The sequence below is a fragment of the Paenibacillus sp. UASWS1643 genome (assembly GCF_008693195.1).
In the GTDB taxonomy this organism is placed as follows: domain Bacteria; phylum Bacillota; class Bacilli; order Paenibacillales; family Paenibacillaceae; genus Paenibacillus; species Paenibacillus amylolyticus_B.
This window is the reverse complement of record NZ_VXKZ01000114.1, coordinates 227,551-280,743: the sequence shown is the minus strand read 5'-3', so window position 1 is coordinate 280,743 and position 53,193 is coordinate 227,551. Positions and strand designations below refer to the sequence as shown.

The 53,193-nt window shown below is 47.3% G+C and carries 80 protein-coding genes, 3 tRNA genes, 1 pseudogene and 1 riboswitch (2 of these 85 cut by a window edge); of the genes and pseudogenes, 69 read left to right on the top strand and 15 right to left on the bottom strand.

The features are described from left to right. The 3 genes from FE296_RS23625 to FE296_RS23615 all read left to right on the top strand — a co-directional run. Positions 1 to 2: transfer RNA gene (locus tag FE296_RS23625), tRNA-Lys, on the top strand (it extends 74 nt beyond the left edge of the window). 17 nt (positions 3 to 19) lie between these two features. Beyond that, positions 20 to 102, top strand: a tRNA-Leu gene (locus FE296_RS23620). Positions 103 to 271: 169 nt separating this feature from the next. Further along, on the top strand, positions 272 to 697 hold the full coding sequence (locus FE296_RS23615) for a helix-turn-helix domain-containing protein (RefSeq protein ID WP_036610863.1): 426 nt from the start codon (positions 272 to 274) through the stop codon (positions 695 to 697). A gap of 112 nt (positions 698 to 809) precedes the next feature. Here FE296_RS23615 and FE296_RS23610 read toward each other — a convergent pair whose 3' ends face one another. The 6 genes from FE296_RS23610 to FE296_RS23585 are packed head-to-tail and all read right to left on the bottom strand — an operon-like array spanning position 810 to position 5,593. Then, positions 810 to 1,706 (bottom strand): urease accessory protein UreD, encoded by an 897-nt coding sequence (locus FE296_RS23610; RefSeq protein WP_190945491.1) that lies wholly within the window; start codon positions 1,704 to 1,706, stop codon positions 810 to 812. Beyond that, entirely contained in the window at positions 1,687 to 2,406 is a 720-nt protein-coding gene (gene ureG / locus FE296_RS23605; protein ID WP_150366545.1) for an urease accessory protein UreG, read from the bottom strand. The genes FE296_RS23610 and ureG overlap by 20 nt, the downstream gene beginning before the upstream one ends. Positions 2,407 to 2,439: 33 nt before the next feature. Beyond that, positions 2,440 to 3,132: an urease accessory protein UreF gene (locus FE296_RS23600; RefSeq protein WP_076319109.1), complete on the bottom strand. Its 693-nt coding sequence runs from the start codon at positions 3,130 to 3,132 to the stop codon at positions 2,440 to 2,442. A gap of 36 nt (positions 3,133 to 3,168) precedes the next feature. Continuing rightward, positions 3,169 to 4,887: an urease subunit alpha gene (gene ureC, locus FE296_RS23595; protein ID WP_150366544.1), complete on the bottom strand. Its 1,719-nt coding sequence runs from the start codon at positions 4,885 to 4,887 to the stop codon at positions 3,169 to 3,171. Then, a complete protein-coding gene (locus FE296_RS23590; protein WP_124116971.1) occupies positions 4,884 to 5,273 on the bottom strand; it encodes an urease subunit beta in 390 nt (129 codons plus the stop codon). Before FE296_RS23590 ends, ureC begins: the two co-directional genes overlap by 4 nt. A gap of 17 nt (positions 5,274 to 5,290) precedes the next feature. Then, positions 5,291 to 5,593 (bottom strand): urease subunit gamma, encoded by a 303-nt coding sequence (locus FE296_RS23585; RefSeq protein WP_124116970.1) that lies wholly within the window; start codon positions 5,591 to 5,593, stop codon positions 5,291 to 5,293. A 261-nt stretch (positions 5,594 to 5,854) separates the two neighbouring features. On the opposite strand from FE296_RS23585, the gene urtA reads away from it, so the two are divergent. The 5 genes from urtA (at position 5,855) to urtE (ending at position 10,752) form a co-directional block, all read left to right on the top strand. Continuing rightward, entirely contained in the window at positions 5,855 to 7,105 is a 1,251-nt protein-coding gene (gene urtA / locus FE296_RS23580; protein ID WP_124116969.1) for an urea ABC transporter substrate-binding protein, read from the top strand. A 183-nt stretch (positions 7,106 to 7,288) separates the two neighbouring features. Then, complete coding sequence (gene urtB, locus FE296_RS23575) at positions 7,289 to 8,194, top strand: urea ABC transporter permease subunit UrtB (RefSeq protein ID WP_036610830.1); 906 nt, start codon at positions 7,289 to 7,291, stop codon at positions 8,192 to 8,194. A gap of 21 nt (positions 8,195 to 8,215) precedes the next feature. Beyond that, on the top strand, positions 8,216 to 9,307 hold the full coding sequence (gene urtC / locus FE296_RS23570; protein ID WP_091015303.1) for an urea ABC transporter permease subunit UrtC: 1,092 nt from the start codon (positions 8,216 to 8,218) through the stop codon (positions 9,305 to 9,307). Beyond that, positions 9,270 to 10,079 carry an urea ABC transporter ATP-binding protein UrtD gene (gene urtD / locus FE296_RS23565; RefSeq protein ID WP_150366543.1) on the top strand — a complete coding sequence of 270 codons (810 nt, stop codon included), beginning with the start codon at positions 9,270 to 9,272 and terminating at the stop codon, positions 10,077 to 10,079. The genes urtC and urtD overlap by 38 nt, the downstream gene beginning before the upstream one ends. Beyond that, the gene (gene urtE, locus FE296_RS23560; RefSeq protein WP_150366542.1) at positions 10,057 to 10,752 is read left to right on the top strand and encodes an urea ABC transporter ATP-binding subunit UrtE; all 696 of its coding nucleotides are present in this window, start codon (positions 10,057 to 10,059) and stop codon (positions 10,750 to 10,752) included. The genes urtD and urtE overlap by 23 nt, the downstream gene beginning before the upstream one ends. Before the next feature lie 30 nt (positions 10,753 to 10,782). On the opposite strand, the gene FE296_RS23555 is transcribed toward urtE, so the two are convergent. From FE296_RS23555 to FE296_RS23545, 3 genes are all read right to left on the bottom strand, one after another. After that, entirely contained in the window at positions 10,783 to 11,418 is a 636-nt protein-coding gene (locus tag FE296_RS23555; RefSeq protein WP_101314093.1) for a nitrogen regulation protein NR(II), read from the bottom strand. A gap of 27 nt (positions 11,419 to 11,445) precedes the next feature. Continuing rightward, on the bottom strand, positions 11,446 to 11,649 hold the full coding sequence (locus FE296_RS23550; protein WP_017690011.1) for a hypothetical protein: 204 nt from the start codon (positions 11,647 to 11,649) through the stop codon (positions 11,446 to 11,448). A gap of 268 nt (positions 11,650 to 11,917) precedes the next feature. Then, entirely contained in the window at positions 11,918 to 12,619 is a 702-nt protein-coding gene (locus FE296_RS23545; protein ID WP_190945489.1) for an urease accessory protein UreF, read from the bottom strand. A gap of 444 nt (positions 12,620 to 13,063) precedes the next feature. On the opposite strand from FE296_RS23545, the gene FE296_RS23540 reads away from it, so the two are divergent. Then, positions 13,064 to 13,146, top strand: a tRNA-Leu gene (locus FE296_RS23540). A gap of 147 nt (positions 13,147 to 13,293) precedes the next feature. On the opposite strand, the gene FE296_RS23535 is transcribed toward FE296_RS23540, so the two are convergent. Then, positions 13,294 to 13,773 (bottom strand): glutathione peroxidase, encoded by a 480-nt coding sequence (locus tag FE296_RS23535; protein WP_124116964.1) that lies wholly within the window; start codon positions 13,771 to 13,773, stop codon positions 13,294 to 13,296. Between the two features lie 371 nt (positions 13,774 to 14,144). Next, positions 14,145 to 14,320, top strand: a riboswitch (cyclic di-AMP (ydaO/yuaA leader). A gap of 118 nt (positions 14,321 to 14,438) precedes the next feature. On the opposite strand from FE296_RS23535, the gene FE296_RS23530 reads away from it, so the two are divergent. Both FE296_RS23530 and FE296_RS23525 read left to right on the top strand, forming a co-directional pair. Further along, positions 14,439 to 14,834, top strand: coding sequence for an HAD family hydrolase (locus FE296_RS23530; protein ID WP_017690008.1), 396 nt, complete (start codon positions 14,439 to 14,441; stop codon positions 14,832 to 14,834). A 178-nt stretch (positions 14,835 to 15,012) separates the two neighbouring features. Beyond that, a complete protein-coding gene (locus FE296_RS23525) occupies positions 15,013 to 15,696 on the top strand; it encodes an HAD family hydrolase (protein WP_190945487.1) in 684 nt (227 codons plus the stop codon). A gap of 142 nt (positions 15,697 to 15,838) precedes the next feature. Here the strand turns inward: FE296_RS23525 and FE296_RS23520 are convergent, their stop codons facing one another. Further along, positions 15,839 to 17,134 carry an Nramp family divalent metal transporter gene (locus FE296_RS23520; protein ID WP_124117371.1) on the bottom strand — a complete coding sequence of 432 codons (1,296 nt, stop codon included), beginning with the start codon at positions 17,132 to 17,134 and terminating at the stop codon, positions 15,839 to 15,841. Positions 17,135 to 17,533: 399 nt separating this feature from the next. Here FE296_RS23520 and FE296_RS23515 point away from each other — a divergent pair, with 399 nt between their 5' ends. The 8 genes and pseudogenes from FE296_RS23515 to FE296_RS23480 form a co-directional block, all read left to right on the top strand. After that, entirely contained in the window at positions 17,534 to 17,953 is a 420-nt protein-coding gene (locus tag FE296_RS23515; protein WP_036610819.1) for an organic hydroperoxide resistance protein, read from the top strand. Positions 17,954 to 18,163: 210 nt separating this feature from the next. Continuing rightward, the gene (locus tag FE296_RS23510; protein ID WP_036610816.1) at positions 18,164 to 18,409 is read left to right on the top strand and encodes a zinc ribbon domain-containing protein; all 246 of its coding nucleotides are present in this window, start codon (positions 18,164 to 18,166) and stop codon (positions 18,407 to 18,409) included. Positions 18,410 to 18,508: 99 nt separating this feature from the next. Further along, entirely contained in the window at positions 18,509 to 18,787 is a 279-nt protein-coding gene (locus FE296_RS23505) for a hypothetical protein (RefSeq protein WP_017690003.1), read from the top strand. Between the two features lie 324 nt (positions 18,788 to 19,111). After that, positions 19,112 to 19,534, top strand: a complete 423-nt coding sequence (locus FE296_RS23500; protein ID WP_124116962.1) for a thiol-disulfide oxidoreductase DCC family protein — start codon at positions 19,112 to 19,114, stop codon at positions 19,532 to 19,534. Between the two features lie 67 nt (positions 19,535 to 19,601). Beyond that, positions 19,602 to 20,465 (top strand): DUF6612 family protein, encoded by an 864-nt coding sequence (locus FE296_RS23495; RefSeq protein WP_150366539.1) that lies wholly within the window; start codon positions 19,602 to 19,604, stop codon positions 20,463 to 20,465. 208 nt (positions 20,466 to 20,673) lie between these two features. Next, on the top strand, positions 20,674 to 21,057 hold the full coding sequence (locus FE296_RS23490; protein ID WP_150366538.1) for a VOC family protein: 384 nt from the start codon (positions 20,674 to 20,676) through the stop codon (positions 21,055 to 21,057). 160 nt (positions 21,058 to 21,217) lie between these two features. Further along, a complete protein-coding gene (locus FE296_RS23485) occupies positions 21,218 to 22,435 on the top strand; it encodes a nucleotide-binding protein (RefSeq protein WP_150366537.1) in 1,218 nt (405 codons plus the stop codon). Further along, positions 22,435 to 23,340 (top strand): annotated as a pseudogene (locus tag FE296_RS23480) (TadA family conjugal transfer-associated ATPase); the annotation flags it as partial. The gene FE296_RS23485 and the pseudogene FE296_RS23480, both read left to right, overlap by 1 nt. A gap of 21 nt (positions 23,341 to 23,361) precedes the next feature. On the opposite strand, the gene FE296_RS23475 reads toward FE296_RS23480, so the two are convergent. Together FE296_RS23475 and FE296_RS23470 are read right to left on the bottom strand one after the other, a co-directional pair. Continuing rightward, positions 23,362 to 24,843: a recombinase family protein gene (locus tag FE296_RS23475; RefSeq protein WP_150366535.1), complete on the bottom strand. Its 1,482-nt coding sequence runs from the start codon at positions 24,841 to 24,843 to the stop codon at positions 23,362 to 23,364. 81 nt (positions 24,844 to 24,924) lie between these two features. Continuing rightward, positions 24,925 to 25,944, bottom strand: a complete 1,020-nt coding sequence (locus FE296_RS23470; protein WP_150366534.1) for a DUF3298 and DUF4163 domain-containing protein — start codon at positions 25,942 to 25,944, stop codon at positions 24,925 to 24,927. 165 nt (positions 25,945 to 26,109) lie between these two features. Here FE296_RS23470 and FE296_RS23465 point away from each other — a divergent pair, with 165 nt between their 5' ends. Then, the gene (locus FE296_RS23465) at positions 26,110 to 26,448 is read left to right on the top strand and encodes a LytTR family transcriptional regulator DNA-binding domain-containing protein (RefSeq protein WP_150366533.1); all 339 of its coding nucleotides are present in this window, start codon (positions 26,110 to 26,112) and stop codon (positions 26,446 to 26,448) included. A 186-nt stretch (positions 26,449 to 26,634) separates the two neighbouring features. Here the strand turns inward: FE296_RS23465 and FE296_RS23460 are convergent, their stop codons facing one another. Beyond that, positions 26,635 to 26,850 carry a helix-turn-helix domain-containing protein gene (locus tag FE296_RS23460; RefSeq protein ID WP_150366532.1) on the bottom strand — a complete coding sequence of 72 codons (216 nt, stop codon included), beginning with the start codon at positions 26,848 to 26,850 and terminating at the stop codon, positions 26,635 to 26,637. 199 nt (positions 26,851 to 27,049) lie between these two features. After that, positions 27,050 to 27,430, bottom strand: coding sequence for a helix-turn-helix domain-containing protein (locus tag FE296_RS23455; RefSeq protein WP_150366531.1), 381 nt, complete (start codon positions 27,428 to 27,430; stop codon positions 27,050 to 27,052). 154 nt (positions 27,431 to 27,584) lie between these two features. On the opposite strand from FE296_RS23455, the gene FE296_RS23450 reads away from it, so the two are divergent. The 49 genes from FE296_RS23450 to FE296_RS23240 all read left to right on the top strand — a co-directional run. Next, positions 27,585 to 27,788: a helix-turn-helix transcriptional regulator gene (locus FE296_RS23450; protein WP_150366530.1), complete on the top strand. Its 204-nt coding sequence runs from the start codon at positions 27,585 to 27,587 to the stop codon at positions 27,786 to 27,788. Between the two features lie 34 nt (positions 27,789 to 27,822). Then, positions 27,823 to 28,599, top strand: coding sequence for a Rha family transcriptional regulator (locus FE296_RS23445; RefSeq protein ID WP_150366529.1), 777 nt, complete (start codon positions 27,823 to 27,825; stop codon positions 28,597 to 28,599). 77 nt (positions 28,600 to 28,676) lie between these two features. After that, positions 28,677 to 28,808: a hypothetical protein gene (locus FE296_RS33845; RefSeq protein WP_263364264.1), complete on the top strand. Its 132-nt coding sequence runs from the start codon at positions 28,677 to 28,679 to the stop codon at positions 28,806 to 28,808. Further along, a complete protein-coding gene (locus FE296_RS23440) occupies positions 28,801 to 29,025 on the top strand; it encodes a hypothetical protein (protein ID WP_150366528.1) in 225 nt (74 codons plus the stop codon). Before FE296_RS33845 ends, FE296_RS23440 begins: the two co-directional genes overlap by 8 nt. After that, the gene (locus tag FE296_RS23435) at positions 29,015 to 29,245 is read left to right on the top strand and encodes a hypothetical protein (protein WP_150366527.1); all 231 of its coding nucleotides are present in this window, start codon (positions 29,015 to 29,017) and stop codon (positions 29,243 to 29,245) included. Before FE296_RS23440 ends, FE296_RS23435 begins: the two co-directional genes overlap by 11 nt. 84 nt (positions 29,246 to 29,329) lie before the next feature. Beyond that, positions 29,330 to 29,512 carry a hypothetical protein gene (locus FE296_RS23430; protein ID WP_150366526.1) on the top strand — a complete coding sequence of 61 codons (183 nt, stop codon included), beginning with the start codon at positions 29,330 to 29,332 and terminating at the stop codon, positions 29,510 to 29,512. Positions 29,513 to 29,544: 32 nt separating this feature from the next. Next, on the top strand, positions 29,545 to 29,778 hold the full coding sequence (locus tag FE296_RS23425; RefSeq protein ID WP_150366525.1) for a hypothetical protein: 234 nt from the start codon (positions 29,545 to 29,547) through the stop codon (positions 29,776 to 29,778). Next, the gene (locus tag FE296_RS23420; RefSeq protein WP_223869011.1) at positions 29,765 to 30,667 is read left to right on the top strand and encodes an AAA family ATPase; all 903 of its coding nucleotides are present in this window, start codon (positions 29,765 to 29,767) and stop codon (positions 30,665 to 30,667) included. Before FE296_RS23425 ends, FE296_RS23420 begins: the two co-directional genes overlap by 14 nt. Position 30,668: 1 nt before the next feature. Further along, a complete protein-coding gene (gene ssb, locus FE296_RS23415) occupies positions 30,669 to 31,058 on the top strand; it encodes a single-stranded DNA-binding protein (RefSeq protein ID WP_150366524.1) in 390 nt (129 codons plus the stop codon). Between the two features lie 84 nt (positions 31,059 to 31,142). Further along, on the top strand, positions 31,143 to 31,541 hold the full coding sequence (locus FE296_RS23410) for an HNH endonuclease (RefSeq protein WP_150366523.1): 399 nt from the start codon (positions 31,143 to 31,145) through the stop codon (positions 31,539 to 31,541). A 25-nt stretch (positions 31,542 to 31,566) separates the two neighbouring features. Beyond that, a complete protein-coding gene (locus tag FE296_RS23405; protein WP_150366522.1) occupies positions 31,567 to 31,833 on the top strand; it encodes a hypothetical protein in 267 nt (88 codons plus the stop codon). A gap of 55 nt (positions 31,834 to 31,888) precedes the next feature. Further along, positions 31,889 to 32,473 carry a DNA cytosine methyltransferase gene (locus tag FE296_RS23400; protein ID WP_150366521.1) on the top strand — a complete coding sequence of 195 codons (585 nt, stop codon included), beginning with the start codon at positions 31,889 to 31,891 and terminating at the stop codon, positions 32,471 to 32,473. A gap of 55 nt (positions 32,474 to 32,528) precedes the next feature. Continuing rightward, positions 32,529 to 32,825, top strand: coding sequence for a helix-turn-helix domain-containing protein (locus tag FE296_RS23395; protein ID WP_150366520.1), 297 nt, complete (start codon positions 32,529 to 32,531; stop codon positions 32,823 to 32,825). A gap of 42 nt (positions 32,826 to 32,867) precedes the next feature. Beyond that, entirely contained in the window at positions 32,868 to 33,161 is a 294-nt protein-coding gene (locus FE296_RS23390; RefSeq protein ID WP_150366519.1) for a hypothetical protein, read from the top strand. A gap of 212 nt (positions 33,162 to 33,373) precedes the next feature. Then, positions 33,374 to 33,580, top strand: a complete 207-nt coding sequence (locus FE296_RS23385; protein WP_150366518.1) for a hypothetical protein — start codon at positions 33,374 to 33,376, stop codon at positions 33,578 to 33,580. After that, complete coding sequence (locus FE296_RS23380) at positions 33,577 to 34,095, top strand: hypothetical protein (protein ID WP_150366517.1); 519 nt, start codon at positions 33,577 to 33,579, stop codon at positions 34,093 to 34,095. Before FE296_RS23385 ends, FE296_RS23380 begins: the two co-directional genes overlap by 4 nt. A gap of 7 nt (positions 34,096 to 34,102) precedes the next feature. Beyond that, the gene (locus tag FE296_RS23375; protein WP_190945485.1) at positions 34,103 to 34,270 is read left to right on the top strand and encodes a hypothetical protein; all 168 of its coding nucleotides are present in this window, start codon (positions 34,103 to 34,105) and stop codon (positions 34,268 to 34,270) included. A gap of 43 nt (positions 34,271 to 34,313) precedes the next feature. Beyond that, positions 34,314 to 34,487, top strand: a complete 174-nt coding sequence (locus tag FE296_RS32970; RefSeq protein ID WP_190945483.1) for a hypothetical protein — start codon at positions 34,314 to 34,316, stop codon at positions 34,485 to 34,487. Positions 34,488 to 34,634: 147 nt separating this feature from the next. Further along, positions 34,635 to 35,048: a hypothetical protein gene (locus FE296_RS23370; RefSeq protein WP_223869010.1), complete on the top strand. Its 414-nt coding sequence runs from the start codon at positions 34,635 to 34,637 to the stop codon at positions 35,046 to 35,048. Positions 35,049 to 35,139: 91 nt separating this feature from the next. Further along, positions 35,140 to 35,556, top strand: a complete 417-nt coding sequence (locus FE296_RS23365) for a YopX family protein (protein WP_150366515.1) — start codon at positions 35,140 to 35,142, stop codon at positions 35,554 to 35,556. Then, entirely contained in the window at positions 35,553 to 35,792 is a 240-nt protein-coding gene (locus FE296_RS23360) for a hypothetical protein (protein WP_150366514.1), read from the top strand. Before FE296_RS23365 ends, FE296_RS23360 begins: the two co-directional genes overlap by 4 nt. Before the next feature lie 354 nt (positions 35,793 to 36,146). Beyond that, a complete protein-coding gene (locus FE296_RS23355) occupies positions 36,147 to 36,491 on the top strand; it encodes a YopX family protein (RefSeq protein ID WP_150366513.1) in 345 nt (114 codons plus the stop codon). After that, positions 36,488 to 36,712, top strand: coding sequence for a hypothetical protein (locus FE296_RS23350; protein WP_150366512.1), 225 nt, complete (start codon positions 36,488 to 36,490; stop codon positions 36,710 to 36,712). Before FE296_RS23355 ends, FE296_RS23350 begins: the two co-directional genes overlap by 4 nt. Further along, the gene (locus tag FE296_RS23345) at positions 36,702 to 36,899 is read left to right on the top strand and encodes a hypothetical protein (RefSeq protein ID WP_150366511.1); all 198 of its coding nucleotides are present in this window, start codon (positions 36,702 to 36,704) and stop codon (positions 36,897 to 36,899) included. Before FE296_RS23350 ends, FE296_RS23345 begins: the two co-directional genes overlap by 11 nt. A gap of 11 nt (positions 36,900 to 36,910) precedes the next feature. Then, a complete protein-coding gene (locus FE296_RS23340) occupies positions 36,911 to 37,717 on the top strand; it encodes a DnaD domain protein (protein ID WP_150366510.1) in 807 nt (268 codons plus the stop codon). Beyond that, entirely contained in the window at positions 37,614 to 38,447 is an 834-nt protein-coding gene (locus FE296_RS23335) for an ATP-binding protein (protein ID WP_150366509.1), read from the top strand. Before FE296_RS23340 ends, FE296_RS23335 begins: the two co-directional genes overlap by 104 nt. A 116-nt stretch (positions 38,448 to 38,563) precedes the next feature. Further along, positions 38,564 to 38,857, top strand: a complete 294-nt coding sequence (locus FE296_RS23330; RefSeq protein WP_150366508.1) for a hypothetical protein — start codon at positions 38,564 to 38,566, stop codon at positions 38,855 to 38,857. After that, the gene (locus FE296_RS23325; RefSeq protein ID WP_150366507.1) at positions 38,854 to 39,261 is read left to right on the top strand and encodes a RusA family crossover junction endodeoxyribonuclease; all 408 of its coding nucleotides are present in this window, start codon (positions 38,854 to 38,856) and stop codon (positions 39,259 to 39,261) included. The genes FE296_RS23330 and FE296_RS23325 overlap by 4 nt, the downstream gene beginning before the upstream one ends. A 328-nt stretch (positions 39,262 to 39,589) precedes the next feature. Beyond that, positions 39,590 to 40,630, top strand: a complete 1,041-nt coding sequence (locus tag FE296_RS23320) for a hypothetical protein (RefSeq protein ID WP_150366506.1) — start codon at positions 39,590 to 39,592, stop codon at positions 40,628 to 40,630. After that, entirely contained in the window at positions 40,627 to 40,935 is a 309-nt protein-coding gene (locus FE296_RS32965; protein ID WP_190945481.1) for a hypothetical protein, read from the top strand. The genes FE296_RS23320 and FE296_RS32965 overlap by 4 nt, the downstream gene beginning before the upstream one ends. Beyond that, complete coding sequence (locus FE296_RS23315) at positions 40,895 to 41,353, top strand: sigma factor-like helix-turn-helix DNA-binding protein (protein WP_190945479.1); 459 nt, start codon at positions 40,895 to 40,897, stop codon at positions 41,351 to 41,353. The genes FE296_RS32965 and FE296_RS23315 overlap by 41 nt, the downstream gene beginning before the upstream one ends. A 314-nt stretch (positions 41,354 to 41,667) precedes the next feature. Continuing rightward, positions 41,668 to 41,802, top strand: a complete 135-nt coding sequence (locus FE296_RS33840; protein WP_263364263.1) for a hypothetical protein — start codon at positions 41,668 to 41,670, stop codon at positions 41,800 to 41,802. Between the two features lie 20 nt (positions 41,803 to 41,822). Beyond that, a complete protein-coding gene (locus FE296_RS32960) occupies positions 41,823 to 41,987 on the top strand; it encodes a hypothetical protein (protein ID WP_190945477.1) in 165 nt (54 codons plus the stop codon). Between the two features lie 6 nt (positions 41,988 to 41,993). Next, positions 41,994 to 42,284, top strand: coding sequence for a hypothetical protein (locus tag FE296_RS23310; RefSeq protein WP_150366504.1), 291 nt, complete (start codon positions 41,994 to 41,996; stop codon positions 42,282 to 42,284). Between the two features lie 17 nt (positions 42,285 to 42,301). Next, positions 42,302 to 42,667: a terminase small subunit gene (locus tag FE296_RS23305; RefSeq protein WP_150366503.1), complete on the top strand. Its 366-nt coding sequence runs from the start codon at positions 42,302 to 42,304 to the stop codon at positions 42,665 to 42,667. After that, entirely contained in the window at positions 42,664 to 44,529 is a 1,866-nt protein-coding gene (locus FE296_RS23300) for a terminase large subunit (protein ID WP_150366502.1), read from the top strand. Before FE296_RS23305 ends, FE296_RS23300 begins: the two co-directional genes overlap by 4 nt. 87 nt (positions 44,530 to 44,616) lie before the next feature. Continuing rightward, positions 44,617 to 44,880 (top strand): hypothetical protein, encoded by a 264-nt coding sequence (locus FE296_RS23295; RefSeq protein ID WP_150366501.1) that lies wholly within the window; start codon positions 44,617 to 44,619, stop codon positions 44,878 to 44,880. A gap of 5 nt (positions 44,881 to 44,885) precedes the next feature. After that, on the top strand, positions 44,886 to 46,877 hold the full coding sequence (locus tag FE296_RS23290; RefSeq protein ID WP_150366500.1) for a portal protein: 1,992 nt from the start codon (positions 44,886 to 44,888) through the stop codon (positions 46,875 to 46,877). Beyond that, the gene (locus FE296_RS23285; RefSeq protein WP_150366499.1) at positions 46,870 to 47,130 is read left to right on the top strand and encodes a hypothetical protein; all 261 of its coding nucleotides are present in this window, start codon (positions 46,870 to 46,872) and stop codon (positions 47,128 to 47,130) included. The genes FE296_RS23290 and FE296_RS23285 overlap by 8 nt, the downstream gene beginning before the upstream one ends. After that, positions 47,130 to 47,285, top strand: a complete 156-nt coding sequence (locus FE296_RS32955) for a hypothetical protein (protein WP_190945475.1) — start codon at positions 47,130 to 47,132, stop codon at positions 47,283 to 47,285. The genes FE296_RS23285 and FE296_RS32955 overlap by 1 nt, the downstream gene beginning before the upstream one ends. Then, positions 47,285 to 47,488, top strand: a complete 204-nt coding sequence (locus tag FE296_RS23280) for a hypothetical protein (protein WP_079351128.1) — start codon at positions 47,285 to 47,287, stop codon at positions 47,486 to 47,488. Before FE296_RS32955 ends, FE296_RS23280 begins: the two co-directional genes overlap by 1 nt. A gap of 123 nt (positions 47,489 to 47,611) precedes the next feature. Beyond that, positions 47,612 to 48,532: a hypothetical protein gene (locus FE296_RS23275; RefSeq protein WP_150366498.1), complete on the top strand. Its 921-nt coding sequence runs from the start codon at positions 47,612 to 47,614 to the stop codon at positions 48,530 to 48,532. A gap of 12 nt (positions 48,533 to 48,544) precedes the next feature. Further along, entirely contained in the window at positions 48,545 to 48,997 is a 453-nt protein-coding gene (locus FE296_RS23270; protein ID WP_150366497.1) for a hypothetical protein, read from the top strand. Positions 48,998 to 49,010: 13 nt separating this feature from the next. After that, positions 49,011 to 49,901: a phage major capsid protein gene (locus tag FE296_RS23265; protein ID WP_150366496.1), complete on the top strand. Its 891-nt coding sequence runs from the start codon at positions 49,011 to 49,013 to the stop codon at positions 49,899 to 49,901. 11 nt (positions 49,902 to 49,912) lie between these two features. After that, positions 49,913 to 50,269, top strand: a complete 357-nt coding sequence (locus FE296_RS23260; RefSeq protein WP_150366495.1) for a hypothetical protein — start codon at positions 49,913 to 49,915, stop codon at positions 50,267 to 50,269. 3 nt (positions 50,270 to 50,272) lie between these two features. Next, a complete protein-coding gene (locus FE296_RS23255) occupies positions 50,273 to 50,455 on the top strand; it encodes a hypothetical protein (RefSeq protein WP_150366494.1) in 183 nt (60 codons plus the stop codon). Positions 50,456 to 50,483: 28 nt separating this feature from the next. Continuing rightward, on the top strand, positions 50,484 to 50,696 hold the full coding sequence (locus FE296_RS23250) for a hypothetical protein (protein WP_150366493.1): 213 nt from the start codon (positions 50,484 to 50,486) through the stop codon (positions 50,694 to 50,696). After that, positions 50,677 to 50,934, top strand: coding sequence for a spike base protein, RCAP_Rcc01079 family (locus tag FE296_RS23245; protein ID WP_150366492.1), 258 nt, complete (start codon positions 50,677 to 50,679; stop codon positions 50,932 to 50,934). Before FE296_RS23250 ends, FE296_RS23245 begins: the two co-directional genes overlap by 20 nt. Before the next feature lie 11 nt (positions 50,935 to 50,945). After that, on the top strand, positions 50,946 to 53,193 hold the 5' portion of the coding sequence (locus tag FE296_RS23240) for a hypothetical protein (RefSeq protein WP_150366491.1). 107 nt of this gene lie beyond the right edge of the window; only the first 2,248 of its 2,355 coding nucleotides appear in the window; the start codon lies at positions 50,946 to 50,948; its stop codon lies beyond the right edge, outside the window.

Here is a 53,193-nt window from a genome sequence, read left to right as displayed (position 1 = left end):
CATTTTTACAATTGAATATGCGGTCGTGGTGGAATGGCAGACACGCTATCTTGAGGGGGTAGTGGGTGTATACCCGTGGAGGTTCGAGTCCTCTCGACCGCATCACAGCAACAATATAAGATAGACTTCTATGATCATTCATGGGAGTCTATCTTTGTGTTATACGATATACCTCATCCTGTTCCAGGCATATAAAGGCTGAGCATTCAGGAATAATGTGGTATAATTCAAGCAGATGAGTTGATTATTACGGTTGGAAGGCGGTTCTTGTATGCAGTCGATCTATGAGCGAATTGAACACCTGATTGCCGAACGAGGAATGACCAAGAAGGCTTTCTGCCAACAGCTGAAGATTAGCACAGGCAATCTGGGTGATTGGAAACGTGGCAAGTCTATTCCGAGTACGAATAAATTAATTGAGATTGCTTCGTTTTTTGATGTGAGCCTCGACTGGCTCATGATTGGACGTCCATCGAAGGAAGCGATGGTTCGGGAAAAACGGGAGGATTATTTTTTTGACGTTTTGCGGCAATTGAATTGCCAAGAAAGTGAATTATCGACTGTGGAACAGTCTTTTATCAGCGAATATATTGAGTTCACCCGTTACCGAAAATCCAAGGAAAGTAAGGATGCAGGCGACTATCGCTACAAACCTGAGAACAAATCAGAGAACGATTCTGAGGAAAACGAAGCGTAAGTGATATGAGCAGCATCCATAGACTGAATGTACAAAAACCTCTGGACTAATCCGAACACACTCGGAGACAGTTCAGAGGTTTTTTTGTATTAACCATGCATGCTTCATGCCCTTATTTACGAAAGACAAGAGTTTCTTTGCCCAACAGTTGGGGGCGGAGTGTGTTCCAGATATGAAGACACTGCTCCTGAAGCTCCCAAGCTGCCATGCCAAGGAGTCGAACGCCGATGCCTCCGGTTGCCAACAAACTTGCACCTGCGAGCATCCGTCCATCGGGTGGCAGCGCGGATCTGACTTGCTCCAACTCCACAGTACCAAGCCCTGGGGCGATTATCCACAATGCAGCAGTATGAGTGTAGTGAAGGAGAGACGCTGAATGTTTGGGATCATCGGTATCCGGTTCAAGTCCGAATCGATCCCAGACAGCCAGTTGCTCTCCTTGCCATATCTCCGTCAAGCTGCGGTAACGCTCGAATTGGAAAGCTTCTCCCCGATGAATCCGTCCGGCAGACCAGATATCTGCATAGGCCAGGATTGCCCTTTCTTCCAGCTCAAAGGTTACAGCGAGCGAAGAAGAACTTCCCTTGAAGGGAATGACGCATTCAGGAAAGTATTCCAGTGTGGCCCCTTTTCCCAACCGAAAGTGATGATTAACGGATGAGGGAATGGAAGGTGTAGGATGAAGTCTGGTCGCTGATGTGCTGCTCAGCATGACATGCGTGCCTTCACCTAATTCCCACTCGGAATGATAATGATCCCCGTTAAGGACTCCGGGAGAGACGTCTGACGTGTACACACATAATTCGCTTCCGCCTCCGGCAGGTCGAAAGGATCGGCTAAACCGGAGCGGTGCGCTGTAATAACGATCAGTCATGACCGTCCGGTCGCCTTGAAAGGCAAAAGTGGCCCGAAGCTCGCTGCGGCGTGTGACGGGTGCACCTGCACTTTCATTCCCATTTATCTCTGTTCCCGTGGGGACAGAAGATGAATTAATGCGAGTGAGTGCCATGTTCATGGCTGTGTGAATGCAGATGTGCAGCGGAAGCATCGTCATCCATGTATTGATGTTCGAGCCAGTGGACTACCTCGGACACACCTTCACCGCTCATTAGATTAGACATGACATAAGGGCGGCCTTCGCGTACCCGCTCGGTATCATTTTTCATAACTTCCAGGCTTGCTCCAACATAAGGGGCGAGGTCGGTTTTGTTGATTAACAGCAGATCTGAACGCGTGATGCCGGGACCGCCTTTGCGGGGAAGTTTCTCCCCTTGGGCGACGTCGATAATGTAGATGAACACATCAGCCAGTTCTGGACTGAATGCGGCAGAGAGGTTGTCGCCGCCGCTCTCGATGAAGATTAGTTGCAGATCGGGGAAACGTTCAATCAACTCGTCAACTGCTTCGAAATTCATGGAGGCATCCTCACGAATAGCCGTGTGCGGGCATCCACCTGTCTCTACGCCAATAATACGCTCTGGTGCCAGGGCGTTCTGACGGAGCAAAATCTCGGCATCTTCCTTGGTATAAATGTCATTGGTGATGACAGCAAGGCTGTAACGTGTACGCAGTGCCTTGGACAGCTTCTCCACAAGGGCTGTTTTACCTGAACCTACCGGTCCACCAATTCCAATTCGCATCGGACGACTCCGATCAAATGCCTTGCGTTCCCACTCCGGATGATGCGTATGATTAGCTCCTCCACACATAACAATTCCTCCTTGGTTATATAAAAGTTGATGTTAAGACATAAACAGCCGCGCGGGTAAGGTCTCATGCCGCATGGCGTAGATTTCCTGGGCGATTCCGAAGCTGTGCATATCTTCCGGGTCATTGTCCCGCATGAGAGCCCATTCCGCTTCGATATCATCAAGCAGTTTCTGAATCAACATCTGCGCTTCGGTTTGTCCGATGGGCAGCAGGCGAAGTGCGCTGTTCACATAAGCGTTCACCGAGGTATACAGATGCCCGGTAACGGCTTCATCCAATTCAATCTCCAATTGATAGTTGATATAACCGTGAATGGTCGTGATGCCGCAATACGCGCCGTATTCCCGGATGGCCTCATCAATCAGGGAAAAGTCCATCCATGGATAGAGTGAGCGGGCCAGCTTGAGCAGTCGCTTTCCCATTTTGTGGCCGCTTTCCCTGAGTTCCCGAGGGGAGCGCTGGGCGTGGACACGTTTATCATACAGGGCAAGTAGAGCGGCATCTTGCTGTTTTATCGCCTGATAGACGCCTTTGATGGCAAGACCATCTAGTCGTACAAGACTGGAATGAAGCTGGCTGCGAATAAACTGTTCAAGCTGCGCGGTATTTTGCACGGTGCCATCATGCGTGTAAGCTTCCAGACCGAAGGAATGGGAGAAACCACCGATGGGCAGGGCTGAATCCAGCAGCTGAACATAACGGAGTAGCTTTGTGCCACTGTTCATCATGAGTGCCCCCTTATCAGCTAATCCGTATTCCTATCAAAACATAAAGTACCGCTGTGCCATAGGCAACTCGTCTGCGGGTTCACAGGTGAGAAGCTCGCCGTCGGCGCGTACCTCATAGGTCTCGGGATCGACTTCAATGACAGGGGTGACGTCGTTGTGAATCATGTCTTTTTTGCTAACCGAGCGGCAGCCTTTAACGGGTTCAACCCGCTTTTTCAGGCCCAATGACTCTTTGATCCCCGCATCTGCTGCGGCTTGGGAGACAAAGGTGATCGATCCGGTGGCAATGGCGCTACCATAAGCTCCGAACATGGGTCTGCCAAATACCGGCTGAGGTGTCGGGATGGACGCATTGGGATCACCCATCTGGGCAAATGTAATCATGCCACCCTTGATGACAATCTCGGGTTTAACTCCGAAATAAGCTGGTTTCCAGATGATTAGATCTGCCAGCTTTCCAACTTCCACCGAACCGACGAGATGACCGATTCCGTGTGCGATAGCTGGATTGATGGTGTACTTGGCGACATATCGCTTGATCCGATCGTTATCGGAGGGAGAATCCGGGTTGAGTGCAAGTTTGCCGCGCTGTTTTTTCATTTTGTCGGCTGTCTGCCAGGTACGGATAATGATTTCGCCCACTCGGCCCATGGCCTGTGAATCGGAACTGATGATGCTGAACACGCCAAGATCATGCAAAATGTCTTCGGCTGCGATGGTTTCGGGACGAATCCGCGAATCGGCAAAAGCGACATCTTCCGGGATGGAAGGGTCCAGGTGATGACACACCATCAACATATCGAGATGTTCTTCTACAGTGTTGCGTGTGTACGGTCGTGTTGGGTTGGTTGATGAGGGGATAACGTAGGACTCCCCAGCGGCCCGGATTATATCCGGTGCGTGTCCGCCACCAGCGCCTTCCGTATGGTACGTGTGGATCGTCCGGCCGTTGATCGCAGCCAGGGTGTTTTCGAGAAATCCGGTTTCGTTCAGGGTATCGGTATGGATAGCCACTTGAACATCATGTTCCCCGGCGGCAGTCAGGCAGGCATCGATAGCACTAGGGGTAGTGCCCCAATCCTCATGCAGCTTCAGACCGATGACACCCGCTTCAATCTGTTCGATTAAAGGTGCGGTGCTGGAACTGTTGCCTTTGCCGAGGTAACCGATGTTCATGGGAAAAGCCTCTGCCGATTCTAACATCCGGTGGATGTGCCAGGCTCCTGGTGTGCAGGTGGTGGCTTTGGTTCCTGTTGCTGGTCCTGTTCCGCCACCAATCATGGTCGTGACCCCGGAGGATAATGCAGTCTGAATCTGCTGTGGGCAGATGAAATGAATATGGGTATCAATGCCGCCAGCGGTTACAATCATGCCTTCACCAGCGATGATTTCGGTGGAAGCACCGATGACCAGTGCGGGATGAACACCGTCCATTGTATCCGGGTTACCGGATTTGCCAATGGCGCAGATGTGACCATCCCGAATGCCGATATCCGCTTTTACAATGCCCCAATGATCGATAATGATAGCGTTGGTGATAACGGTATCAGGAGTGCCGTCACTTCGCAGAGCAGTAGTAGACTGGCCCATCCCGTCGCGGATAACCTTGCCGCCCCCGAACTTGCTCTCATCTCCGTATACGGCATAATCATGCTCAATCTCTGCCCATAGTTCGGTATCTGCAAGTCTTACGGCATCGCCGGTTGTCGGTCCAAACATGGACGCGTACTGTTCACGGCTCATTCGTTTCATGAAGATTCACCCCCATCTTGTATGGGAGGGGAGAACGTCTTCAGGAATGCCTCCAGTTTCAGTGGATCAGGAGTTTGATCCGCAGAGCCTTCGGTTAATCCGTTGAACCCGTGAATCTGGCGTTTGCCACCAAAGGTCGTGAGTTCAACAGGTTTCTCTTCACCAGGTTCGAAGCGGACTGCGGTGCCTGCCGGAATATGCAGGCGATGTCCAAAAGCTGCCGTGCGATCAAAGTCCAGTGCTGCATTAACTTCATAGAAGTGAACGTGAGAGCCGACCTGAACGGGGCGGTCGCCGCGGTTAAGGACAATCAGGCGTAGGGTTGAACGATCCGGATGACAGATGATGTCGTCATCTGGCTTCAAACGGTATTCACCAGGAATCATGGTTTCTCCTGCCTTTCTCAGCGTATAGGTTCATGTACGGTAACCAGTTTTGTACCGTCAGGAAATGTGGCTTCTACCTGTACTTCAGGAATCATATCGGGAACACCAGCCATACAGTCTTCGCGTGTCAGGATGGTGCCTCCGTATCTCATTAATTCGGCAACACTCATTCCATCCCGTGCTCGTTCCATCAGTTCGGAGGTCAACAAGGCGATGGCTTCGGGAACATTCAACTTGAGTCCGCGTGCTCTTCGTTCACGGGCGAGGTTAGCAGCCACGGTAATCAGGAGTTTTTCCTTTTCCTGCTCAGTCCAGTGCAAGGCAATCCGACCTTTCGCTTATAATGTCTGATATGTTCATGGATCATGGTATATGTTAAATATACTCACACAGGGTGAATCCTTTGTCAATAAGCTTCAAAGCATATTAGCAGTATGCATGAAACGAGTAGGCATGAAATAAAATTATGTAAGCTATATTGACATGAAGAGTGTAACCCTCCATAATTTGGATCAACGAACATTTCGGACGCAAATGACCTTAATGTTCGTCAATAGACTAAAAAAAGGGAGTGTAGGCTATTGAAGAAGAGGTCGGTCAAGTTATGGAGTATTTTGCTCGGTGCGGTCATTGTGATGACAGGATGTGTGGAGGGCGCTGCGCCGCCTGAAGCCTCGGGTTCAGGTGGCACAGGAGAGTCGGCTGCATCCGGTGATACGATTAAAGTTGGCATTCTTCACTCTCTCAGCGGAACGATGGCGATCAGTGAAGTATCTGTTAAAGATGCGGAGATGCTTGCCATTGAAGAGATTAACGCCGCGGGCGGAGTTTTGGGTAAACAGATCGAGCCTGTAGTTGAGGATGGCGCTTCGGATTGGCCTACTTTTGCGGAGAAGGCTGGAAAGTTACTGCAACAGGATAAGGTCGCTGCTGTATTTGGTGGATGGACCTCTGCAAGTCGGAAGGCTATGCTCCCGGTGTTTGAACAGAATAAAGGTCTATTGTTTTACCCGGTGCAATATGAGGGATTGGAATCGTCGCCAAATATTTTTTATACAGGAGCAACAACCAATCAGCAGATCGTTCCATCCGTAACCTGGTTACTGGAGAACAGGGGCAAGACGTTTTATCTGCTCGGTTCAGATTATGTATTTCCAAAAACGGCCAATCAGGTCATTAAGGCACAACTCGCAGCAGAAGGCGGCGAAGTAGTGGGTGAAGAATACACACCGCTGGGCCATACCGATTACAGTACCATCATTAGCAAAATCAAAGCTGCGAAACCGGATATTGTATACAATACGCTGAACGGAGACAGTAATGTGGCCTTCTTCAAACAATTGAAGGATGCCGGAATCTCCTCGGATCAGATGACGACCCTCTCGGTAAGTGTGGCGGAGGAAGAAATCCGTGGTATTGGCGCAGACGTATTGAAGGGACATCTGGCTTCGTGGAATTATTATCAGACAACCGATACACCTGAGAATGCAACATTTGTTGCCAAGTATAAAGAAAAATACGGTGCTGATCGAGTGACAGCTGATCCGATTGAAGCGGGATATGTGGCAGTTTATCTCTGGAAGGCGGCGGTGGAAAAAGCAGGATCAACTGACGTGGAGAAGGTGAAGGCAGCTGCCAAGGGTCTGGAGTTTGATGCCCCGGAAGGTAAGGTAACCGTGGATGGAGAGAATCAGCATATCTATAAAACCGTACGGATCGGTGAGGTGCAGGAAGATGGGCAGTTCAAGGAATTGTGGAATTCTGGTGAGCCTGTCAAGCCGGACCCTTATCTGAAAACGTATGAATGGGGAGCTTCCCTCAGCGCTAAATAACATAGAAACCTCGCAATAAAACAGGCAACTCGCTTCAAAGCAGCCGAAACATAAACGAGGGTGTGACAACACATCCTCTCACCGCGTTGAGGTAAAGCGTTAATGTGATGTAAAAAAATGTTGCTGCCGCTAATTGAAGTCATGTGAAATATCGAGAGTCACGGTATGGAGGAGGGGATAGCGATGGATATGTTTATCCTGCAGATGTTCAACGGTCTGAGTATCAGTTCAATTCTGTTGTTAATTGCATTGGGGCTTGCAGTAACGTTTGGGCTGATGAATGTCATCAATATGGCTCACGGTGAACTGATCATGATCGGTGCATATGCAACGTATGTAACACAAAATTTGTTCATGTCCTATGCTCCAGCAGCGTGGTTTGGTGCCTATTTTGTTGTGGCTCTGCCAATTGCGTTCATTGTAGCGGCTCTGATTGGCTGGTTGCTTGAAGTAGTGTTGATCCGGCATCTGTATGGCAGGCCGCTTGATAGTCTGCTTGCGACATGGGGTGTAGGCATGATGCTGCAACAACTGGCCCGTACAATATTCGGAGCACCCAATGTGGGAGTATCCAGTCCGGCTTGGCTCAATGGGGGATTGGCGATCTCGGATGGTATTGTATTTCCGTATAAACGAATTTTCATTATCGCACTGGTTGCGGTTGTGCTGCTGTGTATGTATCTCTATATCTATCGAACATCTTCCGGAAGACGAATGAGGGCTGTAATGCAAAATCGGAGCATGGCGGGGTGTCTTGGGATTTCGACCCGGCGGGTGGATGGCATGACCTTTGCGATTGGTTCGGGCATTGCCGGAATTGCTGGCTGTGCATTAACGCTCATTGGTCCGATTGGTCCTTCACTTGGTACGTATTATATTGTGGATGCTTTCATGGTCGTTGTCCTGGGTGGTGTGGGGAAATTGGTCGGAACCGTGTGTGGTGCACTGGGAATTGGTATGTTCAACACGCTGTTCGAAACTTATACCTCGGCCTCCATTGGCAAGGTGCTTGTGTTTGTATGTATCGTTGCTTTCCTGCAATGGAAACCACGTGGCTTGGTCGCGATGCGCACACGAAGTCTCGATTAACGTGAAAAAGGGGGTTAGTTCATGTCCGCTTTACTCAAGACTGGTAGTCTGAAAATGAGGATCATTTGGGCGGTTGTACTGATCATGATGTGTCTTGCTCCACTGATGTCCACGGAGTTTCGTCTGAGTCTGTTAGCCAAGTTTTTGGCGTTGGCAATCCTGGCCATCGGTCTCGATCTGATCTGGGGTTATGGGGGCGTGCTGAGTCTTGGGCATGGGGTGTTCTTTGGTCTGGGTGGGTACGCGATGGCGATGTATCTGAAGCTTCAGGCCAGTGGAGCAACGCTTCCTGACTTCATGGGATGGAGTGGTCTCAGTGGTCTGCCATGGTTCTGGGAACCGTTTCGCTCTTTCCCGGTGGCGCTGTTATTGGGGATAGCCCTTCCGGCATTACTTGCCTTTGCGCTGGGATGGTTTACGTTCCGTAACCGGATCACCGGTGTTTATTTTACCATCCTGACTCAAGCCTTGGTTCTTATTACGGTAACACTCTTTGTTGGTAAACAGGAATGGACGGGTGGAACAAATGGCATTACCGGATATAATTCGATCTTTGGTTTTACACTTCATTCCGCTGGAACAACAATTGTTCTCTACTATATAACGCTTGCTGTTCTGGTGATCGCGTATGTGCTCTGTCGTCGAATGGTGAATAGTCGGTTCGGCCAAGTGCTCGAAGCTGCGCGGGATGGAGAGAATCGGGTGCGATTCCTCGGATACGATCCGGCAGGATATAAAACGCTGGCTTTTGCTTTTTCCGGTGCGCTTGCAGGCATCGCGGGCATGTTGTTTGTTCTTCAGGTGGGTATTATCTCACCATCCATGATGGGGATTGTGCCCTCCATTGAGATGGTCCTGTGGGTTGCGCTGGGGGGTCGCGGTACGCTTATTGGAGCGGTCATCGGAGCGGTGGTGCTGAATGCAGCCAAAACAGGCATAAGTGAGGCTTATCCCGAAGGGTGGCTGTTTGTCATTGGTGGGCTCTTTGTAACAGTAGTTTTGTTCATGCCAAACGGTATTGTAGGTGTATATCGTCATGTCGTTCGCTTGCTGAAGCGGAGAGGAGAGAGTGCGCATGTCCAAGTCACTCGGGAAAAACCTAAAGTCTACTGAGGAATCAGCGGTGTTGGTAGCCGAGGATATTACGGTGGCCTTTGGTGGGTTCGTTGCTGTCAAAAGCATGAATCTGAAGCTGCATGAACATGACCTGCATTTTCTGATCGGACCCAATGGTGCTGGGAAAACAACGATGCTGGATGTGATATGCGGCAAAACAAAACCCATGTCCGGCTCGGTGAAGATGGCGGATGGCACGGAATTAACACGACTGAAGGAGCACCAGATTGTTCGCAAAGGTGTGGGACGCAAATTCCAGGCGCCATCGATCTTTGCGGGTCTGACGGTACAGGAGAATCTGACGCTGGCGGCGGAGACTCGCCGTTCCCCTTTACAAGCCATCGGTATTCGTCGATATGGGAAAATGAGTGCTGCCATGGAGCGTGTTACCCTCCAGATTGGTCTGCAAGACCGCATTGGTGCTCGTGCAGGGGCGTTATCACATGGGGAGAAGCAGTGGCTGGAAATCGGCATGCTGCTTCTGCAGGAGCCGCGTGTGTTGTTGCTGGACGAACCAGCCGCAGGCATGACGGATGAAGAAACACACAAGACTGGGCGACTTCTGCAAGAGATTGCGCGTGAACGCTCGGTTGTGGTGGTGGAACATGATATGGAGTTTGTGCGAGAGTTCGCAGCCAAGGTAACGGTGATGCATGAAGGGAAACTGCTGAAGGAAGGTACGATGGCGGAGGTACAGGCAGACCCGAAAGTGGCCGAAGTGTATCTGGGCAAAAGGAGGGATGACCATGCTGTCGCTGCAACGAATTGAATCCGGCTACGGGGAAAGCAATGTGCTTCGTGGTGTTAACCTGGATGTACAGCCTGGACAGGTGGTGTGTCTGATGGGCCGTAACGGTGTAGGGAAAACAACCTTGATGAAAACATTAATGGGGTTGCTCAAAACAAGCAAGGGCAGTATTCAGTGGCAAAATCAGGAGTTATCCACTTTGGACACAGCCAAGCGGGCAAGGGCAGGGATCGGTTATGTACCGCAGGGGCGGGAAATTTTCCCGCAGCTTACGGTGAAAGAAAACTTATTGCTCGGTCTGGAGACAAGTGCGCCGGGAGTAAAAACGTTCCCGGAGGATGTACTGGCGATGTTTCCAGTGCTTGCTACGATGTATGGACGGCAGGGCGGGGATCTGAGTGGTGGACAACAGCAACAGTTGGCATTCGCCCGGGCATTGGCTTCGCGTCCGGGGTTGTTGCTACTTGATGAGCCGACAGAAGGCATCCAGCCTTCTATCGTGGAGGACATTCGGCAGGTTATTTTGCAGCTCAAGGCAAAGGGGAACCTCTCGGTTCTGCTGGTAGAGCAGAGTATCGATTTTGTACGAAGTGCCGCAGATTACATCTATATCATGGACAAAGGAACCATAACCCTGCATGGGACACCGCAAGAACTGGATATGTCGCAGTTTGAACATCATCTCTCCGTATAGTTGTAGTTAGTCGGCGAGTGGAGAAAGGTTTCAGGAACGCTTGTCCAGGATATTCGAGTATTTGGGATATAACCGCCGGATGCATTCCGGACAGATGTCATGGGTGAATTCGGCGTGGGTATGCTTCTCCAGATAACTCTCAACGGAGTTCCAGTGTTCCTCTTCGTCCTTGATTTGTTTGCAGACGGCGCAAATAGGCAGCAGTCCGCGCAATGTGCGCACTTCAGACAATGCCTTCTTCAATTGATGTTCTGTCTTTCTCTGTTCGGTAATATCCATGTGTGCAATCAAAGCGAGATCGGTATCCAGAATTGAATTTGCATAAGATAGAGGGGTGAGTTCTACACGAAACCACCTCTTTTCGTTGTATACAGTATACACGCAGATGTCATATGTATGGTTTCGATTAAAGGGTATTCCGCGTTCTTTCAAATTCTGTGCGACAAGTGCCATGTTAGCGTTCTTGCCTCGTTTTGCCCAGGCTTCCGTCAGATGCAGGTAATGTCTATGACTACTGTGTATATCCGGGTTTGGTGAGCATTGACCAAGTCCCTGTTGCCAGGCACGGTTACAACTTTGGATAATCCAATTGTGATCAACGATGATGAGTTGGTGACGTATGGACTGGAACGACAGCCTCTCCAGATCGGATGTAACATGTCTCATGGATGGGACCCTCCTTTGGCAGAAATCTTATCTCAATTCATCTGGAATATCCAAAATATCAGCGACCAGGTGTCTGAATCGGGTTGCTTTGCGTGTGCCGTGAATGAGATTGGATAAACGATAGGGTGGGATGCCATGCTGTTCACAAAAGGTCTTCTGGTCCACTTGAAGTTCGGTTAGCCGTCGTTTGATGGCCCATCCGAACGGAGTAACTGGTTTTTTCTTGTTCAAAAGGGTTCACCCCTGGTTAGAATGTAGTATTCAGCCGCCCTTTCTTCATGTAGAATATATAGAAATGCGAGCTGTATGTTTCATTATATACGTAAATTCGTCATCTAACAATTAAAAAAGACGGAAAAAAGTGTATTTTGTGATGATAAATGGCGTAAATACGTAAATAAAACAAATAAAATGACAAAAAACACGTCGGCAAGGAGGTTGCCGCGTGTTTTTTTTAGTTTGTCTGAATGAAGGGGAGCAGCTATGAGGCGGAAGAGGATTAGGCCCTGTAGGCATGAAGTCCAGCTCCAAGCATATGGAAACTGGGGAAAAACGATTTCATGGACATCGAGGTTGGCTGTGCCAGTCCATCCGCAGCCGAGGCGCTGACGGTCTTCCATTCATTCTCCAGATCTGTGGCCAGGCGGACCATCAGATCCTTGGTTGTTTCGTTGTTCAGGGGAATGACTTTGGAGGCTTCGGTTATGCAGGCATTCATGGCTGAATGCAGATAACCAAGGACCGCCTCCTCGACCGGGATGTCGAGGTGGTGGTTAATCCAGGCGTGAACAGTGGAGAGGCAGCCAACCGAATCGTATTTGGCAAAGATCTGTTCGAGCTGGCTGAATTCAATCCAGGGGTGCAGAGCGCGTGCGAGTCTGATCAATCGTTTACCCATGGTGGCAGCTTGTTCTCTGAGATCTCCAGGGGTTCGCTGAACATGGACGAGCTTGTCGATTAGAGCTATCCGCCATGTATCCTTGTGATCTGCTGCGGTATAGATGCCTTTGATGGCCATACCTTCAAGACGAACGATGCTGGGATGCAACTGACAACGCATGAATGATTCGAGATCTTCAGCATTACGAATGGTACCCTCCCTGATATGGATATCCATGCCGAAGGAATGGGTGAACCCTCCAACCTGAATAGAGGAATCAAGCAGTTTGACATAATCGAGCAGCTTATTCCCACGGTTCACAATCATTCGCCTCCTATGTTCGTTAAATGTCACTTAAAGTGACATTTATATTCCTTTTTGTTTGCTTTATGTTTAAAAATCCGAATTATATGATAGTTATCATCCCATAAATGTCCGCTTTTTGTCAATAGTATCAGTGAAATTTAATGGATTAAATCTGGAATTTAATATTTTTGTTATTTTATATAACACAATGTGTTATTTATGTGGCGAAGTGCAGTGAGGACCATATATAAGGAAGGACTATATATAAATGAATCAACAAGATCGGCTATTACCGAAAAAGAGGGGATCAAAACTAATAATATGCAGTTCATGGGTAAAGATGACGAGATTATGCGATTTTTGATGAAAATGCCTAGCTGAAAAAGAAGGTTTAAAAAATACTTTACTTTTAGTTCTGAACCCGGTATAATCAATTCTGTTGCCGATTATTTACGACATGCGGTCGTGGTGGAATGGCAGACACGCTATCTTGAGGGGGTAGTGGGCGTATGCCCGTGGAGGTTCGAGTCCTCTCGACCGCATCATATGAACGATTAAGAAGAAGCTTTCCATTAATGGAAAGCTTCTTTTTTTGTCTTTTTGAATAGTTTGATATCAAAGTTGATAAAAAAGGCCATCCATTACCGGGGCAAGACTGCTCTACCTTCCGGCTGTGGGTGGCCAATGTATTATTTTTGCAGCAAGTTTCTGATATCTTCTTCAATCTTGTCCGGTGTTGTTTTGGGAGCATAACGTTTAATTACCTCTCCGTTCTGATCCACGAGGAATTTGGTGAAATTCCATTTAATTGCTTTGGAGCCGAGCAGGCCAGGAGCTTCTGTGCTAAGGTGCTGGAAGAGAGGGTGAGCGCTTGAGCCGTTCACATCAATTTTCTCAAACATAGGGAAGCTTACACCATAATTCATCTGACAGAACTCGGCAATATCGTCGGAAGATCCTTTTTCCTGTGCAAACTGGTTGCTTGGGAACCCAAGAACTTCAAATGGAGCATCTTGAAACTTGTCTTGCAGTTCTTGCAGACCTTTGAATTGAGGGGTAAGTCCGCATGAGCTTGCCGTATTCACAATCAGGAGCACTTTGTCACGGTAGTCGGACATTTCAACTTCTTGACCGCGAAGGGTATTCACTTTGTAATCGTAGACAGTCATCTAAATCGCCTCCATTTATTTACTCTTATATCTTCTATTATATTGGTTACAATTAAATATTGCAAAACTAATATGGTTTAAAAGCATCAAAACAGGCAAGTTGTGCAGAATTCGTGAATGAATTGCGAAGTGATTTTCGTCAGAGTGAGAATTAGATAGATTTAAAGAGATGGGTAGAGTATGACCTTGTTGTAAGCGCTATTATATGTGAGTATTGCCGAAAATCTGTCGATTCGGTGATCTGTGAGGACTTTACACCGTCATGGCGCGGGTGTATGATTCATAACGTAATTTCAATTTAAACTAAATTGTACCTGAAAAACGAAACAAACGATAATATCGCTCGATCTTATCCTTAAGATATACGAACGATGTTTTAATCGCTGAGTTTCCATTCATTGATGAGTGGAAAACGGGGGAACCAACAGAATGCGCTGTCCAGGACAGTAGGCATTCATGGGGTGAATTTTCCGGTGACAGCCGGAAATAGGGCGACTCTCGCGCCCGAATCCGTCAGCTAACCTCGTAAGCGTTAAAGGGAGAGGCAACAAGCCGTACGCTGGTTCATGGTGTTTTCGCCATGGGTTATTTAAGAAGCGTTCGGGAGGCCTTGGTCCCCCACGCTTCTTTTTTGTTGTCTTTTCACGCCAAGGGAGGAACGAATGATGGATACTGAGATGATCTTAGTGACTGCTCCAAATGAAGCAGGACGCAAATTTATCAAATTGCTGATGTACAAAAAAATGCCGTTTGCCGTTCTAACCAACAGTGCAGGGGAAGAGCGCAGACTCCGTAGAATCGGAGTAGAACATGTCATTCGCATGAATACAGCTGCAGCTCAAAAATGGTTTTTGCCGCAGGGCAGCGTAGGTAACGTGTTTATTTTCGAGAATAGCCTGAATCTGACCTGTCGTTATTTACAGATCTGTCGTTCATGGACTTCGAAATCCCTGTGCGTGATTACGGAGCAGAGTCATCCTAAGGGCATTTATCGGGGTATGGGCGCAGACCGGATTGTATATTCGCTCAATGGGGAAGTTGGCTTTCTCCTCAATGGTTAATGCCATAGCTTGTGATTGCTCAGGTGTAAGGTGCCTGTTATAATTGAATGTATCGATAAACGGAAGTTTGAGGAGACTCATGCAGGATGGTGAGTCTTCTTTTTTATGGGTTTAAAGGTGAACGCGAACTTTTAGATTAGGATCAGGAATCACCTGTGGCTTACAAGGAGGAATTGGCGTGCCGGATGTAGGTGGATTGAAATGGTTGTTTTTTGATGTTGGAGATACGCTGGTGGATGAATGGGAGCCGGTTGATGATATTATCGGACAGTTCGTCCGCGAAGCCTGTGCATTGGGGTATCCGGTGAAGATTGAGGCGGTACGCGAACTGTTCGCGAACTGTTACCAGAAATATGAGCAATGGCCTATGAGAGTGGCGATTCGCACATTTGTTGAAGACGAGGGACACCAGAAACTGATTCAGGACAAGTTGAAGTTTCAAAAAGATCTTGAACGTCCTTTTCCTTCAGCGGATTCCGTTCTTCAGCAGTTGTCACGGTATTATCGCATTGGCATTATTGCCAATCAGAGTCCTGGAACGGAAGAGAGACTGGAGAGCTACGGGTTGCGAAAATATGTGGATGTTCTGGCATGTTCGGCTGAAGAAGGAGTGTCCAAGCCAGACCCTGAGTTATACGCTGTGGCCTTGAAGCAGGCCGGTTGTGAACCGGGGGAAGCCGTCATGATCGGCGATCGGATCGATAACGATATTATACCTGCTCGGAAGCTGGGCATGCGTACGATTCGAATTATGCAGGGTTACGGAAGATTCCAGCCAGAACTATCGGATGACAAACGTGCGGATTGGACTGTGGATTCATTGGATCAACTCCTGCCATTACTGATACCAAATCAGGATTAGATATAGATGGTTGTTTATTGGAGTTTGAGTTTTACTATAAAAGGAAACATGTTGCTGTATTGCAACAATAAAGGCTGATCAACTTGGGTATTGCATACCTGAGTTGATCAGCCTTTTTAGTATTTAGTCGATTAGAACGAGATTAGAATAACCGGATCGTTTGAATGATCAGATATACATTCAGCACAACGATAATCGCGGCAATGACCCATGAGGTGATCTTGAGCCACATTTTGTTGGCGAATGCACCCATGCTTTTTTTATCACTTGTGAACATCACCAGGGGAATTACAGCAAAGGGCAATTGAAGAGACAGCACGACCTGGCTCAAAATGAGCAGTTCTTCTGTGCCATGTTCTCCTGCAATGGCTGTCACAATTACCGCCGGGATGATGGCGATCAGACGTGTGACCAGTCTGCGCAGCCAAGCCGGAATTCGAATGTTCAGGAAACCTTCCATAACGATCTGCCCAGCGAGTGTACCTGTAAGGGTAGAGTTCTGACCTGATGCTAATAGCGCCACACCGAACAGAATACTTGCAACCGTAGTACCCAATAGAGGTGTCAGCAGATGATAGGCATCTGCGATCTCGGCAACCTGCGTCATACCAGCACTGTGGAATACAGCAGCAGATACAATCAGGATGGCCGCATTGATGAACAGGGCCAGTGTCAACGCGATTGTAGAATCCATGGTCGAGTACCGAATGGCTTCTTTTTTGCCCTGCGGAGTCTGTTCGATCTGACGGGTCTGCACAATGGAAGAATGCAGATACAGATTATGCGGCATCACGGTTGCTCCAATAATACCAATGGCAATATAGAGCATAGCCGGGTTTTGCAGAATCTCAACATTTGGTACAAAACCATGGAGAACACCGCCCATATCCGGTTTCGCCAGAAACAGGTCAATACCGAAGCAGAGGGCAATGGTTGCCATCAGCACAATGACGAGAGTTTCCAAAGCGCGGAAGCCTTTGTTTTGCAGTACAAGAATCAGGAGTACATCAACTGCAGTGATGATAACGCCGTACAACATGGGGATGTTAAATAACAGCTTTAACGCGATGGCAGAACCTATGACCTCAGCCAGATCGGTAGCTGCAATGGCCAGTTCACACAGAATCCATAACATCATGACAACAGGCATGCTGAATCGTTCGCGGCAGGCTTGAGCCAGATCCCGTCCAGTGACGATGCCGAGCTTGCCAGCCAGCGACTGAAGGACAACGGCCATCAGGTTCGATAACAGGATAACGGATAACAAGGTATACCCGAACTGCGAGCCGCCTGCGATATCTGTTGCCCAGTTCCCGGGGTCCATGTAACCTACGGCAACAAGGTATCCTGGGCCTACAAAGGCGAGGAATTTCTTCCACCATGCAGCATTCTGCGGAACTTTCATGGAACTGTGTGCTTCTCCAAGGGAAGGGGCCATGCCCGCAGTAGACAATGATTCTCTTGAAGGAGCGTTGAACGGATTTTTTTTACTCATACGATAATCACCTGACTTTGAATTATTGATTTGGAAATATTGTTGCGGAACAAACCGCTCATGATATATCTAAATTTTTATGTTTATTGTTACATTGTACTCCTTCAATTATTTTTGTCTAGTGCAACTTTTATGTATCAGCACAAAATTTCGGTTCCAGCTTGTAGATGCCCCTTCGTATATTACCCAACCTTAGGGGAAATACAGCCATGGCATTGAAATGCATGAAAATAATAAAGTTGTAAAAGCTGATAAAGATACAAAATTGCGTTTCAAAATGAGCCAGAAGTTTAAATTGAAAGGAAGGCAGTAAAAACTATATGGATAAGGGAGAGATTCTTAATGGAAGCTTTATATACAGCAGTAGCGACAGTTAAAGGTGGACGTACAGGTTCTGTGACTTCTTCGGATGGCGTGCTTAAGCATGATCTGAAAATGCCAAAAGAGCTTGGTGGCTCCGGTGGTGAAGGTACTAACCCTGAGCAGCTTTTTGCCGCTGGATATGGAGCATGTTATGAAAGTGCCCTTGCCAATGTAGCACGTAAAGCAGGTGTGAAATTGGAGGATGTGGTCGTTACAAGTAACGTATCCATTGGTAAAGACCCTGCGGATGACGGTTTCCAGCTGTCTGTTCGTCTGGACGTTAGCATGCCTGGTGTAGATCACAGTCAAGCAGAGGAACTGGCCCGCAAGGCGCATGATTTCTGTCCATATTCCAAAGCAACACGTGGCAACATTGATGTTGTTTTAAACGTAGTCTAAGATTTGACTCCCGGCAAGTAAAGGGAACATATGGAGCAGGGTATCCCAGATACCTGATGTTCGACTACAAAGCCCTGCTGGCAATCGGCAGGGTTTTGTGTTGATTATAATATATGGACATGATGCAGGAGATTAGATGCCAGATCGCGTACTATTTTACATAATTGCACTCCCACTTCATGCTACACATTCCATAAAGGGGGAACGAAGATGAGTATTGAAGAGATGATCGAGCGGCGATTTGTGTGTACGAAATGCAGGGGGACGGATTGTAACATTAAGGAAGTTTCCATGTCAGGAGCAGGCCTGAGCAAGATGTTCGATATCCAGCATAACCACTACCTGTTCGTGGCTTGTGCTTCCTGCGGGTATGTTGAAGTATTTGATCCGGATGTTTTGAAAGGGAAAAAACAGGGGCAGGTTGGGACTATTCTGGATATTCTGTTTGGCGGGTAGACATGCGCGAGTTGACATTGAACTGAAATTTCTTTAATATAACTTAGTACTGAGTAGTGTCATTGCATGAACCAAATTTGAATTAAACAGGTGATATCCATGTCTTATAGACCGCGTATTGCAGATTTAGAATTAGCTTATGGTAACAAGGAAGACGGATTGTACGAATTCAAAATGAATTTGGTAGACGGTACAAAATGCCGTGTATTCTACTCCCGTTCCCCGGAATGGAAGATGACCAATATCAGCCGTCTGCAGAAAACGCCTTGTCCAGTATGTCGCAAAGATTTCATTTGCAAATGTATGGACCAGTGGGCAAGTGACCTGCATCAACAGATGATCGATGACCAATGGATGGAAAAGGCAGTTACGGAGTAATTGTCGGACAGATACGAGCGCGGGCACAATGCCTGCGCTCTTTTTCTTTTTATTTCCATTAATACGAGTTCAAAAAGACCGGTTTTCAGTACCGAGAAGATGGGATGAAGCTAGAAATGGAGTAGCGGAGCGTAGGGAAAACTACGTGAGCAACGGACATTTCGGCTGAATTCCATATTCGATGCTGATGATGCCACCAGGCATCCTTCGTAATCAAAAGCGGACTTTTTGAACTACTTCTAGAAGAAATAAATTTAGAATTAGTGAAAAATATGGCCCAGATTGGGTAAGTTACTCTAACCGCAACAATAGGAGGCAGCGAATATGACAGCAACTCAAACGGATGTGCATCAGGGACATCCCATCGTACTGGTGGATGGCGTCTGTCACTTCTGCCAGGGCTTAACCAAATGGATTATTAAGCGTGACCCGGAAGGGAAATATCATTTTGCATCACTCCAATCGGATGTAGCCAAGGAACTGCTGGCGAAGGGCAATTTGTCGACAGACAGTATGGACACCTTTGTTCTGATTGAGAATGGAAAATACTATACACGTTCAACCGCCGCACTGCGATTGGCTAAAGGTTTGAAGTTTCCTTATCCATTGTTATATGTGTTCATTATTGTACCGAAATTTATTCGTAATGCAGTCTATAACTGGGTTGCTCGCAACCGTTATCGCTGGTTTGGCAAGGATGAAGCGTGCATGTTGCCTACACCGGAGATCAAAGATCGATTTTTGTGAGTGTGATTAATAACGGAAATAATTGGGTAATGACTACAGATCATATCTATTTTGGGAGGACAACAACTTGAAGAAGTGGACTACATTATTTATCGGGGCATTATTAGCAGTGAGCTTGGCAGCATGCGGTAACGATACAGATAATACGGCAACGCCGCCAGCGACTAACAACGAAACATCCAACGAGGGCAATACACCTGCAGAGCAGGCAACAAAGATCCCTACCTTGGACGAATTGATTACCAAAACGAATGCAGCAACCAAAGAAATGAAAAGCTTCACAACTGAAGCAAACATTGATCAGAATCTGAAACTGGATGCTGGTGAACAGTCCCAAGATCAACAGGTCAAAACATCACTCAAGATGGATATTATCAAAGATCCAATGATGATCTATCAAGAGATGAAAATGGAAATGTCGGGACAGGAAGCTCAGAACGTGAAGCAGTATATCACTTCGGATAAAATCTACTCTCAAGTTGGGGATCAATGGGTTGCGATTCCTGAAGCTCAAACCAAGGAACTGATCGAACAGATGAAAGCAAGCATGAATCCCGAAGGTGAATTGGAGCAATTCAAAAAGATTGAAGAAGATACTGAAGTAACCGAAGAAGGCGACAATTATGTGATTAACGCGGACGTATCCGGTGATAATGTGAAGGAACTGGCCAAAGCCGTGATGGAGCAGAACGGATCGGATGCCCAGATGCAAGCCATGCTTGATCAGATGAATATCACCAGCATGAAGATGAAATATATGATCAACAAAGAAACCTACCTGCCTGCAAGTACAGACGTAACCATGGTCATGGAAATGGAACAAAATGGACAGAAAATGACGATGGACATGAAGATGAACAGTACATTTTCTAACCACGATCAAGTGGAAGAAATCAAGATTCCACAAGAAGCATTGGATAGCGCTAAATAAATTGGTTTTGCCAAATGTGCTGAAGATGATTTAAAGCGTTAAACGCGCTTCCTTGTATGCCGTTAACAGGCACCTCTGAACTAGATCTGTGTGAGCCGAAAGGTTTACCGGATTAGAATCAGGGGTGTTTTTCTGTTTAGCGGAGATTATGGTCAGGGTTGAAAGTGTTATAGTATAGTCATATTGAAGTAGAGAGGGGAGATAAAAGATGATTGAATATGCACACATCCACCATGTTAGTCTGGCTGTACGTGATCTGGAAATCGCGAAGAAATTCTATTCGGGGTTACTGGGAATGCAGGAGATTGAACGTCCGCCTTTCCGCTCCACAGGTACATGGTATGCCATCGGTAGCCAGCAGCTTCATCTATTACAGCACCCGGAGGGTCACACGTTACGTGAGGCTGGGATTGACACAACAGACGGCCACTTTGCAATCTGGGTCACCAGTTATTCAGGGACTATAGCTTGGTTGGAGCAGCAGGGAATTGAGTATGAAGCGAGACCTGACAGTGTGGCTGGATTCGCACAGATTTTTGTACTTGATCCGGACCTTAACATTATTGAGTTCGATTCACCGTACAACTCGTAAGGGGAAAAGGTTAGAATAAATCCCTTGCTCCCCCAGAAATTGTATGCTATATTATCCATACATTCATAGCACGTGACGGAAGCACCGTCCATATACTGCATATTCATGCGGTTATTGGACGGTGCTTTTTTGTGCTTTTTGACAGGGAGGGAAGGGAAATTTGATTGTACTGAAGGTTGTTCTGGTTTCAAAGGATAGAGATTACATCAGCGCCTGGCTTGATTATGTACAGGGAAATTCGTCTGGTCTCCATGTGCGTTTCACGGCATTCTCCCAAGGAGATTCATTCAAGGATCACATGAATGAGCAAGAAGGTCGAGAATTACCGGATCTGGTTATTGCGGAACCGGAGTTTCTGAATGACTGGCTGAATAACGGGGGAGAAGTATCGGGTGTACCTTGGCTAATGCTTAGTGAAGGGATGGAAGAGGTAGATGAGGCCAAGTGGCTGATGAAATATCAACCTCTGCCTGCTTTGCTGGATGCTGTGATGCATGCTTGCCGGCAGCCACGCCGTAAGAAGGTTAACCATCCGGGGCAAGAGACTCTCTCCATCGGTGTAGTATCCGCTTCGGGTGGAAGTGGCAAAACGGCAGTGGCCCTGCATATGGCCAAGCAATTGGGACTTGCAGGATATGCTGTTCTCTATCTGAATTTGGAGACGCTGGACAGTACGCACCCGTTTCTGGAAAAGGGACTAACTAGAAGTGGGCAGCGTCACCCGGATGCGGAGACGGGATTGTCACGCCTGTTATACGATCTGAAGGTGGGAAGAAAGGAATCCGGCAAGCAGTTACAGGTACAATCGAAGGGCGTAGATGGATATGTGGTCCGGCATGAAGCGCTGAAATCCGATGTGTTCTGGCCATTATCGAATCGGAAAGAACTGTTGCAAATGACTCGTGAGGATACGTCGAATCTGCTTCGTTATTTAACGGATTGTGGACAATATGACGTGTTGATTCTGGATGGGGATTCTGGTTGGGATGGGCGCAGTGAAGGGGTACTGGATGCAGCAGATGCATTTGTCTGGTTGGTTGAGGATGATATATCTGCCATGCATCGATGGGGACAATGGTTACAGCATGCTGAGCGTACGAAACCAGATTTGTACGAAAGTATGCTGGATCGTTCACGCTTTGTGGTTAACAAATATCGGGACAATGTCGTCAATGCACTCCCACGCCCTGATCTGCATCTGGATGCAGTGTTGCCCTACATCCCTTCTTGGAAACAACTCAGTCAGGAGGAAGTCATGCTTAGTTCTCCGATCTTCCAACGTGAAGTGAAGAGATTATGTGCCATGCTGGTACAAGATGGCGAAGAAGAATTGAAGCAGACGGGACGAATTCAGAAGCAGGATCGGTGGGCACTATGATGGATTCATCCAATAGAATACTGGATCGTGAAGAACAGTTTCAGATGATGCGCAGGGAAGTCAGGGCTGGCCTCGATTTAACCTCTTCCGCAGGAGATGATGAACTGTGGCAGGGGATAGAACGCAAAGTTCTTACTGACCCGAAGCTGGATGATCTGACCTCAGGAGAGCGTCATACGCTGGTACAGCGATTGTTTGACTCCTTTCGTGGATTGGATATTCTACAGCCGCTTGTGGATCATCCCGATATTACGGAGATTATGATCAATAGTCACAAGGAGATTTTTGTGGAGCAGGAAGGTGAAGTCAGCCAGATCACCCTTGAATTTGAGTCCAAGGAACGGCTGGAGGACATTATTCAGATGATTGTGTCCGGGGTAAACCGGATTGTGAACGAGTCTTCTCCAATCGTAGATGCCCGTTTAAAGGATGGTTCACGGGTCAATATCGTGTTGCCTCCTATTGCCTTGAAAGGCCCCACGATGACGATTCGTAAATTCCCCAGTGAACCGATGAAGATGTCCGATCTGATTGAAAAGGGAGCCCTGCATGAAGAAGCGGCTGAATTATTGCAGCAGTTGGTACGGAGCAAATACAACATCTTCATTGGAGGCGGGACCGGATCGGGAAAAACGACCTTTCTGAACGCATTATCCCAGTTTATCCCTTCCGATGAGCGGATTATTACCATTGAGGATTCGGCTGAGTTACAGATAGTTACGGTACCGAATCTGGTATCACTGGAAACGCGGAATGCCAACACCGAAGGCAAGGGACAGATATCTATTCGGGATCTGATCAAATCTTCCTTACGGATGCGTCCGAACCGGATTGTGATTGGCGAGGTAAGGGGCGCAGAAGCGCTGGATATGTTGCAGGCTATGAACACTGGCCATGATGGATCTCCATATAGTACATAATGGTAGTCAATTAAACTTAATCTCCTCAATGTCGGCATTGAAAAATTTGTTCTTAACACCCTTAACATTTGTTTCTGGCGTATTCAAGACAATCTTCTCGAACACCTCATAGACCATCGTCTTCTTCTCCTCATCATCCATGTGCTTCCACAGCGTTTGCAGGTCTTCCAGAACAGCTGTGTCTGGCATAACCGAAAGTGAGTTCTTCACGCTTGCCAGCTTCTTACGTGCCGCTTCCTCAGCTGCATCCTCCTCAGCAATCTTTTTACGAATTGCATCTTTCCCGATCAGCCCCTCAACAAACATGTACTGCCATTTCTCTCTGCGTTCAGCAATACGATTGATCTCTCTGCGTGCTTCAGCAGCTTCGTCCTGTTTATCCGCAACCTCTTGTTCCATGCCTGCTGCAATCTCTCCGGCCGTTTTCATGTCCCATTTAATCTTGCTAATATACTCCATAACCAAATGCTCCACGTGTACTTGGCGGAACGTAGGCATGTCACATGACTTATTGGAGTGCTTGTTAGAACAAATATAGTAAGGGGTGCGAACTTTACCATTAGTCGTTGACCGCGCTGTCGTCATTCGACCGAACATCGCAGCTCCACAGCGCCCACAGCGTAGCACACCGCTGAACCAATATGTTTGCACACGACTGAAACCTCCATGGGACTTGCGTTCCATGAATTCTTTAAGCTGCTCATACTCCACTCTAGTAAATATAGGCTCATGTGATCCATCACCATAAAGACACTTCACCCGTCTGTCCCGATTGCCATTAACATAGTTTCCATCTGGTGTTTTTGATCCCAACCTCAGAATCCCTGCATAGTAAGGATTCTCCAATGTATAGGCTGCTGTAGCTGATGTCCATTCTTGCCCGCGGCGTAGCTTACCTTCGCGGTTTAACTTCATAGCTATGCCTTTGTATCCCAAACCGCCCATGTATAGGTCTCGTGCATACCGGATGAGTGCAGCTTCCTCTGGGATTAGTTCCTCGCTCTGGGTGTAACCATATGGAATCACGCCGCCAGGTCGACGACCTTCAATGATCATTTGCTCAACGCCGAACCGGACACGCTCTGAGATCGTCTCACGTTCCCACTCAGCCATAGCACCAACAAGCGTGATAAAGAATCGCCCCATGGCCGTGGTTGTCTCAAACACCTCTGTAGAGCTTTTAAACTTGACTCCGAATTGGTCGAAGCGTTTCAGCAATCCGTGAAGATCCGCAACGGAACGGGTGAGCCGGTCCAGTTTGTACACTACGATGACTTCAAACTGCTTGGCCTCCATATCCTGAAGCATACGTTGCATCTCAGGTCGGTTGAGATCTTTCGCAGATTTACCTTCATCTATGTAGTAATCATGCACAGACCAGTCCTGAGACTGTATAAAGCTTTCCAAGCGTGTACGTTGTCCTTCTATAGAGAATCCGTCCTCAGCCTGCATGTCAGTAGATACCCGGATGTATATAGCTGCTTTCATGATGTGTGTCCTCCCACGAACATTGATATTAAAATTGTAATCGAAGTGATTGAAAAAAGCACCCCGAAGGGTGCCTGTTCTCTATAGCGATTCTGCGAAGGTTAATAAATTCTCCGGAGCTATGCCATTAACAACATTTTTATTGGTTGTTATATATCCGAAAGGTTGTCCTTTATATACTAGCACTGGAGGAGTGAGCGTGTATTTGTTAAATGCACTTTCTAATGAATATGCACTTCCATAAGTTCCGTAATTATTCCAAATGCTTAAGGTGTTGTATTTGCTACCATAAGTCCCATAAGCGTTGAAGATGGAATCGCTATCGTATGTGTTTGTTGATAATGTACCTAAAAAGGTTTTTAGATCGTTTGAATATACATATATTTCAGAAGGCAAAACTGCAGATACCGGAGAGATTTGAGGTGTTTGTGGTTTTGCTGGTGTTGTATTTTGTCCATTTACAATAATTTCATATGGGATGTATACATCCACAAACCCTTCAGAAAATGGAGCTACTTCATATGGGATGAACTTTAATGTGAAACCTTTGTCATTATAGTAAAACGCGCCTTTCTGGATATCTATGATGGTATCAGTATATAGAATAGATCCAGGATTGGCCAAACTTCTTTTTTCAAGAATCGACTGGAGATACATATTTGCTCTTACTATTTTTGTTCTGCTGTCCAGGAAGTCTTTCATGTATATTCTATTACCATTGCTAGAGTTGTAGTTGAATGTTTCTAACCCTTGCATATCATGTGCGCCGCCTGTGTAAACATAGGTGTAGTATACGATAGATAATGCGTTTTGTTTGTTGTAAGCAGTCTGAACACTCGTTTTGTAGTAATGATTTTTATTCTGTTTTATATCCTTACTATTGGCAATAGCCGCTGCATTGACAGCATGCGCTTTCAACTCTTTGTTCATTTTAGCTGCTGCATTCTTGTTTGGATGGTTCACAACCTGAACATAGGGTTGCCCCTTATAGCTGTACGACTTTAGAGTGACTTTACCATTGGCTGCTGAAGCCGTATTGGATGGCAGAACGATGAGTAACGATAACAACACTACTAATAAAGACAGTAAATACTTTCTCATTTCTATTCTCCTCGTTTAACTCCGCATCGGCTGCGGTAATGGTTCTATATATGTAAGCCAGCCTATTATATCATTTCCCGATATTTCCTTGGCATATTTTGTGCAGTGTTTCCATCACTTTCTTGATTTAATATGTTTACATAGCATCTAGAGAGGGGAACATCATTGGATATTATTGGAGTTAAGATGCATGGAAGGCAAGACGATGATACGGATTTCGTGCTATTTAATCTGGAGAAAGACGTTAATTTCATTGAACCGTGGCAAGTTACAGAGAATTCAGGAAAGACATTGGCGTTTCATACTACATGTGGATCATATATAGCGATTCACATTATGAGGGATGCAGACAAGGCGTATAAACCGTATGGTTTTGAGTCTTATGATCGTTCAACCCTGGTCAACAAAAGTAAAGTAAAGTCTACAGAACCAACAAAAACGGGAACCGTGGTCCATTTTTCCGACGGAAATCGTGTCCATGTGCGGAAAAAGTTCAAGAAATGACACTGTCAAGTAGGGTTAAACCCCATTTAAGGTGTGTTTTAAATTTCGATTCGACAGCATCTGACATGTAAGGTCTGGTATATTTATAACAACCAGTTGGTGGAGCACAGATAATTGCAACACTCTGTATCTGTGAGTAACATTTATATGTTACTTTTACCCGAGAGTAGCAAGAAAGCTACTCTGCTACCGCCATCCCCACTTCCAAAGATCATCAACACTGCAATCAAGATGATAAGCAAGTAAAGCTGCGCGTTGAATCGTGATATTGTTTGCTCTCAGGTTTACGATATCCGATATGCGTTGCTTGGGTAAATTCATCTTGTCTGCAAGCCACTGCTGATTCTTGCCAATGCGATCAAGGAGTTCAGGGATACGACAGCGGACGGGTACATACTCCATCACACTGCCACCTTATTAAATTTTTTTACCCAGAAATACGAACATACGTTCAGAAACTAGTTTTATGTGGTAAGATTACAATACAAATACACGGCTGCAGAAAACACAAAAGGGGTTGTACATATGGACGAGCAGTTGTTAAAGTCGGCACAAGTCATCATTACCGAAAAAAATCTATCTGTTTCAGAACAGTACATTGTTAATCGTTTTTCTGAGTTGCTTTCTTCATCATTGCAAGATTTTTTATCAGATCACGTACAGCCGACTCAACAACAGGATCATCGCGTAGATCGACCTTGAATTCCGCTTCCGCTTCTCTTATTACATTTAAAATAACTTCCTCTGGGAGAGCATAACTGCTCTCTTTTAATTCTTTCTCATTCTTTCCGGTTGTAAGCCAATCCATTGAAACGTCGAAATATTCCGCTATTCTAGCAGTCATCTCATGCTTTGGCTCTCTTTTGTTCGTCTCATACATACCTAATGTAGATTTGCCTATTTTGAATATTTTTGCGAGTTCATCTTGAGATAATCCTTTTTTGTTGCGTAAGTAAGAGAGACGTTCGCCAAATGACTTCAAAATACCCACCTCCAATTGCTTATTATATATCACATTTCGTGAACATTATAATCATGATCACAAAAAGTGAATAAAAAGTGTTGACAATCACATTTCGTGACTGTATTATAAGGTCATAACCCGGTCACACTTCGTGACTTGAAAGGAGTAACACATGAAAAACAAAACAATGGAACAACTTCGCGGTGATAAATCTCAACGAGATATGGCTAAGGAAATAGGCATTCCATACAGCACATATGCAATGATTGAGAACGGTCACAGATTCCCACGCCGAGATCTACAATTGAAACTCTCAAGACATTTTAAAATGACAGTCGACGAGCTTTTTTTTGCCCTGAATGATCGCGCTTCGTGATCGAATTAAACAAATTGAAAAGGAGCGAGTGAACATGACCCAATTAAACATTGTGAACAACCAAGGTAAATTGCTGGCAGACAGTCGTGACATTGCAACCATGATCGGAAAACAACACAAGCATTTACTCAGAGATATTGATGGTTATATGAGTGTTCTCATTGAGTCCAACTTTGGGCCGAATGATTTTTTCATCGAAACAACCTATAAAGACTCAATTGGAAGAACACTCAAACGGTACGACATAACCAAACTCGGCTGTGACATGGTCGCCAACAAAATGACTGGACAGAAAGGCGTACTCTTCACAGCCACTTACGTATCCCGGTTCGCTGAAATGGAACGAAAGATGGCAATGCCGAATCTCCCACAAAACTACAAAGAAGCATTGGTTGCACTGGTGGATCAAGTCGACAAGAACGAAAAACTTCACACTGAAAACCTAATGCTCGAACAACGTGTGAGAGAGTATGAGCCCAAGATGACTTACTTGGACCAAATCTTACAAAGTAAAGATACGGTGACAGTGACGCAGATCGCTAAGGATTACGGATTGTCTGGGACAGCGCTGAACCAAATCCTCCATGAAGAAAAGGTGCAGTACAAACAAAATGATCAATGGTTGCTGTACTCCAAGCATCAAGATAAAGGGTATACCAAGTCTCGAACGATCGACATTCATCACAATAGCGGCGAACGTTCGGTACGCATGAACACTAGATGGACACAGCCAGGAAGACTGTTCATACATGGAATACTCAGCAAGCGCGGAATCATTCCATTCATGGATCGGGAAAACCCTGGAGCATAAGTAAACACAACATGCAGATATGTATGTAAGGACAAGCCCTATATATTGTACACAAAATATCGGAAGGTGGCGACAGTATGAACGGATACAATCCTGGCATGTCAGACAAAGCTTGGCGGAAGGTGCATGAGATGGCCATCCTGCTGAACCGGAAGTACTGGAAAGAGATCCAAGCAGAACGCGAAAAGGAGCTGAAGAAGAATGCCTAAACTGCGTGTAGTAGAAAACCCGATAACCCGAGCGATCCCATTCAAACGCCCAACGCCACCGACCCCGGTGGGACTGAGATGCGGATGCGGAAAGCCAGCAGAGTTCGAAGTGTACGAGAATCAGCAGCCACATTGCCGCAACTGTGCATATGAAGCGATCGACAGCATGACGTTTGTGGTAGTGCGCCGGATCGGAGGGTATGACGATGCCAGCTGAGCTAACAGAATTCAGAGTGGTTACCGCAGCGGGGCGGATATTTGGATGGAGCGCATTTGATTACGAGGACTTGTTTCGCAGCATGCAAGCCCGTGGACACACTCCAGTGTACGCCAAGCCGTTAAGCGAGTATGAAGCCGAGATAGCGAACCGCGAAGAACAGGAACGACTACATCATGAGTTGCAACAGGCAATTGAGGAGGAACGAAAGACAGCGTGAAACAACAGACATTCAAGAGTGTGGACGACATCCTACGGCATTACGGGTGGGAGGCTCCTATTAATGTAGTGGAGGTGAGAAAGGATGAAAGTTCCGCCGACAGATCGAAATCACTTCCGGAATCTAGCGAAGATTGCAAGCGAGAGAGGGACACTGACGGAGACGTTGAAACGGGTGTACCTGATGAACTACGTCAAAGCCGTTAAACGAGAAAAGGCCGCCGTAGCAGCGGCAGCCTTGGAAAGTCAGATAAGAAATTACATTTGACAATATTATAGCAAATGGAGAGGTGAATATCAATGATCAAGAGATATAAATACGTTCCAAAGCATAGAGAAGATGAGCATTACTTGGATCAGTACGGTCAACCTGTTCAAAGTTTCATGAAGGCGATCAAATTTTATACGAACGATGATGACTACGCCGAATGGCTGTTGGGTAGATACGGCCCTGCAAATCCTCAAAATTACTTTCCTTCTCCAATAGAGATCACATACAAAGAATTGGAGGTTGATACAGATGCTAATTCGTAAAGCGCAACGGAAGGTAACAAAGGCACGCATTGGCATGACAGGTCCAAGCGGTTCGGGTAAGACACTAAGTGCGCTACTCATGGCATTCGGTATGACAGGTGACTGGGAGAAGATTGGATTGGTGGACACAGAGAACCGGAGTGCTGATCTTTACGCTGAGACGATGAAGGCAGGTGTTCATATACCTGAGTTCCCGAAGATCGATCTGGACCCACCATACACCACGGAAAAGTACATTGAAGCCATCAAAGCCTTCGAGGACTATGGGGTGGATGTCATCATCATCGATTCATTGTCACATGCATGGGCTGGTGAAGGTGGACTGCTGGAACAAAAAGATACGATGTCCAAGAGCAAAAACAGCTTTGCGGCATGGGGTGAGCTGACACCAAAACAGAACAAGATGGTCGAAGCGATCCTGAAATCTAAGTGCCACATCTTTGTGACGATGCGCTCCAAGACTGAATATGTGCTGGAAGCGAACGACAAGGGTAAGCAGGTGCCTAGGAAGATCGGTATGGCTCCGGTACAGCGTGATGGGTTGGAGTATGAGTTCACGTTGGTAATGGACTTGACCGCTGACCACATAGCAACCGTTTCTAAGGACCGTACAGGGTTGTTTGACGGACAATACTTCACGCCATCGGTTGATAGCGGAAAACAGCTTCTGGAGTGGTTGGAATCTGGTGAGAAATTGGTTAGTGAGGAAACCAAGGCAACGATCATGGAGAAATGGGCACAACTCGGATTTGAACCCGACTTAGTAGATGCACAAACACGGAAATTATTCGGTTCGCCGCTGGTGAACATCACTGATAAGCAGGGCAAGGAACTGATCGAAACGCTAAATGTAAAATTGCAGCCGGTAGAGACCGGAGAAGGAGCTTAACATGCTGAACCGCTCAATTCTAATCGGACGCCTGACACGCGATCCTGAACTACGATATACACCCGCTGGAGTAGCCGTGACCCAATTTACACTCGCGGTGGACAGACCATTTACCAGCAACGGCGAGAAGGAAGCCGACTTCATCCCAATTGTGACGTGGCGGCAGCTGGCTGAGACAAGCGCCAACTACCTGCGCAAGGGACGCTTGTGCGCCATCGAGGGCCGCATACAGGTACGGAACTACGAAAACAACGAGGGCAAGCGTGTATACGTGACTGAAGTGATCGCGGACAACGTGCGATTCCTAGAGCGCGGAGAGCAGCAGGAGAGCACGCAGAACAGAGATGAAGGCAAGCCAATCGATATCGCAGACGACGACCTTCCGTTCTAATGAGATACCAAGACACCCTATTCTACGACGACGGCAGCCTCATCACCCCAGTAACAGACGGACCATTCGGAGAGGAGATACAACATGGCACTGGCACGCAAGAAGAAACCCATACAAGAATGGCGCGAGAAGATACTTGCTCACCACAATCGAAAGCAGGTCGCTAAACCGAAGAGGAAGCGCAACACTGACCCGGATTACATGACCAAGCCAAAGGTTAGAGCGGCCGTGATAGAACGAGACGGAGGCAACTGGTGCGCCATTAGCGGCGTGCCAGGGCCGAACCTCCAGCTGCATCGAATCGTGTACGGATCACAGGGCGGAAAGTATGAAGTAGATAACTGCATTTTGTTGAGCAAAGCAATGCACGACATCGTACACAGTGACAAAAAGAAGTGGATGCCCATCTTACAGGACCATGTACGCTGCATGAAGCTTGGCATGCCGGAGAAGTCACCAATACAACGCATAACCCACCAATAAACCATCTAAGGGAGGATACACCCATATGAAAATACAGATCAAAGATAACCTGTACATCGAATCGGACAGCATGCAATTCATCATCAAAGAATACTCAGGCAAACAAACGGTAGGCGAAGGCGGCAAGGTAACAGAGAACTACAAAACCCACGGTTACTACCCGGACGTACAAAGCTGCTTGAACAAGATCGTGAAGATGAAGGTTATGGACAGCACGGCTACGACTCTCCCAGAGCTTCTGGAAGAGGTCAAAGGAATCAGGCAGTACATTGAATCGAAGGTGACAATATAACGCCAGAACAGGCGGTGAGTAGGGTAGGGGGCATCCCCAGGAAGGGAGTAACAATATGAAAGTAGCAATCATTTGTGAATTTTCCGGCGCAGTCCGGGATGCATTTATACAAGCAGGTCATGAAGCAATCAGTTTCGATATAACAGATACAGAGGTACCGGGTCCGCATGTCACTGGTGATGTGATGGCAATGCCAAAGGGTTACTGGGAACAATTTGATCTGGCGATTTGCCATCCACCGTGTACTCATCTGGCGGTTTCAGGTGCCCGTTGGTTCAAGGATAAACAGGTAGAGCAGGCAGAGGCGCTGGAGTTTGTCCGGTATCTATTGGACCTCCCAGTTGAAAGGATCGCCTTGGAGAATCCAATTAGCATCATCAGCAGTCGGATACGGAAGCCGGATCAAATCATACAGCCTTGGCAATATGGTCACGGAGAAACGAAAGCAACGTGTCTTTGGCTCAAGAATCTGCCGCTGTTACAGCCAACAAACATTGTTGAAGGTAGAGAGGCGAGGATACACAAAATGCCACCGGGACCCAACAGAGGACGTGAACGGAGCCGGACGTACAGCGGTATAGCGGATGCAATGGCGGATCAATGGGGCAAAGCGGCTGAACGATACGAACTACTCGTGTAGCACCCCATAACAGAGGAAGGGAATACCCTCCACACATAAAGGAGCGTAGACACAAATGGAATTGAAAGAGATTGTTTTGCGCAGAAGAACGGAAAAATCCATGTCACAACGACAGTTGGCTAAGTTAGTATCTGTAGATTTCACCATGATCAGTAAGATCGAAAACGGAGAGTATGTGCCGTCTGAGAATGTGATTGTTAAATTGGCACGAGCATTAGACGTGAATAGACATGATCTTATCCTATCTGCAAACAGGATACCTAGTGATTTTGCAATAGAAATAAAATCAAATCCAGATCTGCAAGACACACTGAAAAAATTAGTTGCGAGTTACCCAATTCCAAATATTTGAGAACATATCTGGGCTAGGCCCACCAAAGGAGAGATAACACACATGGATAAACAAACGATATTGGATGTATTGAACAATTTAGAGGTCGTTGACCAACAAGGCGGCGATGAGGCGTGGATGTTGGTAGATGTAACACCTGAAATGATTGAAGAATTAGATCATGTTGGAGTAGAAAAAGAGACTGTCTTGAAATACGGGGATGATGAGAGTGTCTGCATTCTGGCACTTGCGTTCGGTGAGAAATATGCAAACTTCTGGCACAAAGGTCAGTTGGTAAATTGGCCGCAGGAAGCGGTCGACCTGATTGAAGAAATGGAATCTGCATTACGATCTTGAGGATCGGAGGGGTACAGATGGAAAACGAGAGGATACATGAGTGTTCCGGCAGACCGAACACGTTAAATTTCATCCGATACAGTCCAGCGGAATATGAGTGGTTATTCTGCACGGGAGCGGAAGAGGAAAGTGTAATTTACCATTGCCCATACTGCGGTGTGGAACTAGAAGAGGTTTGAGGCTACGGCCTCTAACCAAGGAGGGGTATACAGATGGCTACGATATCAAAAAGAGTTTGTGATAGGTGTAAAAATGAAATCATCAAGAAAAAAGGCTTAGAGGGATTACTCAAGATCAAAAGACAAACTATTTTATTCCGCGTCGTGTCGGGAGTTAATCATGTGCGCGAAATTGAATTATGCCATAAATGCACAGAGGCATTGGATGTATTCCTATCAGGGGAGGAAGAACAGTCATGAGTAAATGGACATATATGAACAACGATGGAAAACACATTATCAATAACGAGCGTGGAGTGCTTATTGCAATGGTATGTGATGAGGATATTGCTATAGACATTGTACATCGTCATCGAGAAAACGAACGACTGCATGATGAAAATCAATCGCTTCGCCGCTCTCTCACAAGAGAGGCGGTAAAGGATGCCAATTACAACGCTGAAATAGCGCGGCTCCGCAAGGAGCTTGAAGAGGCACAAATGGAATTGAACCTGACACAATCAGAAGTCCAATCTGTTGAAAGACTGGGTTTGAAGTATCAAAGCCGGATAAAGGAATTAAGCACTCCAAGACCACTTGAAGAGTGGCACGAGGATTACGGTGATGTGCTTTGGTGGGAATTGCACGTTGCTGAACCTCCATACTGCGGCAATCCATTGTGTTCAGATTGGCCGGGATATCATACACACTGGACTCCGATCGTTACTCCTAATTTCGGTCAGGAAGGAGAGGGGAACCAAGATGCAAATAGTTAGAGGCACTATGAAACGTACAGATTGGCGCTTTATCAAGCGTCTGGGTAAGGACGGTAAACTCTCACGTAAGACAAAGAAACGCCTGAAAACATCTGGCAGAGTGATGAGACAACAGTTGGATGAAATAATGCGAACACCTTACCCAGTGATCGAGATGGATTGGAGAAACTATTGAGGGTTGAGGTTTGGGCCTCTCCCTACTAAGGAGGATATAACACATGACACAAACAGCGTTGACCCGGGAGCAAGTGTTGGCGATGGAGCCGGGACAAGAGTTGGATGAACTAATCAATCTTCATTTTTTCAAAATTGATATGGTGGCGCACGTTCCATACTCCACTGAAATATCAGTAGCCTGGAAGTGGAAGAGTGGTTTGCAGGGACTGGGATAACAGGGCGATATGCTAAACGATTAAAAGAGGTCATACTCGCGGTCAAAGGCGAATGCTCAACTTTCGACATGGTGTATGCAACACCTGAACAACGTTGCAAAGCCGCGTTATTGGCTGTACTGGACTTATAACATAGGAGGGATAGACGTGGTACCACTATCAGAAAGTTTTAAACTGGAGCTTGACCGCTTAAACGAACAAATCGCTTATAAAAGCATCGTCAACGTGGCGTTACACATATTCCCGAAATCATTCATCAATCGGAACAACGAAATCATTCTGGAGCCACGGAATAACGTATATTTCCGCTTGGATGAAGTAGACACGGTTATGGACTTCAAATGCAAGATGTTCGCTTGGTTATCCCGACCGATTGCGAAAGGACTAAACAAGTATTGGTGGCCCCGTGTGCTGGCTTGCTTCAATGAATTGCTGGGTACCAACTTCACCAAAGACGAAATGTACTTGATATACGATCGGTTGGGAAATGACGTAAACCGGGCGCTGACTGTGAAATTCATTGAATCCAACTACGACATGGAGCTGCTGAAACGAGATTAAATCATTGGCCGAAGGCGTCCGATTCGACCGAAATACTAAGCGAAGCGAGGCCGGATAAGGTCTGGTCTCCCCAAATAGGAGGATATACAAGATGAATAACAAATATCGCGGCAAGCACATTGAAACAGGAGAGTGGGTATACGGGTACTTGATCGGGAATGGCGCTATCGTTGGAAATATCACGGACTGGGATGATGACTATTTCTGCACCGAGTACTGGTATAAGGTAGACCCTAAAACAGTAGGCCAATATACCGAACTCCAGGACAGCAAAGGAAATGTCATCTATGACGGCGACATTTACAGAGTAAACAAGCTCACTTTTGAGAGCAGCGGCCCGTTACCTGAAAACCTCAATGTTAAGTTTTACGGCGGCATGTTCCAACTATTCAGAAATAACGAACCGTTAATGGGTCTTCACCTAGGTTATATTGCAAACGGAGAAGTCATAGGAAACATTTACGAAAACCCTGAGCTGTTGGCTCCCAAGGAAGGAGCGGAACAATGAAACAGATTAAGGTGGTTTGTGTTCAGCCATTCCGAGTATTCAATCAATCAAATGAATTGATAGGGGAAGTAAACTATTCCGAGGAACTTGTGGCGAATCTTTATGAGGGATCGGAAGAATATTTTGCAGCGGATGTTAACGGTAGAAAGGTATACGTCGGGTGCTTGGATATGAACGGCGAACTTGAGTTGGAAGATTGTTTCGAATTGGTTGAGGAAGGAGCGGATAAGCAATGATAGAGCGGCGTAAATACGAGCCGACAGACCGGAGTATCCCGAGTCATGTACCACACCTTATAACAGACGGCAGCAACACATGGATTGGCTATCACGGTAAAGTTGTTAACCGTTCAGAATACAGATGGTACGACGATGAGAATGATTCGATGTGTTTACCCATATCACATTGGGCACCTATCAACCTACCAGAAAGAGAGAGTGAATAATATGTGGGACCATTCATACGAGCACGGAGAACACGATCCGCGTGAAGACGACATGCAGTTTGGTGTGAAAATGGAAGACATCATGGAAGAACGTGAAGAAGATGAACGAGAAGAGTAGTATCAACCTACCTGGGGAGGAAGAAGCATGAGAGAGATCAAATTTCGGATGTGGGACGCAGAAAATGAGCAAATGATTGACGGTGACTCGTTGGCATTTGAAGAGTACGCACCAATTAGTCACCTACTGAGCCAAGAGGGCATCATGCAGTACACCGGACTAAAGGACAAGAATGGAAAAGAGATATATGAGGGAGACATCCTTTATGACGCTGTTAAAAGTATCGAATCCTATTCAGAAGTGAAATGGGAACTGGAAATGGGTAGGTTTGAAGCATGGGGTAGAAACTTATGGGTTCGATCCAGCAGAACAGAAGTCATCGGCAACATTTGGGAACACCCACACTTACTAGAGGGTAGGGATGAAGCGTGAGCCCTCATGAGATCGAAGTCGGGAAGACGTATCACAACGGAAAAGGCAAGGCGCGAAAAGTGATACTGATCGGCAATCATTACAAAGGCGATGCGGATCTATACTACCAACCAGCGTATTCAAGCATTTGGCTTCCCATGACACTCAAAGGATTTGCTAAATGGGCAAAGGGAGAGGGTAGGGAGTCTATACCCAAGGAGGATACACCAAGTGACAGCTAACAACGAATTGAAGACATGGGAATTGGCAGTATGGGTAGCTGAACTGGAGAGGGCGACAACGGATTTGGAACATGCAGAAAAGTTCGATGATCGTGGCTCAATGGCTCATAACAAGGAACAGATCAGGTGGGCAAAGATCAAGATAGCGGAGATAGAGGACTTCTTGGATATACAAAAAGGAGCTTAGGTGGTGGCCTTATGGACGGATGGTTTAGAGTCCATCGAAACATAACAGATAGCGCAATATTCTCTGATCCCGATCTGCTACGTCTATGGATCTACTGTCAGTCCAGGGCTGCTTTCAAAGAGATGACTATCATGATTGAAAAGCAGGAAGTGAACCTTCAACCTGGACAGTTTGCAACAGGTAGATTTTCACTACATCAGGATTACAACGCAGGGGTTGCGCCGCGAAAAAGAATCAAAGATACAACGCTGTGGAGCTGGATGAAACGATTAGAAAAGATGCGGATTCTTGACATCAAATCACACAACAAATATAGCGTAGTGACGGTGGTTAACTGGGTTTCGGAACAAGAGACTTTGACAACAGAACCACAACAGAATGACAACAAACTGACAACAGAACCACAGCAGACTGACACAAAGAAGAATGTAAAGAATTTAAGAACTATATCTACTACATCTACTACTGAACCGCTTCAGGATGTTTGGCAAAGATTAACTAACAAATTCGTAATGCCCTCCAATCTGCTGGATTACTTCAGCAAGCTGAGAGCAAACGGTTATGACGAGTCCTTTTGTACGGAATTGCTTCAAGAGGCATTTGAGTCAGCGAATAACGGTAGCGTCAACATGAGGTACTTGGAATCGATTAGCGATAGATGGATTGCAGATGGAGTAAGCAGCAGACAACAAGCAAAGGACAGGAGGGCCAACCATGCAGAGCATAAAGTCAGCACTCAAGGAATTCAACCTGGAGGAAATCCGCCAGAGAGCAAATTCGCTTTCCTCAACCAACGCCGCAGACGCAGCGGAAGTTAAGCAGTTCCGGTGCAAGGATTGCAAGGACGAGCTGGGATGGATTAAACGGGTACCACTCAGTGACAAACCATTTGACTACATGGACAAGTGGGAGGATTGCCCTTGTGCAAAAGACCGTGCAATCGAACGGTTGATGAAGTCGAGCCACATCACAGAGAAGTTCCGGCAGAAGACGCTGAACAACTTTAACACGGATGGTCGTCCTGAACTGGTGAAAGAGGCTTACCAAGCTGCAGTCGAATACGTGGAGTCTTACAAAACAATTAAGAAAACGCCACAGAACAGTATGGCATTACTCGGTAAGTCAGGAGCAGGGAAGACACATGTACTCATGGGAGTGAGTAACAACCTGTTAAAAAAGGGTGTTGGGGTCCTCTACTTTCCCTACATCGAAGGATTTTCGGAGCTAAAAGACAACATGGACACGGTGGGGACGCGGCTCCAACAACTAAAACAGGTCGAGGTACTGTTCATCGACGACTTGTTCAAGGGCGGGAAGAAGGACAAGCATACTGGAATCAAGATGCCAAGTGATTGGGAAGTGGAGAAGATGATCGAGGTTATCAACCACAGATACTTGGAACAGAAGCCGACACTGATCAGCTCAGAGAGGGACATTGCAGACCTGTGTGACATCGACGAGGCGCTGGGCGGACGGATCCACGAGATGTGCAAGGACTACATGGTCATCATCACAGGCGGATTGGAAATGAATTATAGATTGCAGTAGGGAGATGATCAGGTGAAACAGCCAATCGACGACTATGACCTGATGGACCAAGACTGGGAAGAATTTATGCGCAGGGGCCGCGAGGCCTTTGCAGACGACACTGAGGAGGAAGCGGCATGAGAAAGAAATGGTATAGAGCAGGCGGACAGAACCCGGAGCAGAAACAGCCGAAGAAGCCGAAGTCCGATCGAGAGAACAAAAATTATGTAAGCATTCGGAGATCAGAACCCGGAGCAGACCGGTTGATGGAAAGCCTGGACGTACCACTTACACCAGAACAGTCTAGTCGCATCGTGGAGCTGGCGGACTACGGCTGGTTGCGGTCAGACATCGCCAAAGAGGTCGGCGTACCCAAGACACGGGTTAACCATGAGTTGATTGTAAAACGGAGAGGAGGTGGTGCAGCTTGATTGAGTTTACCGTGGACATCGCTCCCATGGGTGCGGTCCGCATGACACAGAGAAGCAAATGGACTAGTGAAACAGCGCAACGATACCTCAGCTACAAGAAGTTCATCGGCACTATGGCAAAGGCATATTGCTCAGAGCCGCTCAGACGTGCCATACAGGCCGAGATACACTTTTACCATCCAATTCCCGCAAGTTGGTCGAAAAAGCGTCAGGAGGCCGCTAGAGTTGGTCAGACGATGCCTGTAGTAAAGCCTGATCTTGATAATTGCGTAAAAGGTGTTTTCGATGCTCTAAACAAGATTGCCTGGAACGATGACAATCAAGTCGTTTCGCTGGTGACACACAAACATTATTCGGACAAGCCAAGAATCGTCATCAAACTGAGAGAGGTAGTGGCGGCATGATTGGACGATACGTACACGTGGGAGACGGGTGGGTGCTTCTGGACGAATCTGGGGCGTGTAGAGGGCGGTTACTAGAGTTGGATAGACAAATACTAGGATCAGCACAAAAACGTCTCTATGAGCCGACAGGGTGGTTTAAATTGGATGGGTGGAAAGTCGACAAAAGGGAAGCAAGATCAGAAATTGCATGAACGAAAAAGTCAAATATGACATGTTGCAGATAAACCACAAAATATTGTGTAAAACGGCGAAAAAAGTACTTTATAACCACAATATGTGCTATAATAAGATATGTCATTATTACTATCGGAAAACGGGGTGTATGTAGGTGGAAAAGCAAGAACGTATTGAACAATTGCGGTATGAGTTGAGCATTGAAAAACAACGTGGAGCCATGGCAGATGCGGGTAAGATCGTAGATATCGAGGAAGAAATTGCATACTTGGAGCAGCAAAACGTAGAAGAGTCTCAACAAGAGGTCGCCTACATCATGGACAACATGGATTTGGACGGCGTGACCATGCGTGACATGTTTAAAAACGACACACCAGAATCAGCAGAATCGTCATATCAAGTGGTCCGTATCGTGGTGCAGAATACATTGTTAGAGCGTGACGAACACTGGATGGTCCAGATCAAAGAATTACAGGAACGTCTTGCAACAGAAACAGCAGCGAAAGATGCAGCACTGGCAAAAGCGGATGAAGCTGGAGAAGCGAATGCCAAATTGGTGACAGAATTGCGAGATGTACGAGCTGAATTGCTTGACGTGGAAAGTAAACGTGATGCCGCTGTTGCTCAACTGGAAGAAGTTAAGGCCGAGGTTAAGCAGAAAGAAAGTCACATCGATGATCTTCGCCAACAAATTGCGGTGGGTGCGGTACAAGCGACTAAAGTCATTGATGTCGGGGATGCCATGACAGCATGGAAAGAGCAGAAGAAACGTGAGGAAGAAGCTAAGCCGGCTATCTACGATGTCGAATGGGCAGACGACAAGCGTTCCACATACACGGCGAAACTGGCCGCAACAGACGAAGTGATCACCTTCAACTACCTCGAAAAAGGGAAGTATCGGGAGGTGAGCGCCGAAGAGGCGCCGCAATTTCGAATCAACACCCAAGAATCAGAACATCGTGATGAGGATCATGCACAGCCTGCAGCAGACTTGGAAGAGGGCGACCAATTAGCGCCTCCCACCTGGGGATACCCAGAAGAAGCCACGCAGGAAAGCGCAGGACACGAGTTGGCTCAAGGAAACGTGGCAGGAAGTACTGATCCGGAGACAGAGGGGCCTCCAACGCGAGCAGAATTTGAGGAACTCAAAAGACGCGTGAGTGCACTGGAATTGCCGCAATCTGAAGTAGCATGATTTACCACAGAAAAGCAGAAACCGTGAGGGCGATCCGTTTAACGGATTACTCTCCGGCTTTAATTGCACGTATACAAGAGTTTACAGGCGGTCTGGTACAAAAGGGCCGAGTGATGCAGAAAGTACAACAGCCATACCTTAGCGTTGTTGTAGAGAAGAATTACTTCAAGGTGCTGGAAGGCAGTTGGATCGTACACTCCCCTGAAAAGGGATGGAGAGTATACCGGCATCATGAATTTATCCAAGAGTATGAGGAGGGAGAACATGGACAACAATCAGGTGATCAAGCTGTTGACGGATTATAGATCATACAAGTTTGCATTGAACAACCTTGGTGGCATGGCGGTAGACAGTGAGATGCAATGGATGTTCAAGATGGGCATATACGATGAACGAGTCAGATCACGCCTGAGCAACCAAGACAGGACGAGTGATCAGGGTCGCTACTCTCGTATTGTCACATTGCTGGAATCGGCTGTAGACTTTGTATTGAGCGACGATCAGAAGACGATCATCCAGCTCAAGTATATGGAACGGAATAAGATGAACCTGAGTGAGATTGCAGACAGACTGCATAAGGACCGCAAGACGGTATCGACACAGCACAAGAAGGCACTCAACAGCCTGAGCAAAGCAATGGTGCCGCTCAAGCAGGATTACATGGAGATCACCAACCTTGATCACATGTTCGACCCGGAGTGGGTATACAAGGAACCAGCGTGATTCCCCATTTTTTACCCACGAATTACGCATTATTTCCCACAAATTCCCCATCGGAAGTGCTAAACTAATATCATAAGGAACATCTGATAAGCGCCGATAGCTGTATGCGCAGTCGTCGTTTACAACGTTCCTTCCTTGCATGCCAAAACTGAATGCGGCCGTAACGCACGGGACTAGCTCCCCGCACGATTGAGTGCAACATTACGGATAGAGAGTAACGGTTAAGCGCCGTTGCTCTTTTTGTTTTTGCCGAAGGCCATCGAGTCCGACCGAATCACCTAGCGTCAGCGGGGGCCGTATAGGGGTAATCTTTAATGGATTTAAAGAAACTGCGAGAAGAGATGCTCTCAACAACAACTACACAGGAAAGAGTAGAGCAAATGGAAAAGACTCTGGCTATGCTGGATGACTTCGGCAAGAAGAACTTTCCAGTAGGGTTGGGTCATTAAGAGGAGGGATAACAAGAGACATGGATAAAGAAAAAGTTGTATCGATGTGCCAGAGCCAGATGCAAGATATCGCAACAAGGCTGGGTAAGAACATTTCATACGAAGCCAAGGCAACGCTTATTCAAGCAAGATCAACAGCGTTATTGGCACTGGCTATTGCTACACAGGATAGTAAGGAGGGATAACACATAGTGGATATGGATAGACAACGATTCGACGAGCTGATAGCACAGTCCAGGTACCAAGCAATTCATCTGGTGGACAGAATAGAACAATTAGCGTCCAAGGGTGATATGGAAGAGAGAGTGCTAGAGAGCGTTAAGTATCAATTGGTAGATGAGCTAATGCGGTCGGATAAAATCAAATTGCAACAAACGCATCATGGAGAAGAGAGTGGAGGAGTACTGGAGTACAAAGCTGAGTTCTTTGTGTTCAGCCACGATGAGTTAAAAGTGTTGTTAGAGATGGCAAGACGATTGTAGAGAGGAAGGTGATACGCATGGCATTGACGGCTAAACAAACCAAGTTTATCGACGAATATATGATCGACCTCAATGCCACGCAAGCTGCTATCCGAGCGGGGTACAGTGCCAACACAGCCTCTGAGACCGGGTATGAGAACCTCAGGAAACCTCAGATTGCCGCTGAGATCGAGAAAAGGCAGCAGAAACACGCTGAGGAGACCGGTATGACCGTTGAATGGGTCTTACAGCAATACAAGGACATAATCCTTAATACGAAGGACGAAGACCCTGCTGTGGCTCGTAGTGCGTTAGATAGCGTGGGCAAACATTTGGGTATGTTCAAGGATCGGACAGAGATTGATCTGAAGGTGAGCAAGAAGCTGGAGGAATTCTTCTCATGACCAAGACCAAGCAGATGACATGCCGGGATATCATAGCCAGACGTAAAGAGTTGTGGGCCGAGGGTAGAGACATTGAGCGTGACAACCAATTCGTTGCCGCATCTATAGAGTATATCGTTGATCCCAATAATGCTGCGGTGAGAAAGGAGATCCAACGATACCCTGAGTACCTCATCGAGATTTCCTTTGTCATCGTAGATAAGGACAAGCGGACTGTGCCATTCTTTCTCAACGAGGTGCAGATCAGCTTCCTGGACGACATCAACAAGGCAAAGGACGATTACCACGTGGGGTTGAGGTCACATCTCAAGTTTCTGGTGCTTAAAGGACGTCAGCAAGGGTTCACATCGTTCATCACCGCGTATCAGTTAGCCAATGCGATCATCGGAAAGAACTTCTCTGGGTTCACACTGGCAGACAGCGGCGACAACACCAACACGATATTCGAGGACAAGGCCAAGTACATCTACAACCAGTTACCTGATCCGTTACAACCGTCCATCAAGTACAACAACAGGCGTGAGTTCCACTTCGACAAACTGAATAGCCGCTGGCGTGTAAACACCGCTGGCAACAAAGAGGTTGGTCGGTCAAAAACGATCAACTTTTTTCATGGTTCAGAAGCAGCGTTCTGGGACAGCATCGACAGTATCATGACGGGTCTGGGTGAAGCACTCACCAAGGACAGCATTCAGATACTGGAGACCACAGCCAACGGGCTCAACGAGTTCAAAGACCTGTGGGATGGAGCAGAGAAAGGCACAAACAACTGGGACCCGAAGTTCTATCAGTGGTGGCTGACACCTGAGTATGTGCTCAAGTTCGAGGACAAGGAGCGTGAGCAACAGTTCAAACGTGATGTGGCTGCTGGGGAGACAGAGTTTATGCAGAAGCTGAAACGATTGCTTGAGATCGATGGGCTACGGTGGGAGCAACTCTACTGGTACTACGGTAAGTACAAGGATCTACGCGAGAAGCTGGATCAGGAGTACCCGTGTAGCGCAGAGGAGTCATTCCTTGCATCCGGGCGACCACGCTTTGACGTCAACGTGCTGATGGAGTACCTGAAGCATTGTGTGCCGGGCACGATGGGACGCATAGAGCGATACGGTGACAAGGTTGTGTTCGTGAAGGATGAGAGTGGCAACCTTGAGGTGTGGAAGCGACCACAGCCGAACAAGCAATACTTCATCGGTGTGGACGTGGCGAAAGGTAAGGCAGACGGTGACTATAGTTGTGCTCCAGTATATGACGCTGACAAGAACCTTGTGGCGATGTGGCACGGGCATATTGATCCTGATGCGCTCGGTTCCCCAGTGCTGATTAACCTGGGTGACTGGTACAACGAGGCGTTGATTGCCATAGAAGAGAACAATCATGGTCTGACCACGATTAATGCGGTTAAGCAGACGTACAGCAACCTGTACAAGCGCACATCGTACGATAAAATCACAGACCAAGAGAAGCAGGAGATAGGCTGGTGGACATCCAACCGGACGAAGCCGCTGATCATAGACAACTTAGCTAGGTTGATCCGAGAGAAGATACTCGGGTGTAAGTCGGAGCGGATGATTAAAGAATGCATCAAATACGTAGTCGGTGAAGACGGAGACACCAATGCCGCAAGTGGCAACGATGATACCGTCATGGCATCGGCTATTATTTTGCTCGTTATGGACCCGTTCATCACAGAGTTGGCCGATGTTTTCGGCAACAAGGCATTAAAGCCTGACAGTGACAACTCATTTGTGTACCATGCAGACGGTTCAGCACAGCACATAAGTGAAATAGAAGATGAAGCACGGCGTCCAGGTAAGGGTGACGATGATGATGCTTCGTGGTTTAGGAGGATGGGATGGTGATCGTAAGTGGATCGATCCAAGCATCAGACATTGAAAAGGCAAAAGAACTACATGAAATGATGATTAAATACGGCTGGAGGTGTAGAGGTGACAGTGCTAATCAGCTTCATATGCATCACGTTGACTGCCAGTGTAGCCTATGCAGCCTTTGTATACGGTAGGCAGATTGGATACACCAAGCGTGATAACGAAGCGTTGAAGGATGACAAAAAGGCCATGCAGGACCACATTGAAACACTGACGCTGGAGTACATGCAGCTAGAGACACAGTACAAGCAGGAGCAGCACGACAAGGCGCGGCCCGTGAATCCAGGCAGCTGGGATCCGGCCCAACTGAATGCAAGGGGGTGAAATGAATGCCACAACAGAAGGTGAATGAAGTCGTTGACACCATGGACCAGCGTAACCAAGACACGACATCCAAGGTAGATCAGACGGATACAGAGACGACAGAAGCCATGCGGATACAGCAACTGTTCAATGGTGCGTGGTTAGCTAAGCAGAACATGCAGCTACACGAGAACTGGCGCAGGTTTGATGACTACGTTCACAGTAGACAGGGCGTGCAGGAGACTGCAGATGATCCCAACAGCAACACCAACATCATCAAACCTATCGTGGACAGCCAGATTGCTGACTTGGTAGACAAGCCGCAAGCAGTCAGCGCTAAAGGTGTGGAGTTGTCAGACGAACTGTACGCCATCCAGACACAGCACATGATGGACTTCATACTGGATCATAACAAGTTCAAACAGAAGCTTGAGCGTGCCGAACATGACCGTCTGGAACTGGGCACGAGCGTGTACAAAGTGTACTTCGATGAGGATGCACTGGGTGGACGAGGGCTTCCGACATATGAAGTGGTAGACCCAGCAAACTTCTTCCCAGATCCCAAGATTACAGCATATACCAGTCTGCAGGAGGCGGAGTTCATCATCCATGCAACGTGGAAGCCGCTGAGCTGGTTCAGACAGATGTTTCCGAAGCGTGGTAAGTATCTGCAACGACAAGTAAACGTATTGTATGACCCGAAGATATACCAAGGTGACAACTCCGATGAGTCTGATTACACCACATCCCAACGGGCTCTCTTGCTAGAGTTTTATACGCGAGATGATGAAGGTGAACTGTACTGCCTGAGCGTGGCGCAGGATATCATCTTGCAGGATACACGAGACGATGACGGTAAGCTACAGCGCCGGGACATGTATCCATTTGTGGTCATTCCATGCTATCCGCAGCGTGGTATTCTGTGGGGTCAGGGCGATGTGGAGTTGCTTATTCCAACACAGGACATCATCAACGATTTGGATGATCAGATCCGTATCAATGCAAGGCTGATGGGTAATCCGCAGATTGCATTCGGTATTGGTGCAGGACGTGGGTTCGATCCTCGTAAGTGGACATCAGCTGCCGGACTCAGAGTACCAATGCGTGATGTCAACGCCTTCCGGATTGTAGAGGGTAGGCCAGTGTCACCGGATGTAATCAACCGTAGGGAGAAAGCATTCCAAGAAGCCGATGTAATTAGTGGACGACCAGACGTAACCCGTGGGCAACAGCCTTCGGGCGTTACTGCGTTCCGGGCTATTGCAGCATTACAGCAGGCCGGACAAAAGGGTACGGTACACAAGAAAGAGATGCTGAAAGAAGGCTTCCGTCAGGTGCTGCAACTCCTGTATGACGAGATGATTGAAAAGTGGGAAGAGGAAATGTGGGTGCGGATCGAGGGGCAGATGCCGGACTACAAATTCTACGACCCACGTAAGCTGCGTGAGGTTGAACGCTTGATACCGAATGAGATGGCAGGAGCTGAGTTCCCAGATGAGCCAGAGCACAAGGTACTGGAGGATGAAGAAGGTAAGCCAATGAAGCGTGTGGCTGAATTTGATCTGTCTATTACCATTGGTGACGGGATGCCGAGTGATAAGGCGTTTGTGTTCGACATGATCACAGATCTGGCACGTATGAACATTGAGGGCAAGCCAGTCATCTTCTGGCGTGAGATTCGTGAGTACCTGCGTGAGGAAGTCGGATTGCCCCTGCGTGATGAAGAAGAAATGACGCAGGAACAACAGCAGATGCCTGGTATGGGCGGCGAGATGCCTCCGGGTATGGCTCCAGAAGGTATGATGCCACCACAGGGTGCACCAATGCCACCGCAGATGATTCCGGGCCCACCACAAGGACAACCGATGCCACAGGGACCACCTCAGGGATTACCGCAAGGTATACCGCCTGAACTACTCATGCAGTTGATGCAGCAGGCACAAGCACAACAGGCTCCGCAAGGTCAGCCTATGCCGCCAAATGTTATTCCAATGCAGGGAGGTGGTATGGGTGGCTAGAGAGATGACAGCAAGCGAACAAAAGGCATGGATGCACTTCTTGGAAGGTGATCCGATGTTCCGCAACTTCGTGGCAAGCCAGACACGTGCAGGGGATGAAGCGCACCAACGTATTGCATCACAGCCAATGTGCCCGAAGTGCGAACGTCCCGGGTTCCATGATGTGCATGGGATGGCTTGCAACAACTGCGGATACCGCGGAGTACCTGCAATGACTACACGACAGTACCTTAAAGAAGGGTGGTGGAAGTGATGGCTAAGGGTGAGATGAACGTTAACCAGAAGAAGCCGGAGGTTTGTGGTCCGGGTAGTGCCAAGTCAGTTGGTAAGATGTACGACACATCGTCTGGTAAAGGCATGCGTCAAACGTACAAAGAGACTGGTAAGCAAGGTAAGGGTGGAAAGTGATGAGCGCCACACGCAGAGTATCATTAAATAGTGATAACTCCCTTGGGTATGGTCATTTGTTACAGCATTGCGGCATGTTCCAGCAGGTACATATACATGAACTGGAAGATGGAGACATGTGGCACTGCGCACACTGTAATAAACCATTGATGGTAAGACATGATGATCGGTGGTATCGCATTACTGACGAGATCACCATATAACTACAGGCCGTTCCCAGTCGTGGGGCGGCCTTTTATATACCCACATTCGGTGGTGACGTACCGGGAATAGGCCGGGATCGGGCGATAGCTGGTTGATGCCGTCCAGCAAAAGGAGGAAACGATATGCCAACACTTGAGGATTACCGTAACAATTCGGGCGATTTTGCGGAGGAACCAGCCGCAGAGGTACATGACGCCGATGTGCCAGAACAGGACGACATCCCAGATCAATTGGATGAACCGGACTTTGATAACGATACACCCGATGGAGATGAACAGGAGTATGAGGACGACTACACGCCTGAACCAGACGTTGAAGACGATCCAGAACCTAAACTATCACCGAAGGAGAAAACAGCCTTTGAGAAGCGTATGGAGCGCGAGAGGCGCAAGCTTGAAGAGGAACTGACCCAACGCCTGGAACAACAGATGGAGGAAAAGTACTCCAAGCACAAAAGCGTCATTGAGAAACTGGGCGGCGATCCTGATCAGATCGTGCAACATCTGGAGAACCAGCGCATTCAGAACGAAGTGCAGACGCAAGCGCAACAACTTGCTTACAACAACGGTTGGGACGAAGAACAAACCCAATGGTACATCAACAATCAAATGCAGCAGCATCGCCAAGAACAACAGCAACAACAGTTACAAAGCGAATTGGCTGAGCTGCGCCTGTCCAATCAAATTAACGACCTGCGTGACAACCCGGATTATCCTGGCATCGTCGGTATGAAGAAAGAGATTGCGGACATGGTTACCAAGTCAAACGGGAGCTTAAACGTGTCACAGGCGTACTGGGCACTGGGTGGCGAACGCCGAGCCCAACAGATGAAGCGCGAAGCTGAACAACGCTCAGTAGCACAACGCCGTAACCGTGTGGTGGCGAAAGACACAGCTACTGCTGCAAGTACAGAGAAGGCAATCCCAGCTTCCGTCTTGGCTGAAGCTAAGAAGATGGGGATCAGTGAGAAAGAATATCGCGAACTGCTGGCCTTTGATTCGAACAATATCAACGATTACCGCGAGAAGAAGAAACGAAAATAGGAGGAATTATTCATGGCTATTACACCATATATCGTGCGCCGCTTGGGTGCAGGTAACAACAACCCGGACATTGAGTACTTCGATGTAGATGCGTCCCAAAACATCATCACTGGCAACTTTGTTGTGGTGGCAGCTGGACTGGCTCAGAATGCCGTAGCAGCAACCACAAACGAAATTGTTGGACTGGCTAATGGAGGATATCAAAACGGGGCAACCGCTACAACAGGCAAGCCACTGCCGGCTGTGTTGGCGAAGAACTCCGTGATCCGCATGAACTTCACGGACGCAGGTACCAAGAAGACGTTCACACGTGCTGATTTGTACGGTGCGTTGTATGGCCTGAGTGATGCGGTCACGCTTAACCCAGACGATACTACAGGCGGTTTCTTACAAGTGGTAGATTTCGATAACACAAATAAAACGGTTGATGTCGTGGTAGCAGCAGCGGCTCAATACCTCGTATAAGGAGTGAACTAACATGCCAGGACCAATTCAAACACAACAGTTCAGAGACGTATTCCTAAAGAAAATTGACAAGGTATTTTTCGAAGCCTATGACGAAGAGCCAGAACAATGGTCGAAGTACCTGAACGACAAGACATCCAACCAGTACGCTGAGGTTGTTCAACGTTACGCTGGTACAGGTCGATGGAAACCAAAGGCAGAGCTTGCTAACCCAGAGAAGACATCCTTCAAGCTGGCTGACCTGATCGTTACTGAGCATGAGCCGTGGTCTATCCAAGTTGAAATGTCCCGAGAAGCAAACGATGACTTTAAGTTCAACGAAGTCGAGAATATGACTCGTGACGCTGGACACGGTGCCCATGACACGGTTGAGGCTGAGTGCGCCAAGGTGCTGGACAACGCCTTCACTGAGAACACGTACGATGGTACACCGCTGATCTCCGATGCCCACGCTTACCGTGGTGCACAGGGCGGTATCTGGTCCAACAAGATTGAGGGTGCTCTGAGTGATTCTACACTCAAGGAAGGCATTATCTTGTTCCGTGAGCAGAAAGATGAGTCCGGCAAGCAAATCTCCCAACGTCCGAAGAAACTGATCGTCAACCAAGCGTTGCAGTTCCAAGCGGCCGCTATCGTGCAATCCGTTCTGCAATCTGGCACAGCGAACAATGATGTGAACACGATCCCGGATCTGCAGATCATCGACCTGCTGTACACCGAAAGCAAAACAGCGTGGTTCCTGCAAGCAGCACGCCACCAAATGCAGCATTACTGGAGAATTCCGGTGGAGTTCCGTCGCCGCAGCCAAATGACAGACAACATGGCTTGGATCTGGGATGGTTACTTCCGTCACTCCACAGCGATTGAGGATGTGCGCGGTATCGTCGGGTCGACAGGACAATAAGGAGGGATAGTATGCCAGACTTTAGAGGTACAAACGGTAACGAAGGGAATGGGATCGTCTATGCAGACGGATTCTCAACAGGTGACGGCTCGGTTCCTTTTCCGAGAACCGTTGCTTCAACCACGATTACGTTCAATCCACCATCACTGGCGACAGGCGCATTCGCTGTTTCGACCGCCATAACCGTTACTGGTGTGGCCTTGGGTGATTCCGTTGCGTTGTATCCGCCCTATGACACGGATGGTGTGATCTACCAAGCGACACCATCAGCAGCCAATGCGATCAAGATATCTTTAATCAACGCCAACACAGCAACAAAGGATCTGGCATCAGGCACGTGGGGCGTAGTCGTTACACGGAGGGGTTAACCCATGGAGAAGATTGAATGGGAAGTCGGAGGTCCGCAGTCATCGGGTAAGAAAGTGCAACACATCCCGACGCTGCGGAACAATCCCAACAGCTCTGACAAGGAAAAGGAGAGCGTTAGGCTATGGAATGTCATGGTCAACGCTCTCCGCGAAAACGGATTAATGAAGGAGAAGGGAGAGGAATAACCTCTCTCTTTTTTCTTTAGGAGGTACTATGGATCATTTTGACGGAGTTACACCAGAACAACGCTGGAAAAACGAATTGTTGCGTGAGATCAAGCGCTTGAACGCCAATACGGAACAACTATTGGAGCGAGATAAACAAGCGGAGGAAGATAAGCCTACGGACCAGCCGGAACAACTGGAGTTGATCCCTGAGCCGCAGCCAGAGAGGAAGGGGAAGGGTAATGGCACAAAGAGTGGATGACGTCCTCACGGGCGGTGTCACGGTGGTACCTGACGACGATGTAAACATTGTATTTCCGAGCGGTACAACGTGCAGTAAGGCAGTCTACGTGGATGGTACTGGCGATGTCGCTGCGGTTATGGCAGACGGTAGCGAGTTGTTATTCAATGATTTGGCTGTTGGCGTGTTCCATCGGTTGAGTGTAAAACGCATATTCAGCACAGGCACCACAGCAACGGGCATTAAAGTTTTGTATTAGGAGGTGCAAGCATGACAACAGTACCATCTATGGTGAGCCAACAGCTTGGCTTGCTGAGTTCCGGCGCTGATCCTGCAGATGTTCGGACAGGACAATCCTTTATTAAACCAGGAACCCTTGCGATCCAGTCTGGCACAATGACGGACAATGGCGACCTGGGCACGATTGTTCCTAAGGCAACAGACGTTCCAATTCCTGAGGGATATACCACAGGCGGTGTAGTTCAAGGTGACGCTGATTTAGTACCATCGAACATCAAGGCTGGTACGGATATATTCGGCGTAACTGGAACTGCTGTTTTAGCCTCAGGGAACGCAGTAAATGCCAACGTCTTGGCAGGGGTAACATACTCCAGTTCATCCGGTTTTGGAACCGGCACAATGCCGAATAACGGATCACTTGGTATTATTATCCCGGATACCACAACCAAAACGATCCCAGCAGGATACACCACGGGTGGTAGCGTCGCTGGTAGCATAAACTTGATACCAAGTAATATTAGAAGTGGAACCAGCATTTACGGCGTTACGGGAAGTGTGATCCAAGCTAGTGGCAGTGCTACAGCAGATAAGTTGTTGCTCGGCGAGACAGCATCAACAGCCGCAGGAACTATCACAGGCACAATGCCAAACAATGGATCGCTCGGAACAATAACGCCGGGCGCAACTAACAAGCCTATACCAGCAGGTTACACCACAGGCGGTTCTGTCGCGGGAAGTGGAAATCTGCAGGCTGGTAACATTCGATTGGGTGTCAACATATTCGGAGTTACTGGTGCTCTTGATCCTGGTACACAAACAGGAGGAACAGCAAACCCTGAGGATGTACTTGCAGGTGAAACATTCACGAACGATTCAGGTGTACAGACAGGAATCATGGTAAACAATGGCGCAGTCAATCTCACACCAAGCAACACCAGTCAGCCAATACCACAGGGATATCACAATGGTGGAGGACAGGTAAACCCAGTTACGTTTGACACTACTAAAGTACTCGCGGGAACAACCATTGCTGGTACAGCGGGGACTATGCCAAACAATGGCGATCTCGGCACGATAACACCGGGAATAGATACGCAAGCTATTCCATCTGGATACACATCAGGCGGCACGGTAGCTGGAGATATTGATCTAGTGCCGGAGAATATTAAGAATGGTGTAAATATATTTGGAGTAACAGGTACGCTAGAAAACATGACAATAAATGGACAAACAGAATTAAATATTGTTTATGGCGAAAACATATCAGCATATGATCCTGTTCGTTTGTCTTTAGGCGTAGTAACTGGCAACCAACCGACCAATCTGCCAGCAGGTGCTGGAAATGGTATTGCTTTCAGTGCTGACGGAACCTATTTTGCAGTCGTCTCTAGTGGTACTCCTTATGTAATAATTTATAAATTAACTGGAGGGAATTACTCAAAGATTTCTGACCCCGCTTCCTTACCAAGTAGTTCTGGCAGAGGAGTAACATGGAGTAGCGATGGAGTATACCTAGCAGTATCTCTTATTTCAGCACCATACGTTGCAATATACAAACGCAGTGGAGATGTATTTACCAAATTAAGCGATCCTGATGTGCTTCCAACGGGGAATGGTAACGGAATAGCATTTAGTCCAGATGGTTTACACCTGGCTATAGCGCATTCTTCTTCTCCTTTCTTGTCTATTTACAAACGTACAGGAGACGTATTCAATAAACTAGCGAACCCTGCAACAACCCCAGCAAATCAAGGTAACGGAGTGTCTTACAGCTCTGACGGAGTGCATTTAGCTGTGGCCAATTCGAGTTCGCCAGAAATAACAATTTACAAACGAAGTGGAGATACCTATACCAAATTATCTAATCCATCCATGTTGCCTACAGGAACAGGTCAAGCGGTGGCTTTTAGCCCTGATGGTCAGCAACTTGCAATTTCGCATATTTCATCACCGTTCATGACTGTGTATTCAAGAAATGGTGACGTCTTTACAAAAATACCTAACCCTCAAATTTTACCGCCTGGAACTGGGGCATATGGGATCTCCTATAATGCAACTAGCGAATATATATTTGTTGGAACGAATGCTACATCTTTTTTAGCTTTATACAGACGTAATGGGGAATCATTAACGAAGATGAACGATCCAGACGTGATCCCGACAGGAAGAGGGACAGGTACTTCTTTTAGTCCTAATAACGTCGATTTAGCCATCTCTTACAATACTGCTCCCTATATCACTTTGTATAAAATGTCTCAACAGGCTTATAAGAGCAACG

Excerpts from the sequence above, each read along its gene's own strand:
- FE296_RS23290 (WP_150366500.1), top strand. The coding sequence starts at position 44,886 with ATGCCACAACAGAAGGTGAATGAAGTCGTTGACACCATGGACCAGCGT.
- FE296_RS23275 (WP_150366498.1), top strand. The coding sequence starts at position 47,612 with ATGCCAACACTTGAGGATTACCGTAACAATTCGGGCGATTTTGCGGAG.
- FE296_RS23395 (WP_150366520.1), top strand. The coding sequence starts at position 32,529 with ATGGAATTGAAAGAGATTGTTTTGCGCAGAAGAACGGAAAAATCCATG.
- FE296_RS23505 (WP_017690003.1), top strand. The coding sequence starts at position 18,509 with ATGTCTTATAGACCGCGTATTGCAGATTTAGAATTAGCTTATGGTAAC.
- FE296_RS23340 (WP_150366510.1), top strand. The coding sequence starts at position 36,911 with ATGGACGGATGGTTTAGAGTCCATCGAAACATAACAGATAGCGCAATA.
- FE296_RS23490 (WP_150366538.1), top strand. The coding sequence starts at position 20,674 with ATGATTGAATATGCACACATCCACCATGTTAGTCTGGCTGTACGTGAT.
- FE296_RS23530 (WP_017690008.1), top strand. The coding sequence starts at position 14,439 with ATGGATACTGAGATGATCTTAGTGACTGCTCCAAATGAAGCAGGACGC.
- FE296_RS23520 (WP_124117371.1), bottom strand. The coding sequence starts at position 17,134 with ATGGCCCCTTCCCTTGGAGAAGCACACAGTTCCATGAAAGTTCCGCAG.
- FE296_RS23535 (WP_124116964.1), bottom strand. The coding sequence starts at position 13,773 with ATGACTGTCTACGATTACAAAGTGAATACCCTTCGCGGTCAAGAAGTT.
- FE296_RS23400 (WP_150366521.1), top strand. The coding sequence starts at position 31,889 with ATGAAAGTAGCAATCATTTGTGAATTTTCCGGCGCAGTCCGGGATGCA.
- FE296_RS23280 (WP_079351128.1), top strand. The coding sequence starts at position 47,285 with ATGAGCGCCACACGCAGAGTATCATTAAATAGTGATAACTCCCTTGGG.
- FE296_RS23305 (WP_150366503.1), top strand. The coding sequence starts at position 42,302 with ATGGCATTGACGGCTAAACAAACCAAGTTTATCGACGAATATATGATC.
- FE296_RS32955 (WP_190945475.1), top strand. The coding sequence starts at position 47,130 with ATGGCTAAGGGTGAGATGAACGTTAACCAGAAGAAGCCGGAGGTTTGT.
- FE296_RS23440 (WP_150366528.1), top strand. The coding sequence starts at position 28,801 with ATGCCTAAACTGCGTGTAGTAGAAAACCCGATAACCCGAGCGATCCCA.
- FE296_RS23315 (WP_190945479.1), top strand. The coding sequence starts at position 40,895 with ATGGACAACAATCAGGTGATCAAGCTGTTGACGGATTATAGATCATAC.
- FE296_RS23355 (WP_150366513.1), top strand. The coding sequence starts at position 36,147 with ATGAGAGAGATCAAATTTCGGATGTGGGACGCAGAAAATGAGCAAATG.
- ureG (WP_150366545.1), bottom strand. The coding sequence starts at position 2,406 with ATGTGTGGAGGAGCTAATCATACGCATCATCCGGAGTGGGAACGCAAG.
- FE296_RS23445 (WP_150366529.1), top strand. The coding sequence starts at position 27,823 with ATGACCCAATTAAACATTGTGAACAACCAAGGTAAATTGCTGGCAGAC.
- ssb (WP_150366524.1), top strand. The coding sequence starts at position 30,669 with ATGCTGAACCGCTCAATTCTAATCGGACGCCTGACACGCGATCCTGAA.
- FE296_RS23515 (WP_036610819.1), top strand. The coding sequence starts at position 17,534 with ATGGAAGCTTTATATACAGCAGTAGCGACAGTTAAAGGTGGACGTACA.
- FE296_RS23390 (WP_150366519.1), top strand. The coding sequence starts at position 32,868 with ATGGATAAACAAACGATATTGGATGTATTGAACAATTTAGAGGTCGTT.
- urtC (WP_091015303.1), top strand. The coding sequence starts at position 8,216 with ATGTCCGCTTTACTCAAGACTGGTAGTCTGAAAATGAGGATCATTTGG.
- FE296_RS23425 (WP_150366525.1), top strand. The coding sequence starts at position 29,545 with ATGATCAAGAGATATAAATACGTTCCAAAGCATAGAGAAGATGAGCAT.
- FE296_RS23360 (WP_150366514.1), top strand. The coding sequence starts at position 35,553 with ATGAAACAGATTAAGGTGGTTTGTGTTCAGCCATTCCGAGTATTCAAT.
- FE296_RS33840 (WP_263364263.1), top strand. The coding sequence starts at position 41,668 with ATGGATTTAAAGAAACTGCGAGAAGAGATGCTCTCAACAACAACTACA.
- FE296_RS23330 (WP_150366508.1), top strand. The coding sequence starts at position 38,564 with ATGAGAAAGAAATGGTATAGAGCAGGCGGACAGAACCCGGAGCAGAAA.
- FE296_RS23245 (WP_150366492.1), top strand. The coding sequence starts at position 50,677 with ATGGCACAAAGAGTGGATGACGTCCTCACGGGCGGTGTCACGGTGGTA.
- FE296_RS23600 (WP_076319109.1), bottom strand. The coding sequence starts at position 3,132 with ATGAACAGTGGCACAAAGCTACTCCGTTATGTTCAGCTGCTGGATTCA.
- FE296_RS23470 (WP_150366534.1), bottom strand. The coding sequence starts at position 25,944 with ATGAGAAAGTATTTACTGTCTTTATTAGTAGTGTTGTTATCGTTACTC.
- urtE (WP_150366542.1), top strand. The coding sequence starts at position 10,057 with ATGCTGTCGCTGCAACGAATTGAATCCGGCTACGGGGAAAGCAATGTG.
- FE296_RS23475 (WP_150366535.1), bottom strand. The coding sequence starts at position 24,843 with ATGAAAGCAGCTATATACATCCGGGTATCTACTGACATGCAGGCTGAG.
- FE296_RS23420 (WP_223869011.1), top strand. The coding sequence starts at position 29,765 with ATGCTAATTCGTAAAGCGCAACGGAAGGTAACAAAGGCACGCATTGGC.
- FE296_RS23590 (WP_124116971.1), bottom strand. The coding sequence starts at position 5,273 with ATGATTCCTGGTGAATACCGTTTGAAGCCAGATGACGACATCATCTGT.
- FE296_RS23265 (WP_150366496.1), top strand. The coding sequence starts at position 49,011 with ATGCCAGGACCAATTCAAACACAACAGTTCAGAGACGTATTCCTAAAG.
- urtD (WP_150366543.1), top strand. The coding sequence starts at position 9,270 with ATGTCCAAGTCACTCGGGAAAAACCTAAAGTCTACTGAGGAATCAGCG.
- FE296_RS23615 (WP_036610863.1), top strand. The coding sequence starts at position 272 with ATGCAGTCGATCTATGAGCGAATTGAACACCTGATTGCCGAACGAGGA.
- ureC (WP_150366544.1), bottom strand. The coding sequence starts at position 4,887 with ATGAAACGAATGAGCCGTGAACAGTACGCGTCCATGTTTGGACCGACA.
- FE296_RS23365 (WP_150366515.1), top strand. The coding sequence starts at position 35,140 with ATGAATAACAAATATCGCGGCAAGCACATTGAAACAGGAGAGTGGGTA.
- FE296_RS23270 (WP_150366497.1), top strand. The coding sequence starts at position 48,545 with ATGGCTATTACACCATATATCGTGCGCCGCTTGGGTGCAGGTAACAAC.
- FE296_RS23435 (WP_150366527.1), top strand. The coding sequence starts at position 29,015 with ATGCCAGCTGAGCTAACAGAATTCAGAGTGGTTACCGCAGCGGGGCGG.
- FE296_RS33845 (WP_263364264.1), top strand. The coding sequence starts at position 28,677 with ATGAACGGATACAATCCTGGCATGTCAGACAAAGCTTGGCGGAAGGTG.
- FE296_RS23555 (WP_101314093.1), bottom strand. The coding sequence starts at position 11,418 with ATGAGACATGTTACATCCGATCTGGAGAGGCTGTCGTTCCAGTCCATA.
- FE296_RS32960 (WP_190945477.1), top strand. The coding sequence starts at position 41,823 with ATGGATAAAGAAAAAGTTGTATCGATGTGCCAGAGCCAGATGCAAGAT.
- FE296_RS23300 (WP_150366502.1), top strand. The coding sequence starts at position 42,664 with ATGACCAAGACCAAGCAGATGACATGCCGGGATATCATAGCCAGACGT.
- FE296_RS23510 (WP_036610816.1), top strand. The coding sequence starts at position 18,164 with ATGAGTATTGAAGAGATGATCGAGCGGCGATTTGTGTGTACGAAATGC.
- FE296_RS23410 (WP_150366523.1), top strand. The coding sequence starts at position 31,143 with ATGGCACTGGCACGCAAGAAGAAACCCATACAAGAATGGCGCGAGAAG.
- FE296_RS23250 (WP_150366493.1), top strand. The coding sequence starts at position 50,484 with ATGGATCATTTTGACGGAGTTACACCAGAACAACGCTGGAAAAACGAA.
- FE296_RS23450 (WP_150366530.1), top strand. The coding sequence starts at position 27,585 with ATGAAAAACAAAACAATGGAACAACTTCGCGGTGATAAATCTCAACGA.
- urtB (WP_036610830.1), top strand. The coding sequence starts at position 7,289 with ATGGATATGTTTATCCTGCAGATGTTCAACGGTCTGAGTATCAGTTCA.
- FE296_RS23375 (WP_190945485.1), top strand. The coding sequence starts at position 34,103 with ATGAAACGTACAGATTGGCGCTTTATCAAGCGTCTGGGTAAGGACGGT.
- FE296_RS23335 (WP_150366509.1), top strand. The coding sequence starts at position 37,614 with ATGCAGAGCATAAAGTCAGCACTCAAGGAATTCAACCTGGAGGAAATC.
- FE296_RS23405 (WP_150366522.1), top strand. The coding sequence starts at position 31,567 with ATGAAAATACAGATCAAAGATAACCTGTACATCGAATCGGACAGCATG.
- FE296_RS23460 (WP_150366532.1), bottom strand. The coding sequence starts at position 26,850 with ATGGAGTATGTACCCGTCCGCTGTCGTATCCCTGAACTCCTTGATCGC.
- FE296_RS23430 (WP_150366526.1), top strand. The coding sequence starts at position 29,330 with ATGAAAGTTCCGCCGACAGATCGAAATCACTTCCGGAATCTAGCGAAG.
- FE296_RS23260 (WP_150366495.1), top strand. The coding sequence starts at position 49,913 with ATGCCAGACTTTAGAGGTACAAACGGTAACGAAGGGAATGGGATCGTC.
- FE296_RS23610 (WP_190945491.1), bottom strand. The coding sequence starts at position 1,706 with ATGGCACTCACTCGCATTAATTCATCTTCTGTCCCCACGGGAACAGAG.
- FE296_RS23500 (WP_124116962.1), top strand. The coding sequence starts at position 19,112 with ATGACAGCAACTCAAACGGATGTGCATCAGGGACATCCCATCGTACTG.
- FE296_RS23255 (WP_150366494.1), top strand. The coding sequence starts at position 50,273 with ATGGAGAAGATTGAATGGGAAGTCGGAGGTCCGCAGTCATCGGGTAAG.
- FE296_RS23380 (WP_150366517.1), top strand. The coding sequence starts at position 33,577 with ATGAGTAAATGGACATATATGAACAACGATGGAAAACACATTATCAAT.
- FE296_RS32965 (WP_190945481.1), top strand. The coding sequence starts at position 40,627 with ATGATTTACCACAGAAAAGCAGAAACCGTGAGGGCGATCCGTTTAACG.
- FE296_RS23385 (WP_150366518.1), top strand. The coding sequence starts at position 33,374 with ATGGCTACGATATCAAAAAGAGTTTGTGATAGGTGTAAAAATGAAATC.
- FE296_RS32970 (WP_190945483.1), top strand. The coding sequence starts at position 34,314 with ATGACACAAACAGCGTTGACCCGGGAGCAAGTGTTGGCGATGGAGCCG.